The organism is Halorubrum sp. Hd13, assembly GCF_002252755.1.
In the GTDB taxonomy this organism is placed as follows: Archaea; Halobacteriota; Halobacteria; order Halobacteriales; family Haloferacaceae; genus Halorubrum.
Genome location: NZ_NHOY01000037.1, coordinates 1 through 54,433, shown reverse-complemented (window position 1 = coordinate 54,433; position 54,433 = coordinate 1). Strand labels below are relative to the sequence as shown.

The window sequence follows — 54,433 nt, the reverse complement described above, 5'->3', positions numbered from 1 at the left end:
CTCCGAGTTCAACCGCGAGGTCGGCAAGCGGTTCGGCCGACTCACCGGCGCGGAGGTGTCCTTCGACCGCCCGGACGTGCAGTTCACGATCGACCTCGCCGACGACGCGATCGACGCGAAGGTGAACTCCACCTTCGTGTACGGGCGATACAGGAAACTGGAGCGCGACATCCCGCAGACCGAGTGGCCCTGCCGCGAGTGCAAGGGCTCCGGCCGGCAGGGACCGGACCCCTGCGACCACTGCGGCGGCTCGGGGTACCTCTACGACGACAGCGTCGAGGAGTACACCGCGCCGATCGTCGAGGACGTGATGGACGGGACGGAGGCGACGTTCCACGGCGCGGGCCGCGAGGACGTCGACGCGCTCATGCTCGGCACCGGACGGCCGTTCGTGATCGAGGTGGAGGAGCCGCGTCGGCGTCGGGTCGACGTCGAGCGCCTCCAGTCGGACATCAACGCCTTCGCCGACGGCGCCGTCGAGGTCGAGGGGCTCCGGCTCGCGACCTACGACATGGTCGAGCGCGTGAAGGAGCACGACGCCGCCAAGCGCTACCGCGCGCAGGTGGCGTTCGACGCCGACGTCGACGCCGACGCCCTCGCCGAGGCGGTCGACGAACTGGAGGGGACGACGGTCGAGCAGTACACCCCGAACCGAGTGGACCACCGGCGCGCGAGCCTCACCCGCGAGCGCGACGTGTACGAGGCGACCGCGGAGATCGACGACCCGCGTCACGCGACCGTCGAGGTCCGCGGCGCCGGCGGGCTCTACATCAAGGAGCTGATCTCGGGGGACGAGGGCCGCACCGAGCCGAGCCTCGCCGGGCTGCTGGGCGTCGGCGCAGAAGTCACCGCGCTCGACGTCGTCGCCGTCGAGGGCGAGGCGGAGCCGTTCGAGCGCGACGCGTTCTTCAGAGACTGACGCCCCCGAACGGTCGGCGCGGACCGGCGGGATTTATCTGACGCGCGTCTGACGTTGGGGGTATGTACGGGAGCGACGCGGACGAAGCGAGCGCCGAGGCGCCGACGGTCGGCGACGGTGTCGGCGAGCCTGTCGTCGAACCGGCGGTCAGGGAGGCGGCCGCGTCGACCACGACGGCGGCGCACGCCCGTCTGAAGGGGAAAGACCGAGCGGCGCGGCCGGACCGCGTGTCCTCGATCCTCGTGGCCGTCGGCGCCGGCCCGCACACGGGGGCGACCGTCGACGTGGCCCGCGAGATCGCCGACGCGACCGGCTCTTGGCTCGAACTGTTCCACGTCGTCCCCTCCGACGAGGCGCTCGTCGACGGGGACGCGACGCCGGTCGGCGACCGCGAGGACGCCGACGCCGCCGAGTACGCCGCGGCCGGCGATCGCCTCCTCTCGTCGGCCCGCGACCGCCTCGGCGACTTCGACCGGGTGGACCGCTGGCTCGTCGAGGACCGGACCGCCGCGGGCGCGATCGTCGAGCAGTCGCCGTACTACGACCTCGTGGTCGTCGGCGCCCCCACCACTGGCGCCGTCGGCCGGTTCGTGTTCGGCTCCACGACGGACACCGTGATCGACGACGCCGAGGTCCCCGTGGTCGTCGTCGAGGCGCAGGGTGACACGTCGCTGGACGTGGCGTAGGCCGCGGTGGACTCGCGTCGGGCGTCCCCGCTCCGTTTAAAAGCGACATAGAACAGTAAAGTGGCTATGCCACGGAGGCTCCGGTATGGCTGACGAAGCGATCGACGACGTGGACAGGGCGATCCTGTACGCGCTCCAAGAGGACGCCCGAAACACCTCGTCAGGGGACATCGCGGAGCGCACCGGGACGTCGGACAGCACCGTCCGCAAACGCATCCAGCGCCTCGAGTCAGACGGGATAATCAAGGGGTACAGCGCCGACGTCGACTACCAGAAGTCGGGGTATCCGCTCCGGATGCTGCTCTACTGCACCGCGTCGATACCCGAGCGCGGCGAGCTGCTCCCCGAGATCCTGAAGATCGACGGCGTCATCTCGGTGCAGGAGCTGGTCACCGGCGAACAGAACCTCCTCGTGACGGCGGTCGGCGAGTCGGACGGCGACATCACGCCCGTGGCACAGGAGCTCCTCGACATGGGGCTCACCGTCGCGGACGAGGTGCTCGTTCGGAGCCACGAGGCGACGCCGTTCGGCAAGTTCGACGCCGAGACCGACTCCTGAACGCGGACCGGTCGCTACCCGACGACCCGCTTGACGTCGAGCGCGGTCGCGCGCCGGACGACCGCCCGCACCGGGTCCTCCGAGCCGGCCAGGTTGTCCGAGTCGCCGTCGAGGACGACGAGCGCGGCCCGTCGCCCGGGCGCGATGACGCCGCAGTCGAGCCCCGCGATCTCGGCGCCGGCGGCGGTCGCCATCCGTAGCACCTCCCGGGCGGTCACGTCGAACCGCTTCGCCGTGTACGCCATCTCGCGGAACATCGACGGGGCGTTCAGCATGACGTTGTCCGTGCCGAGCGCGACGGTCGTGTGGTCGAGCAGCTCCCGGACCGGCGGCGTTCCGACGTCGAGGACCTCGTTCGCGCGCGGGCACACGGCGACCGGGACCGACCGGTCCGCGACGCGTTCGAGGTGCTCCCGCTCGGCGTGTACCATGTGAACGAGCAGGTCCGGATCGAGGTCGAGCGCCGGGTGGATGTCGGTCGCGTCCGGCTCGCCGGCGTGGATGGCGAAGGGAACGCCGCGGTCCTCGCACGCGGCGCGTTCGTCGGCGAAGTCGTCGTCGTTCGCCCCGGAGGCCCCGTACCCGTCGGCGACGTCGAGGACGGCGGGGTCGCCGCTCCCGAAGATGAACGGGTCGACGGCGACCGACGACGCCGCCTCGCGGAGGGCCCGCGCCCCGGCCACTCCGTTCTCCCGGAAGTCCAAACAGGAGATCGTACCGGTCCGCCGCGCGAACCGGAGCGTTCGGCGCATCGCCGACACGAGGTCGGCGCGGTCGGCGGCCGCCAGCCGCCGGTGTTTCAGGCTCTCCGGCGGGGCCACCGCCTCGTCGAGCGACAGCCCGACGGCCGCCTCCTTCGCGACGGAGTCCCCTAGATGCGTGTGGGCGTTGACGAACGCGGGCAGGACGATGTCGGTCGACTCCGTGTCGGTCTCCTCGACGGCCTCGATCCGACCGTCGTCGACGACGAGACGCCCGCGAGTCGGCTCGAACGACTCGCCGGCGAGGACGGTCCCGGTGAGTTCCTCCATACCGACACTGCGGATCGGATAACGATATGGTTTTCTGAACGCGATTCGCGAACGGACCGAGAACTGGACTGGCCGTCGGCGACGTATCCGTTACGGACCCGCGGACGAGCCGCTCGGGACGAACCCCGTCCGGACACGTCCACGATTACGCCTGCGAACCCGCTTCGCTCCGTTCACGACGCGGACCCGTCTCCTCGCGATAACTATAATGTTCTATAATGAGATTATATCGAACAGTTTGTGAAGATAAACAGATTTAATACACAATCTGTTCACTAGACGGAGTGAAGACGACCGATACCGGTTCGCCGTGCGGGTCGGCTACGGAGATTGGTCGCACGAGCCGAACGATGTCGGAATCCAACTCGAAAACGACGGTCGGAGCGCTCCCGGACGCGACGGCGGAGACGCCGTTCGCGCCCGTCGCACTCACGTGGCTCGCCTGGTCGCTGTTCGCCGCGAGCCTCGCGGTCCTCGTCGCCCGAGTCCGAATCGGTTTCGCCCCGGCGGTCCCCGGCGCGTTCGCCGTCGACGGACTCACCGTCCTGATGTGGGTGGTCGTCGCCTTCTTCGGCGGCGTCGTCCACAGCTACTCGCGCCGGTACATGGCGGGAAGCGCCCACGAGACGCGGTTCTTCCTCGCCGTGTTCGCCTTCGAGGTGACCGTGATGGCCCTCGTCGCGGCCGACCACCTCGCCGCGTTCGGACTGCTGTGGCTGGCGATGGGGCTGGTGATGGCGAGGCTCATCGGCGTCGTCGACGGGTGGAGACAGGCGCGGGCCGCCGCGTCGCTCGCTCGGCGGTACTTCGTCGCCAGCAGCGCGCTCCTCGGCGTCGCGCTGGCCGCGCTCTGGCGGGCGACCGGCGCCACGACGGTCTCCGGCGTCGCCGCGGCCGCCGACGGGCTCGGCGGACCGCTGTGGGTCGTCGCCGCGGGCGCGCTCGTCCTCGCGGCGATGATCCAGTCCGCGCTGCTTCCGTTCCACGGCTGGCTGCTCTCGTCGATGACCGCCCCCACGCCGGCGTCGGCGCTGATGCACGCCGGGTTCGTCAACGCCGGCGGCGTCCTGCTGCTCCGGTTCGCGCCGGTCGTCACCGTCGACGCCGGCCTCATGCTCGCTATCGTCGCGGTCGGCGCGACCAGCGCGCTGCTCGGGAAGCTCCTCAAGTCCGTCCGGCCGGACGTCAAGAGCAAGCTGGCCTGCTCGACGGTGGGGCAGATGGGATTCATGATCATGCAGGCCGGTCTGGGGTTCTTCGGGGCCGCCGTCACCCACCTCATCCTGCACGGCTTCTACAAGGCCTACCACTTCCTCGGTGCGGGCGGTGCGGTCGAACGGACGGCCCCGAGCGGGCAGACGGCCCCCCGGACGGGCGTCTCCGGCGTCGCCGACGGCGCGGTGACGCTGCTGACCGGATTGGCGGGCGGCGCGGCGTTCGTGCTCCTGACGGGGAAGGGAACGAGCGTCGACTCCGGCCTGCTGCTCGTCCTGTTCGTGGTGTTCACGACCCTCCACGCGGCGCGGGGCGCGGTCCGGCACGCGTCGCTGCCGCCGGCGGTCCGCTACGGGTCGGTCCCGCTGGTCTTCCTGCCGGCGATCACCGTGTACGCGCTCGTTTACAGGGGCGTCTCGTCGCTCCTCACCGGGCTCCCGGTCGTCGCGGCGCCGACCGAACTGACCGCGCTACACGGGCTCGTGGCCGCCGCCTTCCTCGCCGCGTACGTGGCGATAGAGACCGGCGTCCACGAGCGCAGTCGCCGGCTCTACGTCGCGCTCCTGAACTGGGGCCACCCGTCGTCCGGAACCGTGCTGACGAACGCAGAGGAGTACGACAACGGAGGAGTTCAATGAGCACTCAATCCACTATCCGAGACGGCATCGACGACGCGGCGGCGACGGTCGGATCGGTCTGGCCGATCCACTCGTTCGTGACGGCGAACCCCCTCTCGGGGTTCGAGAACATACCGTTCGACGAGGCGGTGACGCAGGCCGCCGACGTGTTGGGCGGACGCGGCTACCCGAGCCGAGAGGTCTTCCGCGCGGCGCTGGACGACGGCCGGATCGACCGCGAGACGCTCGCCGCGGAGCTCGCCGACCGCGGCTACGAGGCCGACCCGGAGACGCTGCTCGAACGCGTGGACGCGTCGGTCGAGTCGGCGGCGCCGGACGGCGGAGCCGAGCGGGTCGATCACGTGCTGACGAAGTGGCTGTCGGCGTTCCTCGACGAGGGCGGCGCCGCGTGGCCGATGCCGAACCGCGACGAGGGGTTCTACGCCGCCTTCCGCGAGCTGGCACCGCACGACGCCGACGTCCCGGACGAGGGGGTCGTCGCGTCGCTCCCGGAGACCCCGACCGAGGCCATCGAGGCCGTCTTGGAGCCGTACCCGGAGAGCCAGTGGGTCCCCGTCTTCGAGGAACAGCTGGCCGCGCTTCCGGGCTGGGCCGGGTTCATCAAGCAGCGCGCGGACGACGAGGGGGCGTGGCAGTCGGCCCACCCGATCACGCTCGCGGACTACGTCGCGGTCCGTCTCGCGCTCCTCGACGGGTTCGGCGTCGATGTCGAGCCGTCCACTGATCCCGGGAGCGCCGACGCCGATCCGGCCGACGAGCTCGCCGAGGCGTTTCTGAGCGCCTGGGAGGCGAGCTACCGCTCCGAGGTCGTCGGGCGCGTGACCGCCGAGAGCCGGTCGCTCGCCGAGAGCCGGTCCCTGGCCGGCTGCGAGTCGCCGGACGAGAGCGACCCGCCGGCCGGGGGCGACTCCTCGGGCGAGAGCGACCCGTCGGCCCGCCCCGACGCGCAGTTGGTGTTCTGCATCGACACGCGGTCGGAGGTGATCCGGCGTCACATCGAGGACGAGGGCGAGTACGAGACCCACGGGTACGCCGGCTTCTTCGGCGTTCCGATGGAGTATCAGGCGTACGACGCCGACGTGTCGGTCGACGCCTGCCCGCCCATCCTCGATCCCCGGCACCGCATCAGCGAGATACCGACCGACGGAGACGCGCAGGCGCGCCGCGACCGCCGGTCGAGCGTCCGCGAGGTCGCGGGTGACGTCGTCAAGAAGCTGAAGACGAACCCCGCCAGCGCCTTCGGCTTCGTGGAGAACGCGGGGAGCGGGTACGGACTGGCGCTCGCGGCCCGCACGCTGGTGCCGAGCCGCGTTCGCGACCTGTTGGGGGCCGCGGACGACGCGGTGCCCGACGACCGCGAGTTCTGCGAGCAGACCGTCCACCACCAGCACGCCTACGCCGGCGATCTCCCGATCGGACTGACCCAAGAGGAGAAGGTCGAGTACGCCGCGACCGCGTTCGATCTGATGGGCTGGACGGAGTTCGGCCGGCTCGTGGTGTTCGCCGGCCACGCGAGCGAGACGACCAACAACCCCTACGACTCGAGCCTCGACTGCGGCGCGTGTGCCGGCAACCCCGGCGGGCCGAACGCCCGCGTCCTCGCGGCGATCTGCGCCGACCCCGACGTGAAGGCGGCGCTGCGCGAGCGCGGCTTCGACGTCCCCGACGACACCGTCTTCCTCGCCGGCGAACACAACACGACGACCGACGAGATCGAGCTCTACGGGGACGTGCCCGAGAGCCACGCGGACGACCTCGCGGCGCTGCGCGCGGACCTCGCGGCGGCCCGCGAGAGCGCGGCCGCCGAACGCGCGGACGCGATGGGCGCCGACGCCTCGGCGGGCGTCGGCGAGACCGAGCGCCGCGCCGGCGACTGGGCCGAGACGCGCCCCGAGTGGGGACTGGCCGGCAACGCGGGCTTCGTCGTCGGGCCCCGCGAGCTGACGAGCGACCTCGACCTGGACGGCCGCGCGTTCCTCCACTCGTACGACTGGTCGACCGACCCCGACGGCGACGCGCTCGAGGCGATCCTCGCCGGGCCGATGGTCGTCACCCAGTGGATCAACGCGCAGTACTACTTCTCGACCGTCGACAACGCGACCTACGGGAGCGGGTCGAAGGCGACGCAGAACCCCGTCGGCAACGTCGGCGTCTACCAGGGGAACGGCGGCGATCTGATGACCGGGCTCCCCAGCCAGTCGCTGATGGCCGCCGACGGCGTCCCGTACCACCAGCCGCTCCGCCTCTCGACGGTCGTGCACGCCCCCGTGGAACGCGTCACCGACGCGCTGGCCGACCACGACGAGGTGACGGAACTGCTGGACAACGACTGGCTCTCGTTGACGGTCGTCGACCCGACGCGCGACCACCGCGCGTTCGAGTACGAGCGCGACCTGAGCTGGGCACCGGCCTCGGAGCCGGCCGCCGCCGAGCCGGAGGCGCCGACCGAAACCGAACCGGAGGCGCCGACCGAAACCGAACCGGAGGCGCCGACCGAAACCGAACCGGAGGCGCCGGTCGCTCCCACCGTCGCGGACGACTGAGCCGTCCCCGCGGTCCCGTTCTGTCTCCTTCCGCGCTCCGCGTGACCGAGTACCACCGCGGCGACAGCGTTAAATCGGTGTACAGACTTGTACATCACAACGCGAAGTAATACATCGGTGAACACTATGGATATCAACGACACGGTCGAACGCGTGACGGACGGGACGGATCTGACTGTCGAGGAGTCGCGCGAGGCCGCGCGGCTGGTCTTCGAGGAGGCCACGGAGGCGCAGATCGGCGCCCTCCTCGCCGCCCTCCGGGCGAAGGGCGAGACCGAGGCCGAGATCGCCGGCTTCGCGCAGGGGATGCGCGACGCCGCCCGCACGATCGAGCCGGCCCGCGAGCCGCTCGTCGACACCTGCGGGACGGGCGGCGACGACTACGACACGATCAACGTCTCGACGACCGCCGCGATCGTCGCCGCGGGCGCGGGCGTCCCGGTCGCCAAGCACGGCAACTACTCCGTCTCCTCCTCCTCCGGGAGCGCCGACGTGCTGGAGGTCGCGGGCGCCGACGTCGAGGCCGAGCCGCCGGCGGTCGAGGACGCCATCGAGGCCGACGGGATCGGCTTCATGCTCGCGCCCGTCTTCCACCCGGCGATGAAGGCCGTGATCGGCCCGCGCAAGGAGCTCGGGATGCGGACGATATTCAACGTGCTCGGCCCGCTCACCAACCCCGCCGGCGCCGACGCGCAGGTGCTCGGCGTCTACGACCCCGACCTCGTCGGGACGATCGCCCGGTCGCTCGCGCGCATGCCCGTCGAGCACGCGCTGGTGGTCCACGGCGCGGGGATGGACGAGATCGGGATCCACGACGAGACGGTCGCCGCCGAGGTCGTCGGCGACGAGGTGACCGAGTTCACGATCGCGCCGGAGGACCTCGGGCTCGACCGCGCCCCGATCGAGGACGTCTCGGGCGGGACGCCGGCGGAGAACGCGGCCGACCTGCGGGGGATCGTCGACGGCTCCGTCACGGGGCCGAAGCGCGACCTGATCCTCGCGAACGCGGGGGCGGCGATCTACGTCGCCGGCGAGGCCGACACGCTCGCGGCGGGCGTCGAGCGGGCCGCCGAGGCGATCGACTCCGGCGCGGCCGCCGAGAAGTTCGCGGCGCTGTGCGGCGACGACGGGATCGCGGAGGGAGCGGCGACCCCGGCGGACGACGCCGAGGAGGCGACGACCGCCGGCTCGGAGGGCGACGACTGATGGCCCGGGTGAAGATCTGCGGGCTCACGGACGCCGCGGACCTCCGGGCCGCGGTCGACGCGGGCGCGGACGCGGTCGGCGTGATCTCGGAGGTGCCGGTCGACTCCGGGCGCGAGGTCGACTCGGCGACGGCGGCGGAGCTGCTCGCGGACGTCCCGCCGTTCGTCACGGCGACGCTGGTCACGATGCCCGACTCCGCCGAGCGCGCGGTCGAGCTCCTGCGGACGGTCGGTCCGGACGCGATTCAGCTCCACGGCGAGTGGACGCCCGACGAGATCCGGTACATCCGCGCGGAGACGGAGCGGAAGGTGCTGCTCGCCGTCGACGCCGACGACCCGGCCCGCGCCGAGGAGTTCGACGCGGTCGCCGACGCGCTCGTGATCGACTCGACCGACGACTCCGGCGCCGGCGGCACCGGCGAGGCCCACGACTGGGCGAAGACGGGCGAGCTGGCGGCCCGGCTCACGTCGCCGGTCGTGCTCGCGGGCGGGCTCACGGCCGACAACGTCGCCGAGGCCGTCCGCGTCGCCGACCCGTACGCCGTCGACGTCGCCTCCGGCGTCGAGCTGGCGGACGGGCGGAAGGACCACAACGCGGTGGCCCGGTTCGTCGCCAACGCGGGCCGGGAGATGGAGCTCGCATGAGCGACGACGGCTCCCCGCTCGACCGCTCGAAGGCCGCGTTCGTCGAGCTCGCCGCCGACGCGGAGAAGCCGGTCGTCGTCCGGGCGTCCGCGGCGCTCGACGCCGACGTGACCCCGCTCGCGGCGTACGCGACCCTCGTCGGCGACGGGCCGTACGGGTTCCTCCTGGAGTCCGGCGAGAAGGTCGCCTCCAGCGACCCCGACGGCGCGTTCACGTCGGGCGGGAAGGCCGACCGGCACGCCCGCTACTCGTTCGTCGGCTACGACCCCGAGGCGATCGTCTCCGTCCACCCCGACCGCACCGAGGTGACCCGGCTCGGGCCGGCGGCGGAGTTCGTCGGGGACGGATCTGAGAAAGAGATCGGCCCCGGCGCGGGCGACGCGGTCGACCGGATCCGCGCGGCGTTCCCCGACGTGAGCCTGCGCGGGTTCCCCGACACCGACCGGCAGATCCTCTCCGGCGGGTTCGTCGGCTTCCTCGCGTACGAGGCCGTCTACGACCTCTGGCTGGAGGAGGTCGGCGTCGAGCGCCCCGAGACCGAGTTCCCGGACGCCGAGTTCGCGCTCACGACCCGCACGGTCGTCTTCGACGAGAAGGAGGGGAGCGCCGAGCTCGTCTTCACGCCGGTCATCGGCGTCGACGACGACCCGGCGGCGGTGTACGACGACCTCGTCGCCGAGGCGGAGCGGGTGAGCGCCGAGCTCCGCGAGGCCGCGCCGCCGGAGCCCGACGGGATCCGAGTCGACGCGGAGTCCGCGGACCCCCGCGAGGCGTACGAGGAGGCGGTCCGGACCGCGAAGCGCCACGTCCTCGACGGCGACATCTACCAGGGCGTGATCTCGCGGAGCCGGGAGCTCCGCGGCGAGGTCGACTCGCTGGGGCTGTACGCGGCGCTCCGCGAGGTGAACCCCTCGCCGTACATGTACGTGCTGCGCCACGACGACCGGAGCATCGTCGGCGCGAGCCCGGAGACGCTGGTGTCGGTGCAGGGCGACCGGATCGTCTCGAACCCCATCGCGGGCACCTGTTCCCGCGGGACGAGCCCGGTCGAGGACCGCCGGCTCGCCGGCGAGATGCTCGCCGACGCGAAGGAGCGCGCGGAGCACACGATGCTCGTCGACCTCGCGCGCAACGACGTCCGGCGCGTCTCGGAGGCGGGATCGGTCCGCGTCGAGGAGTTCATGAACGTGCTGAAGTACAGCCACGTCCAGCACATCGAGTCGACCGTCACGGGGACGATGGCGGCCGACGCCGACGCCTTCGACGCCACGCGCGCGACGTTCCCGGCCGGCACGCTCACGGGGGCGCCGAAGGTGCGCGCGATGGAGATCATCGAGGAGTTAGAGACCACGCCGCGGGAGGCGTACGGTGGCGGCGTCGGCTACTACGCGTGGACCGGCGACGCGGACTTCGCCATCGTGATCCGGACCGCGACGCTCGACGAGTCGCCGGCGGGCGCGAGCGGTCCGGACGAGGCCGCCGTGACCGTCCGGGCCGGCGCCGGGCTCGTCGCCGACTCCGATCCGGCCGCCGAGTACGAGGAGACCGAGCAGAAGATGGACGGCGTGCTGACCGCGATCGACCGGATCCGGGACGAGGAGTCGCCCGCGGACGACCCCCTCCCCGCCGGCGCGGAGGTCGACGAATGAACGTCGTCGTCGTCGACAACTTCGACTCGTTCACCTACAACCTCGTCGAGTACGTCTCCGATCAGACGCTCGACGGCGAGGACGACGCGAGCGGGGACCCGGAGCCGATCGACGTCGAGGTGTTCAAGAACACCGCGTCGCTGGCGGCGATCCGCGACGCCGACCCGGACGCGGTTATCATCAGCCCCGGCCCTGGTCACCCGAAGAACGAGCGCGACGTGGGCGTGACGACGGCCGTGCTCCGGGAGCTCTCGCCCGAGGTCCCGACGCTCGGCGTCTGTCTCGGCCTAGAGGCCGCCGTGTACGAGTACGGCGGGACCGTCGGTCACGCGCCGGAGCCGATCCACGGCAAGGCGTTCCCGGTGGATCACGACGGCGAGGGGGTGTTCGCCGGGCTCGACCAGGGGTTCCGCGCCGGGCGGTACCACTCGCTGGCCGCCACGGCGGTCCCCGACGCCTTCGCGGTGACGGCGACGACGGACCACGAGGACGACGAGATCGTGATGGGGATCCGCCACCGCGAGCACCCGATCGAGGCCGTGCAGTTCCACCCGGAGAGCGTGTTGACCGCGGCCGGCCACGACCTGATCCGGAACTTCCTCGAAGCCGTCTGAGGCGGACGTCGAGACCGCGCGGCGACGCGGGTCCTACTTCGCTCCCTCGTCCGCCGACTCCCCGCTCGCCTCGCGGTCGCCCTCCGTCTCCTCTTCGGTGCCGGCGTCGCCCTCCGTCTCCTCTTCGGTGCCGGCGTCGCCCTCCGTCTCCTCCTCGTCGTCTTCGTCGTCCGCGTCGCGTCCGGCGAGCCCGACGAGGTGGCCGACCTCCGGGAGGATTATCTCGTCGACGCCGAGCCGGACCGCGTTCTCGGAGCCGGGGAGACAGAAGACGGGCGTGGCGGAGACGATCCCGGCCGTCGCCCGCGACCCGATGGTCCGCGTCCCGACCTCGGCCTCCGAGCGCCGGCGGAACAGCTCGCCGAAGCCGGGGAGCTTCTTCGCGAAGAGGCCGTCGACCGCCTCCGGCGTCACGTCGTCCGGCGTCACGCCGGTGCCGCCGGTGGTGACGACGACGTCGGCGTCCTTCCGGCGGGCCAATCGGTCTACGGTCCCCTGCACGCTGTCGTACTCGTCCGGGACCAGCTCGCGGACGGCGACCTCGTGGCCCGCGTCCTCGAACGCGGCGGCGACGTGGTCGCCGGACGGGTCCTCGTCGAGCGAGCGCGAGGACGACACCGTCACGACCGCGACCTCGACCGACTCGGCGTCGTGGTGGTGATGGTCGTGGCCGCGGTCGTCATCGTGGTGGTGGTCTCCGTCGTCGTGGTGGTGGTCGTGGCCGCGGTCGCCGTCTTCCCCGCGGCCGCCGTCCGCGTCCTCTCCGCTGTCGCCGCCCTGTCCGTGGTCCGCTTCGCCCTCGCCGTGGTCGTGCGCGTCGCTCATGGCACCACGTTTCCCGGCGACGGTGAAAACACCACCACCTCCGACCCCCGGACGCGGCGGTCGCCCGGTTCGCGCGCTATCGGACCGACCTAGGGCCAGTCGTCCCGCGACGACTCCTCGGGCGCCTCCTCCTCGTCCGGCTCGTCCGCCGCGAGGATCCACCCCGCGGCCTGGGCCGCGTCCTCGACGTGGAGGAACTCCCAGCCGGTGGCCTCGGCGACCGCCTCGTCCTCGTCGTCGACGCCGACGAACACGTGCCGGTCCGTGTCGAACTGGCCGGCGATGTTCTCCAGGCTCTCCTCGACGCCGCGCGGGCCCGAGAAGAAGTCCTGGCGAACGCGGTGTTTGCGCGTGAAGTTGGTGACGACGTACGTCGGCTTCTCGCTGACCACGCCGACGTACTCCGTCCACTGCCGGGCGTTGTTGAACACGTCGTTGGGGTCCGCGAGCGTCTTCAGCGCCTCCAGCTCGAACGCGAGCGTCATGTCGGTAGATCCGCCACTGTCCATGGATCCGTGTTCGCGCGGCGAGCGAAAACAACTTCGCTTCGGGGGTGGCGTTCGCGGGGGACCGACGTCGCCTCTCCGACCCTCAGCGCGTGCGAACCTGGTAGTAGTCGGTGAACTTCACGAAGTCGCCGTCGTCGAGGTCGCCGTGTTCCGGCGCCGTTCTCGGTCGCCCGGCGAGCTTCCGCACGAGGATCTGTGCGTCCTCGCCGAGTTCGTCGTAGTGACGCACGCGAGCACCCGGCGGGATCCAGCCGGTCCGCCGGAGCCGAAGCCGTCGCCCCGTCTCTCGGAGTGGCATACGATAACGCATGTCACGATTAATCATAAACGTTGCGTCGGTTCCGAGCGAGCGGGTCGAACGAGCGTAAACGGAGCGACCGGAGAAACGGACGGATCGGGGGCGAGCGTCCCGCGTTACTGCTCGGTCGTCGCCGCCAGGTCGTCGACGGAGAAGCCGGGCTCCATGAGGAGATCCGTCTGATCGCTCACGTCGCGGCCCTCGCGCATGAGCTGTTTGAACGCGGACTGCGGGGAGAGGTCGCCGATGAGGACGCCGCCGACGACCTTGCCGTCCTTGAGGGCCACGCGGCGCCACTCGCCCTCGGCCGTGGTCGCCTCGACCGAGTCGTCGCCGATGGTCGGGTGGCCGAACGAGAGGAACGGGAAGTCGAAGTGGGTGATCGAGTACGAGGAGACCCACTCGAACGCCTCGCTGCCGTAGTCGAGCATGTTGCGGGCGGCGATCGTTCCCTGCTCCTTCGCCGAGCCCCACGAGCCGTTCTTCCCCTGCTCGCCGAGGACCAGATCGTTGAACGTGGTGATGTCGCCGGCCGCGAACACGTTGTCGACGTTGGTTCGCATGTACTCGTCGACGGCGATGCCGTTGTCCGTCTCCAGCGGGGTCTGCTCGACGATCTCGGTGTTGAAGTTCAGGCCGATCGCGACGCCCGCGAAGTCGCACTCGTAGCGCTCGCCGTTCGGGTCAACTGCGGCCTCGACGTGGCCGTCGTCGTCGACCTCGAAGTGATCGACGCCGGAGCCGAAGACGGGCTCGACGCCGCGCTCGCGCATCGCGTCGTGCATGATCGACGCGCCCTCCTCGGAGAGCGCGTAGCGCCACCAGCAGTCGCCGCGCATCAGGTACTTCGCCTCGACATCCTGCGCGCCGCAGATGGCCGCGAAGTCGATCCCGAGGAGCCCCGCACCGACGATGACAGCCCGCTCGGCGCCCTCGACGCTCTCTTTGATCCGCCGAGCGTCCTGGAACGTCCAGAAGTGGTGGATCCCGTCCGCGTCCGCGTTCTCGACGGGGAGCTGCTGGGGGGTGCCGCCGATCGCGAGCAGGAGGGAGTCGTACTCGAACGTCTCGCCCTCGTGGGTGTGGACCGCATCGTTCTCCACGTCGATGTCGACGACGACGGTGTTGAGCCGGAGGTCGACGTCGTGCTCGTCGTACCATTCCTCTTGGTGGATCGAGATCGGCGCCTCGGGGAGCTTCCCCTTCGCGTACTCTTTGATCAGGATCCGGTTGTAGAGGGACTCTCCCTCGTCGGTGAGAACCGTGATCTCGGCGTCAGGCGCTTGCTCGCGCAGCGTCTCGGCCGCGGACGCACCCGCGATACCGTCCCCGACGATCACGTACGAATCGCTCATGTGCGGGCGTTCGGATTCGGGGTTAATGTGGGTTGCCATCCGCACTGATACCCGTGATACACTTGCGCTCGAGGCCGCGGTCGGACTTATTCACCGCCGTGGTCGCCGCCACCGGCGGGTTCGGCGGGGAAATCGCGCTCGCCCGCCTCGATCCGAGCGTCGAGCCAGTTCTCCGTCGGCGTCAGCGGACACTCGTACGCGTGGTTGTACGCGCACGTGGGGTTGTACGCGACGTTGAAGTCGAGCGTCCACTCCCCGTCGACGCGGTCGCGGTCGGGCATGAGGTCGAGGTAGCGCCCCGCTCCGTACGTCTCCTCGCCGTTGGTGTCGTCGCGGAAGGGGACCCAGAACCGGTCCGAGCCGTCGGTCGGACGGTACGCCTGTAGCGAGTGCGCGTCGCCGTCGAACTCGAACCTGAACTCCCCCCATCTGCGGTACGTCTGCTCGCCGTCCGCGGTGGTCTCGACGGATATCGTCTCCGTCTCGTCGTGCTCGTGGAGCGGGAGCACGAAGCGATACGCCGGGTCGGGGTCGTAGAACGAGAGCCCGGGGAACGCGTCGCCGCGCATCTCGATCGGCAGCGGCGACCGCGCCGACTCCCGGAACTGCTCCTCTTTCGCGCGACGCTCCCGTTCGATCCGCCGCGCCCAGTCGTCGGTCTCGTTCGCGTTCATCACACCGTAATATTGTGCTTACTATGCAATAACAATTGCGTCGGTCCGTGCGGCGGTGGACCGCCGCCGCGACCGCGGTCCGTCGCGGCCGAGGCGCCACAGATTCAAGGACGTGCCGACCTAACGAGACGTATGAAGATCCGGCAGAACATCCGCCACTGGGCCGCCAAGAAGGCGTTGACGACGCCGGTCGTCGGCGACGTCGCGAACGACAAGCTGGTCGACCTCCACACGAGCATCTTCCTGAACAAGGCCGACGAACAGCGCCGGGAGGAGCGCCGCGAGCACCTCGACGACTTCTTCGACGCGACGATGGACACCTACGTCGCCGGCTTAGAGACCGGCTTCCCGGAGGCCGAGGCCCGCGAGATCACGCACGTCCAGGCCAACTTCGACTTCTTCAACCACGGCTGGACGGAGATGATGGAGATCCCGGGCGACGAGTTAGAGGAACATTACCGACGCTACGAGGAGTTCTTCACCGAGCACGGGATCACGATCGACGACCCGCTCGGTGACTTCCGGCCGATCGAGGGCGTCGCCGTCGCCCCCGAGACGCCCGAGCGGCTGGAGACCGCGGAGTACGAGAACGCGCTCGCCGGCTTCGCCGACGACGTGTACGTCCATACCGACGACGGCGAGACGGTCGTCGGCGGGGGGGCCGAGGAGCCCGAGGACGTCGACCCGTCGGCCGCGCCCGGGCTCGACGAGGACGAGGCGAGCGCGTAACGAAGCCGGTCGCCCCGAGAGCCGCCCACGTTTATACTTCGGCGGCGAGAGCGGGCGACATGAACCGCGGTCAATCGTTTCTCCTCCTCCTCATCGGTATCGTCGCGCTGTTGACGCTGTTCGTCATCCTCCCGTTCGTCGAGTACGTGGTCGCGTCGGCGATCCTCGCGTACGTCCTCTACCCGTTCCACGTGCGGCTCTCGAGATGGCTTCGGGACCGCCTCGCGGGCCACGTGCGGGAGTCGGTGTCGACCCGGCTCGGCCGCATGCTCTCGGGCATCTCGCTCATCCTCGCGTCCGTCGTCGCCGTCATCATTCCGCTCGCGTACATCTCGTGGGTTTTTATCCGGGACCTCACCGAGATCGCCCGCGGGAACACGGAGATCGACGTGAGCGCCATCGAGGCCGAGCTCGCGGTGCTCACCGGCCGGGAGATCGACGTCGGCGAGGTGCTCGCGATGGCCGGACAGCTCCTCGTCGAGACGCTGTTCGGCGGGGTCAGCGGGGTCGTCACCACGGCGCTTCGGGCGTCCGTCGGCCTCTCTCTGGCACTGTTTCTCGTCTACTACACGCTGCTCGACGGACCGACGTTCGTGGGCTGGATCCGGGACACGAGCCCGCTTCCCGCGGAGGTCACCGCCGACCTCGTCGACCGCGTCGACGCGATGACCCGCGGCGTGGTGATCGGACACATCGCCGTGGCGCTGCTGCAGGCGCTGGTCGCCGGCGTCGGCCTGTGGGCGGCCGGCGTCCCGAACGTCGTCTTCTGGACGTTCGTCATGGCCGTGCTCGCGCTGCTGCCGCTGATCGGGGCGTTCTTCGTCTGGGGGCCGGCCGCGGCGTACCTCGTCGTCGTCGACCAGGTCACGGCCGGGGTGTTGCTCGCGCTGTACGGGGTGTTCGTCATCGCGCTGGTGGACAACTACGCCCGGCCGATCGTCATTGACCAGCAGGCGCACCTGAACCCCGCGGTGATCCTCCTCGGCGTGTTCGGCGGGATCTACTCGGTCGGGTTCACCGGGCTGTTCGTCGGCCCCATCGTCATCGGCGTGCTCGCGGCGACGCTGGAGACGTTCCGCGAGGACTACGACGCGATCGGCGGCGGGTAGGCGGCGTGATTTAGCGGGTAGCCGGCGGCGTGATTTAAACCGATCAGCCGCGTACACGGACCTATGGCAACCGCCGCCCGATCCCGGCTGCCGGACCGCCGGGACGCCCTCCTGATCGTCGCCGCCGCCGTCGCGGTCAACCTGATCGGGGCGGTCGGCGTCCCCTTCACCGCCACCGAGAGCGCGTGGTTCGCCGAGCTCGCGCTGCCGGCGTACTACCCGCCCGGGTGGGCGTTCGGCGTGGTCTGGCCGATACTGTACGCGCTGCTCGGCGCCGCCGCGGCGCTCGTCTACCTCCGGGGCCGCGACGCGGGCGACGCCCGAATCGCCCGCGACGCCCGGACCGCGCTCGGCCTGTTCGCCGTCCAGCTCGGCGTCAACGTCGCGTGGTCGCCCGTCTTCTGGGGGCTCGAACGTCCAGACCTCGGGCTCGCCGTGCTCGTCGCGCTCCTCCCGCTCGTCGCCGCGACGATCCTCGCCTTCGACCGCGTCGACCGCCGGGCCGCGGCCCTGCTCGTCCCCTACCTCGCGTGGGTCTGTTTCGCGACCGCGCTCAACTACGGGATCTGGGCGCTGAACTGAGCCGGTCGGTCACCCGGACTCCGGCTCCTCTCCGAGTCGCTCCGCGATGAACCGCCGCTCGCGGGGGTCGAGCTCGCGGTCGTCCTCGCGGAACGCCCGGAGCCCGGCCCGGTACCGCTCCCCGTCACCGTCGCTCTCCGGGGCCGGCTCGGTCGCCGGGCGTTCCAGCTCCAGCTCGGCGAGCCCGGTCCGATCGCCCGTGTACGCGAAGCCGGACTTGTAGAGCGCCGCGTAGGCGAACGGGTTGTTCACGGCGATCCGCACCCGGTCGTAGCCGTCCGCCGCGAGCCGCGAGACGGTCCGGTCCACGAGCCGCGGGCCGATCCCCTCGCCTCGGCGGGCGACGTGGACGGTGACGTACCGGAGACGGCAGCAGGCGGGGTCGGTCCGGTCGGGCGAGAAGGAGACCGCGGCGACCACGTCGTCGTCGAACGCGCTCGCCTCGACGGTCGGCGGCAGCGGCTCCTCCGGCTCCCACCGCGGGACCGCCGGCGAGCCGTCGGGCGTCCGGAGGACGGCCTTCCCGGGCTTGCCCACGACGAACTTGCCGGCGTAGGCGAACGCGCGGTAGTCCAGCCGCAGGGTCGCCCCGGAGCCCGGATCGCCGACGAGCGCGTACTCCATGCCCGCGCTACGGCCCGTTCGGATAAATACGGAGCGGCGCCCCCGCGGCCTGTTAAGTGGCTCCGCCGCCGAAAGCGACCATGTACGGCCTCGGCGACGTCCGCTTCTTCGACCGGGTGGCCCCCCTGTACGACCGCGTCATGCCGCCGGCGAACGGCGAGGCGCTGGCCGCGGGGCTCGCCCACGCGACGCGACCGATCGACCGCCTGCTCGACGTCGGCGGGGGGTCGGGGCGGGCGGCCGCGGCGCTGGCCGGCCCGGAGATAACGGTCGTCGACGCCTCACTCGGAATGCTCGCCCGCGCCCGGGACGGCCGCGGGCTCGCCGGGGTCGCCGGCGACGCGGGCCGGCTCCCGTTCCGAGACGACGCGGTCGACGCGGTCGCGATCGTCGACGCCTTCCACCACCTGCCGGATCAGGACGCCGCTCTCCGGGAGGTCGCGCGGGTGCTCGCGCCGGGCGGCGCGCTCGTGATCCGAGAGTTCGACCCCGCGCACCCGCTGGGACGCGCCCTCGTCGCGGCCGAGCACGCCATCGGGATGGCGTCGCGGTTCCGGACGCCGTCGGACCTCGCGGCCGCGTTCGACGACGTCGGGCTCGACCCCCGGATCGTCGACCGCGGATTCGGCTACACGGTGGCGGGAGTCAAACGGGGAGAGTGAGAAGGGGTCGGCCGGAGGGCCCGACAAACGAACGCGAACTAGTCGTGCGAGTGGCTGTGCGCGCCGTGGTCGTGGGTCGCGTCTCCGCCGGCCGAGTCGTCGTGGGTGTGGTCCTGTTCGCCGGAGTCCGTCTCGCCGAGCACCTCCGCGCCCTCGCCGTCGATCATGTCCATGTTCTTGAGGTTGTCGCGCTCCTCGAAGTCCTCGACGGCCTCCATCACGTCCTCTTGGGTGATCGTCATCCGGTCCTCCGTGAGCGCGCCGAGGACGGCCTCGCGCAACACCATCCGGAGGTCGGAGCCCGTGAGCCCGCTCGTGCGGTCGGCGACCTCCTCGGGGTCGAAGTCGGCGATCTGCATCTCGCGGGTGACGACTCGCAGGATGTCCGAGCGCATGTCTCGGTCCGGCTTGGGGAAGTTGACGATCTCGTCGAAGCGGCGCCACGCGGCCGCGTCGAGCTGGTCGGGGTGGTTCGTCGCGCCGATGAGGAGGACCTCGTCGCGGACGAGCGACACCTCGTCGATCGACTTGAGCAGGGTGTTGACCGCGCGCTTCAGCGCGGCGTGCTCGTCGGAGCGGCGGGTCTTCGCCACCGAGTCGAACTCGTCGATGAAGAGGATACACGGCGAGAGCCGCTTGGCGACCTCGAACGTCTTCTCGACGTTCTTGGCCGTCTCGCCGAGATACTGGCTCGTGATCATCGACATCTTCACCTCGACGAGCGGGATACCGAGCTCGTGCGCGAGCGCCCGCGAGACGGTCGTCTTCCCGGTCCCCGGCGGCCCGACGAACAGCAGCTTCCCGATCTCGCGGAGCCCGATGCTCGCGAGGTACTCGCGGTGCTCGATCGCCTTCACGATCTTCTGGATCTCCCCCTCCTGATCGCCGGTGAGAACGAGGTCCGCGAGCGTCGTCTCGATTTCCTCGGGGGCCTGCACGTTGACGAGATCGAGCATCTCGCCGTCCTCGTCTTCGTCGAAGTACTCCTCGAGCAGGGCGTCGATCCAGACGCGGTCCGCCTGAATCGGCCGGACGCTGTCGCGCGCCTCCTCGTGAGTCACGGGCGCGTCGAGGTCCTCGGCGAGCTCGAGCGCGGCGACGACGGTCGGGTTCTCGGCGAGCCGGTCGTCGTCCGCGTGGTCGCGGTACCACTCCAGCGCCATCGCCGGCTGGGTGAGGGAAATCTCGCCCGAGAACTCGGTGCGTTGGGTGAAGAGGAGGTCCGAGACGGCCTCCCAGGGGTGATCGACGCCCGTGGCGGTGCGAGTGGTCTCGCTGGTCGCTTTGAGCGGCCGCTCGACGCCGCCCGGAGCGTCGTCGGCGGCGTCGTCCGACCAGAACACCTGCCGGAAGCGCGGGGGCAGATCGTTCTCGTCGAGGTCGCGGTTCTCGGTGTAGAGGTGCGTCGTCAGCACGAACTCGACGACGTCGAGCGCCGGGTTACTCATCCGCGCGACGTAGCCGCGGGACGCGGTTAAGCGCGTCGAACCGCGCCCGTCGTCGGGGCGCGTCCCGCCTCGCGGCGAGGGAGGCGACGAACCGCTGCCGACGTATCGAACGCTTATTAGCCCTGGTGATCGACCTAGTTCCCATGAGCTCAGAGGATGCGACCGCCCCTGGTGACCCCTCCGGGGAGGCTGACGCCGACGCGGACCACGAGAACGCGCTTCAGGACGTGATCGCCGTCGACCCCGACGACACCGAGCAGGGGACGGTAAACCGCCTCGACGCACACACGGGCGACGGGATCCGCCACCGCGCGTTCACCTGCCTCGTCTACGACGCCGAGGGCCGGATCCTGCTGGCTCAGCGCGCGCCGACGAAGCGGCTCTGGGACGGCCACTGGGACGGCACCGTCGCCTCTCACCCGGTCGAGGGGCAGACGCAGGAGGACGCGACGGAACAACGGCTCGATGAGGAGCTGGGGATCACGCCGGACCAGTACGACGACCTCCGCGTGACGGACAAGTTCGAGTACAAGCGCTACTACCCCAACGCGGGCGTCGAGTGGGAGGTCTGCTCGGTGCTGAAGGTCACCCTCGACGACACGTCGCTCGACCCCGACGACGCGGAGATCGGCGGCATGCTGTGGGCCGACTACGAGCACCTCCACGAGAACCCGGCGCTGTACCGTCAGCTCCGGCTCTGTCCGTGGTTCGAGATCGCGATGCGGCGCGACTTCTCCTGAGCGGCCCGCCGGAGTGCTCCCGAGCGGCCCGTCGGTTGCGGCACAAAACGGCGACTTGAAGACGCGCGGACGACTCGACCCGATATGACCGTCGTCGTCGTCATGGCGCAGCCGCCCCGCGAGGGGCTCGTCGCGACCGGGATCGCGGAGTCGACGCCGCTTTCGACCGCAGAGGCCGCCGACCTGTACGAGGCCCTGTTCCGCGACGCCGTCCTCGCGGTCGACCGCTCCGGCGGCGAGCTCCTCGTCAACTACCCGGTCGACGACGACCTCCCCGCCGAGCACCGCACCGACACCGCCCCCGAGGCGGAGCTGCGCACGCTCGTCGCCGACACCCTCGGCGGCACCGGGGACGCGCGCTTCGAGCGGCAGGTCGGCTCGTCGTTCGGCGCGCGCGCCGGCAACACCGTCGCGCATCTGCTCCGCGAGGAGAACGCCCACTCCGTCGCCGTCGTCACCCCGCAGGCGCCGCTGCTCTCGCGCACCGTCATCGACTCGGCCGCGATGAAGCTCAGGACGAACGAGGTCGTGCTCGGCCCCTCCACCCGCGGGCGCACCTACTACGCCGGCTTCACCGCGCCCATCGACTTCGACGGCGCGTTCGAGGCGCCGAGCCTCCCGACGCTGGCGGCGCGCGGCCGCGACGCCGACCGCGACGTCGAGTTCCTGGAGTCGTCGCCGTCGATGGTCGACGGCGCCGACCTCCTCGACGCCGTCCCGCTGCTCCGCGCGCGGTTCGCCGCCGAACGCGTCGTCCCGGACTACACCGCCGCGTTCGTCCACGAACACGGGCTAGACGTGGTCGTCGAGGACGGCGAGGAGCGGGTGGTGCGGGACTGAGGGATTCGGCGGCGGACGCGACCGATAACGCTCACAGATTTTATCGGTCGCGTTAAGTTTTATTTGATTGTCAAGATTGCGCTGTCAGCGAGAGCGCTCCTCCGGCGGGCGGTGTGGGGTCGCAACCGCGATCGGATACGCGCGACGTGGCGGATCCTGTTCGGGTTCGGCGTCGTCCTCGGCGTGCTGCTCGGCGGCAGACGTCTCCTCGGACGGGTCGATTTTCCGGACGTACTGGTGAACGGACCGGTGGCGCTGCTCGTCTGTGTCGCCGTGGGAGCGTACGCGCTGGCCGCGTCGCTGATTCCCGGCGAGCGTCCGATCCGCGAATACGGATTCTCGTTCGACCGCCGATGGGCGCTCGACGCCCTCGCGGCGGTCGTCGCCGGATGCGTCTTTCAGGCGCTGGTCACGGGTATGCTGCTCGCCTCCGGCTCCGGGCGCGTGGTGGAGACGTTCGCTCCCGGCGCGGCGAGCGGCGGCGGCCCCGTCGCGGTCGCGATCGCGGTCGCGGCGACGGCGGTCGCGTTCGCCGCCATCGGGCTCTGGGAAGAGCCGCTGTTCAGAGGCGTGTTCATCGTGAACGCGAGCGAGGGGCTGGCGGCGCGCGGGCTGGAACCCCGGCGAGCGGTCTGGGCCACGGTCGGCGCCAGCGCCCTCGCGTTCGGTCCCGCGCACGCGCTCGTGGCGGCACAGGGAGCGAGCCCGCTGTTCGCCGCCGTACAGGCGACCGCGGCGGCGGTGTACTTCGCGGTCGCCTACGTCTTCACGGGGAGCCTGGCGTTCCCCGTCGGACTGCACTTCGCCACGAACGTGTGGGTCGTGTCGGTGTTCGGGCAGGCCGGAAGCGGATTCCCGGCGCTCGTCCGGCTCGAACGGAGCGTCGGCGCGGGGCCGATCGACCTGTTGTCGCTGGTGATCCAGTCGCTCGTGCTGCTCGGACTGATCGTCGCGTGGGTTCTCGCGACGCGGGGACAGGTGTCGACGGACGAGTCGCTGCGGGACGCGATCGAGCGCCGCCGCGGATCTGCCGCCGCCGAGTAGCCGGCCGTTGATCGCTCTGGCGGCGAGCCCCTCGTCAAATACCCGGTCGACGGCAAGCTCCTCAACGCCGGACGGTGCCCCGGAGAGGTCCGGGCCCTCAGTTGAACTTTCCCGCCGACTTGAGCGTCTCGTAGTGCTGCATGTCTCGCTGTCCGAACACCTCCGCCGGGTGGCCGCCCGCGATCGCCCCCTTGGGGACGTCGTCGGTCACGACCGACCCTGCCTGAACGATCGCTCCCTCGCCGACGGTGACCCCCGGGAGCAGCGTGACGTCGATCCCGAGCCAGGCACAGTCCTCAATCGTCACCGGTTTTACCGTGAAGGAGTCGTCGTACGGAATCGCGTCGCCCCGGTCGTAGTTGTGGTTCTCGGTGAGTATCTCGCAGTCCGTGCCGGCGTGCACGTAGTCACCGATCGTGACCGTTCCCGGCCCACGGACGTTCAGCCCGTGAAGGTGGACGTTCTCCCCGAGCACCGTGTTGCTGTTGAGGTTGATTTTCCCGTTGACGTAGAGGCCCGGACCGACGGTCTGGGCGGTTTTGCGTGCCTTGGTCTTGTAGTACATTCGTTCCGCGTAATCGTGGTACAGGGATTGTACCGATTTGAAGATGGTGACGGTGGAGACGGTCGCGCGCGAGAGGAGGGATTTCAACGCGTCGGACCGTCCCGCGATTCGAACGGCCGTATCCAGAACACGCGACATGATGCTAACCTTGCGGGCTTCCTTTAACCATTTTTTTCACATATTCCGACCTGTTCAGAGTGGACCCGCTCGTGGCTCAGGAGAAAGTCTTGCTGGTGACTCTCGTGGGCTCCCAGCTGGCGTTCGTTGAGGGAATCGCGCGACGCGGCGGTCATCAGAACGATACCTTGAACTTTGTCTGGCTTATTCATCCGTATACCCCTATGACGGTGGAATTCGGCTGTTCTGGCACGGTTCAATCGTGCGTGGAATGGCTGGATTCTCATCGGTCGTATCAGCTCTCGAAGCCAGAAAGCCGCAATACCACAGGGGTATAGACCCAAACATGGTGGTGGGATGGCAGAGTGGCCCATTGCGCCGGTCTTGAAAACCGGTAGCCTCACGGCTTCCTGGGTTCGAATCCCAGTCCCACCGTAAACGCGCAGCGCAGCTCGCGCTGCGCGCGTGTCGTGCAGAGGATTCGAAGCCTGCGAGTCGCAGCGTCCGAGTGAAACGAGGGCGACCGTCTCGCATCGGTTCAAATCCCAGTCCCACCGTAACGCGTCCGGCGCAGTTTGCGTCGGACGCGGTTCGTGCTGGATTTGAATCAGAGAGCGACCGGTGGGGAGCGACCGTGGTTCGAATCCCACTCCCACCGTAACGCGTCCGGCGCACGCCGCGTCGCGCGATTTTGCGCCAGTCCGCAGCACCGAGAAACCTATTTTAGTTACGTTCGGCCGAGGGCAGACGGGACCGTCCGACGCCCCACGCCGTCGCCGTTTCGGCCTGAACCGCAAGCCTACGGTTCTCGATCCGGGCCACCCGATAACACCCGCGTCCAGTGTCGTGTGGTATCATGGACCGCATTATCTTTAACAGGTTTCCGGCACATGTTCAGGCTAGGTGATACAACAATGAGCTACGAACTCGATCCGCTTCCGTACGATTACGACGCGCTTGAACCGCACATCTCCGAGCAGGTGCTCAACTGGCACCACGACACCCATCACCAGGGGTACGTGAACGGCTGGAATTCGGCCGAGGAGACGCTCGAAGCCAACCGCGAGGAGCACGACTTCTCCTCGTCGGCCGGCGCCATCCGGAACGTGACCCACAACTCGTCGGGCCACATCCTCCACGACCTGTTCTGGCAGAACATGTCCCCCGAGGGCGGCGACGAGCCCTCCGGTGACCTGGCAGACCGGATCGAGGAAGACTTCGGCTCATACGAGGCGTGGAAGGGCGAGTTCGAGGCGGCCGCCGGCGACGCGTCCGGCTGGGCGCTCCTGGTGTACGACACGTTCTCGAACCAGCTCCGCAACGTCGTGGTCGACAAGCACGACCAGGGCGCGGTCTGGGGCGGCCACCCGGTCCTCGCGCTGGACGTCTGGGAGCACTCCTACTACCACGACTACGGCCCGGCCCGCGGCGAGTTCGTCGACAACTTCTTCGAGGTCGTCGACTGGTCCGAGCCCGCGGCCCGCTACGAGCAGGCCGTCGAGCTCTTCGAGTAACGGTCCACGCCGGACGCGCTCCGAGACGCGCGTCGAATCCCGACGTTTTTTCGACCCGCTGCGCGCCGAGAGCCGCGAGGCCGTGGACTACCGTATCGGCAGCGTTTACGGAGTCGCCGCCGTACCGCCGGCCATGCCCGAGCCGAAGTCGACGTTCGACGCGACCTACCCGTGCGAGTTCTACGAGCCGGCGGAGCTGTTCGAGCCGGACCTGATGTACACCGTCCCCGAGATCGCCCGGCTTCTGCAGGGGTTGGAGCCGGACGCGCAGGTCGACGCCGACACCGAGGCGGTGCTGATCGACTGGGCGATCCCGTGGGTGATGAGCCACGCCGAGGACATGGTCATCGCGGAGCCGCTGTCGGAGGACGGCCCCGGCTACTACGGGGTCGCCGAGCACGCCGTCGACGAGGGCGACGCGAACGGCGAGGCGGCCGCCGGCGCCGACGCGGGCGACGGGGACGCGTGAGCGGGGACCGACCCCCCGACGCGCCGGTCCTGCTCGTCGCGGGCGGCGCCCGCGTCGACGCCGGCAAGACGACGTTCTCGACGGGCCTGGCGGCGAGCCTCGCCGAGCGACGCGGCGACGCGGTCGGCGTCAAGCCCCGCGCCGGCAACGACCACTGGTTCGACCACGACGACTACCGGATCGCGACCGACGGCGGACGGCTCTACGGGAAGGACGCGCGGCGGCTCGCGGCCGCGAGCACGCGACCGCTCGCCGCGGTCGGCGGACGGCGTCGCCCCGAGGCGGTCGCGCCCGAGTCGATCAACCCCGTCCACCGGCTCTGGCGGCCGACCCCCGGGCGGACCGGGATGCTCGGCGACGCGGACCGCACGTTCCTCTGCGACCGCGTCACCGGGGCGGACGGCACCCGGTTCGTCGTCAACGGCGCCGCCGAGGCGGCGGGACTCCTCCCGGAGGGGCTCGCGGACCGGCTCCCGATCGCGGACGCGACCCGCGTGGACGACGTCGCGGGGTTCAACGACGTGATGGCCGCCGACTACCTCCCGGCGTTCGACCGGCTCGCGGAGCGGATCGCGGCGACGGCGGTCCCCGTCGTCGTCGAGTCGTACGCGGACGTCGCCGGCCCGCTCCCGCGAGACGGACCCGTGACGCCCGACGCGGTCGCCGTCGTCGACCCCGGCCGGGCGCGGATCTACGCGGGCGACCGGTACGCGAGGGCCCGCGCGGTCGCCTCCGGGAGCCCCCGCGAGGGGACGATGGAGGAGCACACCGGGACCGTGACCGACATGATCGAACCGCTGACGACGGTCGCCCTGCCGGCGCTCGGCGGCGACGAACGGGGGGATCCGGAACGGGTCGCGGAGCGCTACGGGACCGCGTACGAGGCGCTGTTCGAGGCGGTCTGACTGTTCTGGGGACGGGCGGGAGACGCGTCTCCGCGGCTATTTAAAAGGCGGCGGTAGTCAGCAAATTCGAGGTGGCGCCCTCGACCTCTAGGAGCGAACGTAGTGAGGAGTAGGTCGGGGACGTAGAACACTCTTTGAAGTATGGACGTGCGTCGAACCGCCGAACAATACCTGTACTGCGCGAACCGAACTGCCGACTACTGTTGGTCCGACACCTCGTACACCGAATGCAAGACCAACAAGCGACAGGTCCGCGACGCACTCTGCACTGCACTCCGAGAGGAAACGGATTTAGGCGTTCCGCTTCGTGTAGTGCTCGATCGCGGACTCGATCGAGGAGAGGTCGGCGTTCACCCGCGAGTCGGCGACGCGCATGAAGCCGGGGGTGTAGGAGGCGGAGTAGTCGAAGATGGCGTTGACGGCGCGCTTCGGCGCGGAGACGGCCGCGAAGTCGGTGACCGTGTACACGCGGGTCGTCGGGAACGCGGTCCAGAAGGTGCTGGAGACCCAGCGGTCCTCGTCCTCGAACGTCGTCCCGATGCGACCGGTCGCGAGGTACTCGCCGTCGTGGTAGAACAGCAGGAGGTCGCCGTCGGCCATCCGCTCGAAGGTAGAGCCGTTGCCGCTCTCGTCGTCGACCGCCCACAGGCGGGCCTCGTCGAGGTCCGCGAGGGGTTCCGGACGGTCGTCGTACTCGGTGAGATCGACCGCGGAACGGACCGTTCGGTCGAAGTTCTCCGGGTCTATCGGGACCAGGAAGACGTTCGCGCTCATTGCCTGCACTTTCGCCGGGAGGGTTTTAAACCCGTTCGTTGCCGCGCCGGCCTCGGGAACGGAGTAACGGCGAGCGTCTCCCGGCGGGCGAGGGCTCAGTCGTCGCCGTACTCCCGGTAGATCCGGTCCATCCGCGCGGCCATCACGAAGTCGGACTCGTGGAGCCCGCCGATGTCGTGGCTCCACATCTCGACGCCCACCTCGCCCCACGAGAGGTGCAGGTCCGGGTGGTGCCACTCCTCCTCCGCGAGTTCGCCGACGTCGTTCGTGAACGCCAGCGCGGTCGCGAAGTCCTCGAAGTCGTACGTCGCCTCCAGGTGGTGGTCGTCGACGACCTCCCACGCGTCTCCGAGCTCGGCGAAGTACTCGTCGTACTCGTCGTCGGTCAGCGGCTCGTCTCCCTCTCCCGACGGTTCGACCGGCTCGTCCGCGAGCGATGATGGCATGTGACACTATTGGACGACGAGCGGTTTGTACCTTCCGCGGCGGACGGGGCCCAGTGGTCTCCGCCCGTGGTCGTCTCGCTTGCGGTCGATTCCCCCGCGTTCGTCTCGCTCGCGGTCGGCTCCAGCGTGATTCGCTCCGGGCGCACTCGCTTCGCCCGCGTTCGACCGGCCCCGCTCACGCGATCTTCATCATCCGCGTCTCGAACTTCCCGACGCGGACACGGACCCAGCCGGCGAGCTCGTCGTCGAGACCGGGGTCATCGGTGTCGACGCGCAGGGCGCGGACCTCGTCGAGCTTCGCCCGCGAGGCGACGATCCGCAGGTCGCAGCGCCGGATCACGGCCGGCGACAGCTGCGGGTTCCCGCGGCCGAAGACGAACCCCTGCCCGCCGATCGGCGAGACGACGATCACGTTCTCCTCGCCGAGCGCGTCGAGGATCTCCCGTTCGGTCCCGTCCCGGACCACCACCTCGCCGTCGCGCCACACGTCGACGCCGATCGGGGACGGGTCGAACCCCAGCTCCGCCTTGATCGCGCCGACGGTCGACCCCGGCCCGAGCACGAAGGTGACGCCCTCGCCGTCGCGCTCCCGGATGTCGTCGGCGACGCCCTCGGCGAGCGACTCCACGGTCCCGCTGGCGGTCTGTTTCGAGGACTGGAGGTCGTCGGCGACGGGGACCCGAGCGACCGCGCGGAGCTCCGGGTGGACCTCACCCTCGCGGTAGGCGTCCTCGTCGATGTCCATCACCTCGCGGCGCTCGGTGCGCGAGAACGCCGCCGCGACCTCGGCCGCGTCCTCCGGCGAGACGGCGAAGACGGAAGAGTACACCTTCACCCCGGCGGGGACGCCGAGCATGGGGACCTCGCTGCTCCCCGCCTCCAGCGCCGCCGCCACGTCGGCCGCGGTGCCGTCGCCGCCGACGAACAGGACGAGGTCGACCGGGTCATCGCCCTCAGCGAACGCCTCGACCACGCGCGCGGTGTGCGCGGCGGTCGTCTCCGTGGGGCCCGGCGGGTCGCCGTTCCCGGCCCGGTCCCCGTCGAACGGATCGACGACGCGGACCGGGTCGAAGCCGGTCTCCCTGACCAGTCGCTCGCCCATCGGATCGGCCGCGGTCGAGACCGTCGCCTCCGGCGCGACGGCCGCGAGCCGCTCTAGCGCCCGCCGCGCGCGGTCGGGGGCCCGGGGCTCGGCGCCGCGAGCGACCGCCTCGGCGACCTTGCCGTCGGTGCCCTTGAGACCGACTCGGCCGCCCATCCCGGCCACCGGGTTCATCACGAAGCCGACGTGCATGGTCTGACCTACGGCGGCGGAAACTTAAGCGGGCGCGTCTCGCCCGCCACGTCCGTCCGGCGTCCGCGGGCCGCGAGCGTTTCCGGGCGCCGCGGAGTCCGGAAGTTCAATACTTAAGACGCCCCCGGAGCAACCGCCACGCATGCTCCTCGAAGCCGCCGTGACCGAGCCGCTCCCGATCGACGCGACCGCGACCGCCGTGCTCCTCGCGAGCCTCGGCGTCACCGCCGTGTGGCTCGCGTACCTGTACCGGTAGCCGTCCGGTAGCCGTCCCGCCGCGTCGACCGCCTCTCTTCTCCTCTCCGCGCCGCGCCCCGCTCCGCTCACCGCGTCTCGACCAGCGTCGACCGCTCTCGCACCCATTCGGCGGCGCGTTCGGCCTCGGCCGCGTCCGTCGCCGTGATCTTCACGCGGACGCTCTCGCCGGGGTACGAGCCGACGCTCACGTCGAACTCCTCTTGCAGTTCCGTGAAGCGCTCGAGCAGGGCGCTCTCCGGCTCGTCGACGTCGACCGTGACGGTGTGCGTCGGCGTCCCCTCGAACTCGTCGGCGACCGACTCGAACATCGCCTTCATCTCGGTCGGGACCCCTGGGAGGACGTACACCGACTCGACGACGGCGCCCGGCGCGACGCCGGTCTCGTTGGCGAGCGGCCGGCAGTCGGCCGGCAGGTGCGTCGTCTCCGCGGCGAGGTCGTCGGCGCTGTACCCGCGTTCGGCGAGCCACGACGCGGCCTCATCGTTCCGTTCGAGCCCGCGGCCGAAGGCGGCCGCGACCCCGTCCATCGTCACGTCGTCGTGCGTCGGGCCGAGCCCGCCGGTGACGATCACCGCGTCGTACTCGGCGTGGTACTCGTTGACGACCCGCGCGATCTCGCCGACCTCGTCGGGGACGACGGTCACCCGGCGGACGACGACCCCGCGCTCGTCGAGCCGGTCGCAGAGCCACGTCGCGTTCGTGTTCTCGGTGTCACCGACGAGGAGTTCGTCCCCGACGGTGACGACGGCGGCGTTCATACCCCTGCCAAGGCGGCGCGCACTCAAAAGCACCCGAGTTCGGCGCGCGGTCCTCAGCGACCCGGGGAGCGGCCGGCGACCGGCTACTCCTCGTCGTCGTACACGCCGAGCCCCAGATCCCGGCGCTGCTCTTTGAGCGCCTCCAGCTGGCGCCGGAAGTAGGCGACGCCGACGACGGCCGCGACGAGCGCGACCGCGAGGATCACGCCGAAGACGAGCAGGTCGGTCTCGCGGTACGACTGGACCACGACCGACCCGCCTTCCACCGACTCCCAGGTGATCCGGTCGCGGCCGTCGACCGTCTCGATCTCGTGGTCCCGCGGGGCGACGTGTCCCACGACCGGGAAGTCCGTGCTGAACCCGGGCGGGAGCGTCACCGCGTACGACCCGTCGACGTACGCCAGCGTGGTGAACCGGCGGGGCGAGCCGGCCGCCGAGAAGGCGACCTGTCCCTCGCCCGTCCCCTCGGGGAAGCGGACCCACGTCTCGTCGGGCGTCCGGTCGACCTCGCCGCCGCGGGCCCGGAACTCGCTGCCGTTCAGCACCTCGCCGTCGGCGGTGCGGTACCGGAACGCCTCGAACTCCAGCGGCTGGTCGCCGGCGTACGGCGTCTGCCTGTACAGCCGGAGCTCCTCGACGTCGGAGACGTCGTACACGACGGTGTACTGGCTCCCGGTCGAGAGGTTGAACGCGGCGTCGCGGTCGGTGTCGAACTCGTACTCGGTCGGCGGCTCCGCGTCGAGCGTCTCGTTCGCGATCTCGCCGCCGTCGTTGACGTAGGTGAGACAGCCGGCGCTGACGGCGAGCAGCGCGACGACGGCGACCGCGAGGGCGAATCGTCGGTTCACGGGTTCAGACGACGCAGCGCATCTCCGCCGGGAGGTACGAGCCGATCGCGGCGAGCAGCCCCGGCGGGTCGGTGTTCTCGGTGCAGACGATGCTCTGTTCTAAGAGCCCGAGCCGCTCCACGGTGACGATGTCCTGTGCGTGGCCCGCGCGGTTCACCGTCGCGCGCACCTCGCCGCGTGTCGCCGAGTTGACGTTGACCCGGCCGTTCCCGCGCTGCCAGTCGTAGAGGCGGTCGCGCTCGTCGTCGGCGAGGCGGCTCGGCTCGGCGTCCGGGTCGCCGACGTCGCCGCCGTAGACGAACCGGACCGAGAGGTGCTGGACGAGCCCGAACCGCTCGACGACCTGCGCCGGCGACCCCCGTCCGAGCCCGATCTCGTCGGCGGGGACCCGGACGTCGACGCCCGCGTCGAGGACGAACCCGTCGTCGTCCCACGACTCGAGGGTGCCGACGTACTCCTCGCCGGCGGTCAGGCCGCCGTCGTGGGCGACGATCTCGCCCCACGTCTCCGCGAGCACGTTCCGGGCGACCTCGGCGTCCTCGCCGGTCACGTCCACCTGCACGAAGCCGTCGTCGCGGACGCCGACCTGCCAGTCGACGCTCAGTTCGCCGACGTCGTTGGCGACGAGCGATCCCATCCCGTCGAGCGCGCGGTCGCGGGCGTCCCCGTCGACGTAGCACTTTGTTGCGAGGACGACCATCAGCCCGTCACGTCCACGTTGAGCTCGTCACGGAGCTCATCGACGCGCCGGTCCATCGCCTCGCGGAGCCGGTCGTTTTCCATCGCTTCGAGCGGCGAGCCGCACTCGGGACACTCGAAGCCGAAGTCCATCGCCTCGCCGAACTCGAAGCGGATAGAACACACCTCACAGAGGTAGAACTCGTGGGTGCGCTCGTACTCCTCGCGCTCTTCGAGGGCCTCGAGGAGACGGTACATCTCCTCTTCGAGGTTCTCCGGGATGTTGTCGTAGTGGAACGTCCAGAGGTACGTGAGCCACCCCGAGTCCTCGTCGCGCACCCGGCGGTACGTCGCGAGGTCGTTCTCGTACAGGATGAACAGCGCGCGTCGGACGTCGTTGAGCTCCAACCCGAGCTCCTCCGCCAGCTCCTCGTCGGTGACCTCGCCGTCGGGCGGCGCGGCCGCGACCGGCATCCCCGTCGGCCCCACCAGCTCGTGGAGGTACTTCTGGATGACGGGGTCGTTCAGTAGATCCTCAAAAGCCATTACCCGAAATTGGTGGTGGAATCGGGTTAAAAGCTCCGAAATGGCCACCGTCGTCGGGCGTCGGCACGCCCTGGGATCCGACCGCCGACGGCCCAGACGACCGCCGTCGCGAGACCGACCGCCGCGGGCTCCGGCAAAGCTTTACCCCGCCCGTCGCACCACTCGTTCGTAATGAGCGAGTCCGACGGACGGAGCGGACGAACGCGCGTCAGGCGAGCCACCGGAGCGTTCGCGCTCGCGACGGTCCCCGCGCTGCTCGCCGCGGCGCCGCTTCTCCTCCTCGCCGTCGCTCTCGGCCCCGCCGGCCTCGGCGTCGTCGGCCCGGCCGCGCTCGGCGGGGTCCCGCCGGTCGCCGCCGCCGCGCTCGCCGCGGTCGTCCTCGGCCTCGGGGGGTCGGCGCTCGTGGGCCCGGTGCTCGTCGACCGGCGGATCGCGCGCCTCCCTGAGGCCGAGCTCGACGACCGGCCGGCCGACTTCGTCGCCGACCGCGTCGCGACACTCGCCGGGGAGGTCGGCGTCGACGTCCCGGCGGTGACGGTCGTCCGCGCCGACGCCGCCAACGTCGCCGTCGCGGACGGTCACCGGGGCGCGCGGCTCGTCGTCTCGACGCGGCTGCTCTCCCTCCCGGCGGCCGACCGAGACGCCGCGCTCCGCCACGCGCTCGTGCGGCTTCGGACCCGCGAGGCGGCGGTCACCACGGCCCTGCTGCCGGCGCTGGCGCTCGTGGAGACGGTGGCGCTGCTGGCGACGCTGCTCGTCGGCCGCCGCGCCGACCGGACCGCGGCGGACCGGCGCGTCAACCGGATCCACGGGTACGAGCCCGAGGGGAACCGGATCCCGCCGCGGGCGTACACCGTCGCCGGCGCCCTGCTGTGGCTGCTCCTGCTGCCGGCGTGGGCGCCCGCGGCCCTCGGCGACCGGCTCTACGTCGGTGGCGGCCGCCGGGACGCCGACGCCGCGGTGGCGCGGCTCGGGAGCGCCGAGCGCGACGGGCTCGGGAACGCGGTCGCGTTCGCGGGCGAGGCGGCGGGCGCCGCCGACTGGCCGCCCCTGCTCGACCGGCTGTCGCTCGCCTCGATGGCGGACGCCGAGACGGGCCGCGTGCGGGGGACGAGCCGACAGGAGGCGCGCCTCCGGCTCGCGCTGCTGCGGTCGAAGCGGTCGCTGTGACGGGCGCCGACCGATCCGGGCCGTCGCGGCCGAGGCCGGCTCAGGGGTGCGCGGGCACGGCCAGCCGGAGCGTGGTCCCCTCGCTCGACGTGTCGACCGAGAACTCCCCGCCGGCCTTGGCCACGACCCAGTAGATCAGCCAGATCCCCAGCCGGTCCGCGTGGTTCAGCGACGTCTCGCCGAGTTCGAGCACGCGCGTCTCGTGGTCCGGGATGCCCGGACCGTCGTCCGCGATCTCGATCGCGAGCCACTCCCCCGACTCCCACTCGACGTCGACTTCGACCGACGGGCTCCGACCGTCGTTGTGCTTGACGGCGTTCTCCATTCCCTCCTCGATCGCCGTCACCAGTCCGGAGACCGTCGTTTCGAGCGGGTCGTCGGGCGGCAGCGAGAGGGTCACCGACGCCTCGGGATACCTGTCTCGAACCCTCGATCGCACCTCGATCAGGCGATCGCGGAGCGCGACGGCGGTCCCGGCCGTCGAGGGCCCCGAGAGCGTCCGGTCGAGCTTCTGGACCGCGGTGGCGAGCCCCATCAGGTCGTCCGTCGTCTCGTCGATCACCTCCAGCGAACCGAGCGCCTCGTCGTCGTCGACGGCCTGCCGCAGCAGTTCCGTGTACCCCGAGATGAGGTTCATCTTGTTCCGGAGGTTGTGGCTGAGCACGCGGTTCATCACCTCCATCCGGCGCTCCCGGATCTTCCGGTCGGTGATGTCCGTCTGAAACCCGACGTAGTGGGTGACCGTCCCCGCCTCGTCGCGGATGGGAGCGACCGTGAGTCGGTTCCAGAACTTCTGGCCGTTGCGGCGGTAGTTCAGGACGTCGACCCCGACCGGCCGCTCCTCGTCGATCGCCTCTCGGATCGCCGCGGTCGTCTCCGGGTCGGTGTCCTCGCCCTGAAGGAACCGGCAGTCCGAGCCGAACACCTCGGTGCCGTAGCCGGTGAGCGCCTCGAACTCGTCGTTCGTGTACACGAGCGGGTTGTCCCCGTCGCCGCTCTCGTCGACGTCGGCGATCGTGATCCCGACCGGCGCCTCGTCCATCGCGCGCTCCTTCAGTCGGAGGTCCTCGACGGTCTCTTCGAGCTTCCGCTCCCGGGCCGCGAGCCGGAGCGAGGTGCGACGCCGCTCGACGAGGTTGCCGACCCGGATGCGGAGGGCCCGCTTCCGAACCGGCAGCCGGATGACGTCGTCGACGTAGTCCCACGTCTTCTCAGCCGGGGCGCCCGCGCCGTCGCTCACGAGGAGGACGAACGGGAGGAAGACGGGAGCGGCCAGCTCTCGCCGCCGCTGGATCGACCCGGCGACGCGGTTGAACTCGCGGGCGTCGAAGACGCAGCAGTCGAACGTCGAGTCGAGCGACTCCACGTCGGTCGTCGCGTCGGTCCGGAACCGATCGCTCAGGGCCTCGGACACCAGCTCTCGGTCGCGTCCCGGCCGCATGAAAAGCAGTACTCGCGGGTCCCGGTCGGACTCAGGCGCGCCTCCGTTCGGGGCGTCGTCGGTCCGGTCCGCGGGTCCGCTGTCGGCGGCCTCCTCGGCGGGCTTGTCGACGCCGCCGCCTCGGGAGGGCGCACCGTCGGCGAGCCCCTCTGGACCCGTGTCCATCTCTCGTGGACGGTGAGTACACGGCCACTAAGAGTTACCCATTCATTAACTACCCCGCGTGCGGAGGGATCGGTATGTCCGAGTCACTGCCCGAGCGCGTGTCGACCGGCATCCCGGGCCTCGACGAGATCCTGTCCGGGGGACTGATCCCGGATCGAAGCTACATGATACGGGGTCAGGCGGGCAGCGGGAAGACGATCCTCAGCCTTCACTTCCTCCAGCGGGGCGTCGACGAGGGAGAGACGTCGCTGTTCATCAACTTGGAGGAGGACGTCCGCGACCTCGAGTCGAACGCGGCGGCCCTCGGCTTCGACACGGACGCGATCGAGTTCCTCGACCTGAGCCCGGGCGCCGACGTGTTCACCGAGGACCAGTCGTACGAGGTGTTCGCGCCGTCGGAAGTCGAGAGCGAGCCGCTCACCGAGCAGATCGTGGACGGCGTCACCGCGGTCGACCCCGACCGCGTCGTCGTCGACCCCTTGACCCAGCTCCGGTTCCTGCTGTCGGACGACTACCAGTTCCGCAAGCAGGTGGTCGGGTTCATGCGGTTCCTGAAGGACCAGGGCGCGACCGTGGCGTTCACGGTCCAGAACACCCCCTCGCTGCCGACCGACGACCTGGAGTTCATCACCGACGGGTCGATCCGGCTGGGCACGGAGGAGTACGGGAAGACGATCGAGGTGCCGAAGTTCCGCGGGTCGTCGACGCTGAACGGCGACCACGCCTACCGGGTGACCGACCACGGCATCGAGGTATACCCGGCGCTGCAGCCCGGGAAGCACGACGGCGACTTCGACTTCGAGCAGATCTCCTCGGGGATCGAGGGGGTCGACGAGCTGCTCCACGGCGGGCTCGAACGCGGCACGGTCAGCATCGTCAGCGGGCCGACCGGGGTCGGGAAGACGACGCTGAGCACGCAGTTCATGAAGGAGGCCGCCGAGCGCGGCGAGCGCTCGGTCATCTACCTGTTCGAGGAGAACCGCGAGACGTTCCTCACGCGCTCCCGCGCCGTCGACATCCCGGCCGACGAGATGATCGAGCGGGGGACGCTCCAGGTGAACGAGGTGGAGGCCCTCGAACGGTCGCCACAGGAGTTCGCCCGGATGGTCCGCGAGGAGGTCGAGGAGCGCGGGGCGGACATCGTGATGGTCGACGGCATCGCGGGGTACCGGCTCACGCTCCGCGGCGAGGAAGGGATGATGCTCCAGCAGATGCACGCTCTGGGGCGGTACCTCAAGAACATGGGTGCGACCGCCATCTTCATCGACGAGACGCGCAACATCACCGGTCAGTTTCAGGCGACCGTCGAGAACATCAGCTACCTCGCGGACAACATCGTCTTCCTCCGGCACTTGGAGGTCCAAGGCGAGATGCGGAAGGCGATCGGCGTCCTGAAGAAGCGGACGAGCGACTTCGAGCGGACGATCCGCGAGTTCCGGATCACCGAGGACGGCGTCTCGGTCGGCGAGCCGATGACGGGGCTCCGCGGCATCCTGAGCGGGACGCCGGAGGTCGTCGACGACGCGTCGGAGTTGGCGGGCATCGACGAGGAGTGATCCCGCCCCGGTAGGAGCGCGACGAGAGCCCCGAGTCAGTCCGGCCCGTCGTCGCCCTCGTCGGCGTCGACGACCGTCTTCCCGGTCGGTTCCGGGATCACCTTCCGATCTGCGTCGTCCCACTCGCGGTCCAGCTCGGTGCCCCCGAACAGCCGGTCTAAGAACACTGCGAGCCCGGCGACCTCGGAATGCGGTTGGTTCGTCACGCCCACGTTGAAGTCGGCGCGCTCGTACAGCGCCCACGGCACCTTCTCGCCGCCGACGACGACGAGGAGATCGCGAGGCGTCGTCGGGCTCTCGGCCGCGTCCGGGAGCCCGACCGCCTCCCGGATCTCCTCTTCGACGTCCTGCACGCGCTCGCCGTACATCGTGAGGTGGACGACGACGCCCTCCCAGCCTCGAACGATCGCCTTCTGGTCCCCGCGGAGCTCGACCGCGAAGGGGCCGCCGAACCGGTCGGTGATGTCCCGCACCGTCTCCGCGGACTGGCCGGCGTTGTCGGGGAAGACCACGCGGTCAGCGCCGAGCGCCCGGGCCGTGAGCCCGACGTGCGTCGTCATGCGGTCGTCGCGTCCGGGCCGGTGGCCGTAGCGGAGGACGGCGACCTCGCGCGCCTCGTGCATGAACGGCGATGCGCCCGCGACGGGTGTGGTCCTTTCGATGCGGTCGCGGCGGTCGGACCGGTCCTTTCGATGCGGTCGCGGCGGTCGGACCGGTCCGAGTCGCCGCCGGAGGGGACCGCGCAGTCGTCCGGGAATACAGCACAGTCGTGGATCGTTTATCGGATCGAACCCGGGAGGTGACCACGTAAGTGAAAGATTCATTGCGGAGGCGGTCGCCGAGTGTGGTATGACGAGCGTCAAGGAGTTCCGCGTCGACGAGCCCGCGACCGCCGACTCGCTCGGGCGGGGTCGGTTCGTCTTCACGGACGCGTACTCGGTGTTCGACTGGGGCCAGATGCCCGACGCGATCCCGCGGAAGGGCGCGAGCCTCTGCGCGATGGGCGCGTTCAACTTCGAGCTGCTGGAGGCCGAGGGCCTCCCGACTCACTACCGCGGGGTCGCGGACGCCGAGACGGGCGAGACCGTCGCCCTCGCCGACGCGACCGCCCCGCCGACGGAGATGGCGATCGACCTGACGCAGGTCCCCGACCTGCCGTACGAGGGGCCCGAGGCCGGCTACGACTACGACGCCTTCCGCGCCGCGGGCGGCGGGAACTACCTCGTCCCGCTGGAGGTCGTCTTCCGGAACCGCGTCCCGATCGGCTCCAGCCTGCGACGGCGCGCCGACCCCGCCGACTTCGGCCTCGACGCGGACCCCGATATCGCCGCCGACGAGTGGCCCGACGAGCCGGTCGACCTGCCGGAGCCGGTCGTGGAGTTCTCCACGAAGTACGAGGAGCAGGACCGCTACCTGAGCCGCGCCGAGGCCGACCGGATCGCGGGCGCCGCCGACGTCGACGCCCTCGAGTCGCTCGCGCTCGACGTGAACCGCGTCGTCACCGAGCGCGCCGACGCCGTCGGCTTCGCCCACGAGGACGGGAAGATCGAGTGCCTCTACGCCGACGGCGAGCTCCGCGTCGCCGACGTGGTCGGCACGTTCGACGAGAACCGCTTCTCGTACGGGGGCCGCGGGGTCTCGAAGGAGGTCGTCCGGCAGTGGTACCGGGCGAACGACCCGGAGTGGGTCGAGGCCGTGAAGGAGGCGAAGGCGGCGGTCGCGGGCCGCGAGATCGACGACTGGCGCGAGCTCTGCGAGCGCGACCCCGAACCCCTCCCCTCGGCCGTCGTCGACGCGGTCTCCGAGCTGTACGCGGCCGGGACGAACGCCTACACCGACCGGGAGTGGTTCGACGTCCCGGACATCGAGGCCGCGCTCGACGCGGTCGATGGGCTGTAGGGAGAACTGGACGGTCGACTCCCGGGAACCGCCGACGAAATCCTCACGATCGACGAAACGCGAGGGAACCTCTTTACTCCCGACGCGCGTGGGTCGAGGCATGCCCACCGACGCCGACTTCGGGGAACGGTTGGAGTCACGCACCGGGACGTATCTCGACCGGATCGACGACTGCGTCGCGCTCCTCCCGCGCGCCCTCGACGAGTACGCGAACGACGGCCCGTACCGCGAGACGGTCGGCGAGATCGCCGCCATCGAGAGCGAGTGCGACGAGCTGGTCCGCGAGATCACCGGGATCATCACGAACGCCGGCCCGGACGACGTCGGACTGCTCAACACGCGGATCAACTTCAACGAGTCGGCGCTGCTCGACTTCTACAACGAGCTCGACGTCGTCGCGAACCACACCGAGCGGATCGTCCAGGAGGTCGTCATGATGCAACCGGCGGCGGACGTCGACCCCTTCCGGGACATGCGCGAGATGGCGAGTCGCATCGCCGAGATGACCGTGGTGCTCGGCGACGTGGTGGAGGGGTTCGTCCGCGGGCTCGCCCGGAGCGACGCCACCGCGACGCTCACGGAGGGGATCGAGGCGATCCGCGGGCTCGAGAGCGAATGCGACGAGCTTCGCAACGACGCCGTCGCGACCGCCTTCGCCGACGACGCGATCGAGGACCCGCTCGTCTACCGCGAGCTGGCGATCCTGCTGGACGAGCTGGCGAACACGATCGAGGATCTCACCGACCGGATCGTCGTCATCGCCAGCAAGGAGCCGGGGATCGTCACGGAGGCGGAGCCCGACGCGAGCGAGGAGTAGGGCCGACCGGCGGCGGGTGGGGCCGGCGACCGCCTACCGCCGCGCCCACGCCAGCATGCGCTCGTAGAACGGCTCCGAGCCGAGCGCGCCGGCGTCGCCGACGAGCGTCAGCTGTTTTTTCGCCCGCGTGAGCGCGACGTTCATGCGGCGGTGGTCCTCGAATATCGGCCCGTCGAGGTCGCCCGTCGCGACCAGCGAGACGACGATCACCTCCTTCGAGGAGCCCTGGAAGCGGTCGACAGTGTCGACCGTGACGGGGGTCCGCTTGCCGATCTCAGCGACCTGCGCGCGGAAGGGGGCGATGACGCCGACGTCGTCGGGGTCGACGCCGGCCGCGAGGTAGGCGTCGACGATCTCCGCGACGCGCTCGGCCTCCCGGACGTTCCGGTTGCCGTCGCGGGTCCCGTCCGGGTCGACGAAGCTCACGCCGCCGGCGAGCGCGTCCGGGAGGGCCGCGGGGTCGACGCCGAGGTCGCGGAGGGTCTGACCCGCGACTTCGGGGGTCGCCGGGCGGAGCGCGCCGTCGTAGAACTCCGCGGAGGCGAACGCCTGGATGCGCTGGCTCATCCGGTACTGGCGGTCGAGCATGACGCTCGCGTCGGGGTACGCCTCGATGAGACGCTGGAAGAGCGACGTCCGGAGGTCGTTCTCGGCGCGGACGACGGGCGGGAGCTGCTCGTGGTCGCCGACGAGGACGAACCGGTCCGCGAGGTTGATCGCGGCGTGGGTTCCCGGCTCCGTGAGCTGGGAGGCCTCGTCGACGAGGGCGACGTCGAACTCGCACTCGCGCATCACGCGGGAGCCGCAGGCCGCGGTGGTGGCGGCGACGACGGGCGCGTCCCGCAGCTCGGCGGCCTTCGCGTTCGGGTCGCCGCGCTGGACGAGGCGCACGTCCTGCATGTCGCCGCGGACGCCGGTCTCGGTACCGACGCGGAGCACGTCGCCGAACCCCTGATCGCGGAGCGCCTCCAGCGCGTTGTCGACCGCGCGGTTGGTGAACGCCGAGAGCAGCACCCGGTTGCCCTCCTCGACGAGCGCGCGGATCGTCCGGGCGATGGTGTACGTCTTCCCGGTGCCCGGCGGGCCGTGGATCAGCGCGCAGTCCTCGGCGTCGACGGCGAGCTCGACGGCCTCGTTCTGGGCCGCGTTGTTTCCGATGTAGGCGTCGGGGGCGTCGGACGCCCCGGAGACATCGCCGCTCCCGGGCGTTCCGGCCGGTCGCTCGCTCTCCGCACGGAACTCGGGCTCGCGCCGCTCGAACAGGACGTCTTTCCGCCGATCGCTCCCTTTTAAGATCGCGTCGTGGAGCGCGGTGAGCGAGCGGTCGACCGAGATCTCGGAGGGGTAGACGTCGAGCCGCCGGAGCTCCACCGGCTCGTCGGTCTCGACGACGACCTCGTCGCCCAGTTCGGTGATGCGGCCGAGCTCGGCGTGTCCCCCGACCGGGTCGCCGTCGCTCGCGAGCGCCACGTCGCCCTCGCGGAGCTTCGAGACGGCGTCGCCGGGCTTCCGAGCGCGGAGCTCCCACCGGGCGTCGTCGATCTCCGTCTGCGAGACCGGCTCCAGATCGATGAGCGCGCGGTCGTCGGCGGCGCGCTCCGCGGGCGTCTGCTCCCACAGCTTCCGGTACTCGGCGTGGGTCTCGCGGCGCTCCTCCTCCAAGGCGACGTAGAAGCGGTCGAAGTAGTCGCGCTCCTCGTCGGGGACCGGATTCCCGACCGACCCCGCCTTCGACTCTTGGTCGAGGCGGCCGGAGACGACCATGCAGGTGTCCTGCTCGAAGCAGTACTGGCACTTGGCGTCGGCCTCGTACCCCGTGGGAACGGTCGGGCGCTCGCCGGGGTCGTTGAGCGCGCGCCACTCCATCGCCGCGAGGGCGTTGCGCTCGCGGACGACGAACTCCAGCAGGCCCCGCCCCACCGAGAACTCCTTGGCGGGCGCGAGGTCGCCAGACTCCTCGTTGCGGTCGAGGGCGGTGTTCTTCGTGTACAGCAGGGTCCCGATGTCGGGGTCGACGCCGCGCTCGTCCAGCATGAGGGCGTAGCAGGCCGCCTGGATCTTGTCGTGGAAGCGCGGCTCCCGTTTGGTGTTCTTCCCGGTCTTCAGCTCCACGGGGGTCCCGCGGCGGAGCGCGTCGGCGCGCCCCTTCAGGCCGAACGTCGACGAGATGAGGGTGAACTCCGACCGCCACGTGTCCTCGTCCGAGAGCGTCCCCTGCGCGAGCCACCCCTCGATCGCCGCCGCGTTCCGGCGCACCTCGTCGGCGACCTCCTCGGGCTCGTAGCCCAACAGCCCGAGTTCGAGGCCGGCCTCCTCGACGCGGTCCGCGACCGACGCCTCCAGATCCATCCCGCGCAGCAGGTCGCCGAACACCTCGTGGACGACGGTCCCCTTGACCACGGGGTAGTTGAGCGGGATCCCCGAGAGCTTATTTAAATAGTACATCCGCGGGCACTGCACCCACGAGCGGATCCCGGTCACGTCGACGAGGAAGTCGGGTTCGAGCACGACCCACGAGTCGCCCGTGGTCGCGTACCCGACCTCGCCGCCGAACTCGTCCTCCTCGGCGTCGGTGACGAGCAGTTCCATGCCCGTCTCGGCGTGTTCCGCGGTCTCCGCCCACTTCCCCCACAGCGTCACGTCGACCGGGTCGCCCGCGCCGCGCTCGGGCCGGATCCGGAGCTCGCGGAGCTCTCGGTCCCCGTACGACGTCGACACCGTCCGCGCCTCCCCGACGGAGAGGATCGGCCCCCGAACGTTCACGGCCGCCATCGGCGGCGCCCCGGAAAAACGCTGTCGGTGGGGGTATCGGTGCCGTCGCGGTCGGCGCCGTCGCGGTCGTCTCCGTCGCGACCGACACGCTCATGCGGCTCTCCCCGCTACGTTACGCCGACATGCGCGTACGAGACTGGGACGACATCCTCGCCGACGTCGCGAGCGACTCGACCGATCCGGACGGCTGGCGGGCCGTCGCCGGCTCCCGGCGCGAGGGGCTCGGCGAGGACCTCTACTTCGGCCACCCGAGCGTCGGCGTCTACCACCTCAAGACGTACGCGAAGAACCCGCGCGACCTCCGCGGCGTCGGCGCGCGGGTGGCCCGCAAGGTCGACGACGAGCTCGACCCCCTCCTCCCGAACGAGGGGTCTGACGGCCGGTTCGCGGTCCGGTCGCCGCCGGAGGACGAGGAGGCGGCGAAGGACGTCGCGACGCGGCTGCGCGAGACGCTGAAGGTCCACGCCGAGGCGCCGACGGACCCCGACCACCTGTTCGAGGACGTGATGGAGGCGATCGACTCGCCGGCGTTCGGTCCGATGGACTACCGGTTCGACGGCCGACCGGACGAGCTCGATGAGCTCTCCGACACGTTCGACGAGGCCGAGGAGCTCCTCTCCTCGGAGCTGGAGGATCTGATCGACGAGGACGACGTCGACCGCGGCTTCCACTGAGTCCGGCGGGCCCGAGCCCTCGTCCGGCGCGAAGCGGCCACAAACGTCTTCACCGAACGCCGGCCACTGTCGGTATGGCCTCCCCGCCTCGACGCTCCCTCCGAGCGATGGCACTGGTCGCGCTCGTCCTCGCGGCCGGCTGTACGGCCCTGCCCGTCACGGACGGACAGGCGTCGGGCCCGGAATCGACGGTGGAGAGCTTCTCGTACCCGTCCGGGTGGTCACAGGACGGGATCGCGGACCTCTCCGTCGCGCTGCGAACGCACGACGAGACGCTTCGCAACACCTCCCGCCGCAGTCGCATGGTCACCGCCGACGGTGACGCCAACCGAACGGTCGTGCGGACCTTCGACGCCGGGAACGACACCGTCTCGATACGGTGGTCGGACACGGAGTTCGGCCGCACCCTGCGCCACTACCTCAGCGCCGAGGGCGTGTTCGCGTACGACCCGGCGACGGAGGAGCTGACTCGGAACCCCGGCGAGAACTGGACCCCGGCCGAGGTGGCTTTTCACGACGGGGTCCGACGGCCGCTGACGGCGCTCGAACTCGACGCCACCGAGACGGTCACCGTCGAGGGGCGGACGGCCGTCAGGTACAACGTGACCGGTATCGAAGACCCCGGCGACGTTCCGGCGGACGACGCGAGCGGGCACGTCGTCGTCACCGAGGCGGGGTACATCGCGGCGTACGACGTCACGAGGGGGAACGACGATTTCTCCCTCCGGACCGCGTACGAGGTCACCGAGTTCGGGAACGCGACAGTGACTCGACCGGCGTGGCTGCCCGAGGAGTAGCGCCCGCGTCAGCCGTCGACTCGCTCCGGCTCCTCTCTGGTCAGTTCGCTCTCCACGTCGCCCGTGTTCCGCGTGCCGGCCGGCTCGAAAAGCAGTATGTGCGCCTCCGGCTCGGCGACCGGGCGGTGTTCGGTCCCGCGGGGGACGACGATCAGTTCGCCGGCCTCTAGGACCGCGTCGTCGTCGCCGCGGAACTCGATCCGGAGCCGCCCCTCCGTGACGAGGAACAGCTCGTCGGCGTCGGCGTGGCTGTGCCAGACGAACTCGCCCTCGGCCTTCGCCAGCTTCACCGCCTGTCCGTTCAGCTCGCCGGCGAGGTGCGGGTTCCACCGCTCGTCGATGGACTCGAACGCGTCCGCGAGGCTTACCTTCTCCATGCGGCTTCGTGGGCGCTTCACGGTTATAAACGACCGCGGCGGCACTCAGTAGTGCCAGGGGTGGTCGCGGAACTCGGGCTCGCGCTTCTCGAGGAAGGCGTCTCTCCCCTCCTGCGCCTCGTCGGTCATGTACGCCAGCCGCGTCGCCTCGCCGGCGAACACCTGCTGGCCGACCATGCCGTCGTCGGTCATGTTGAACGCGTACTTCAGCATGCGCATCGCGGTCGGCGACTTCCTCGTCATCTCGTCGGCCCACTCCAGCGCCGCCTCCTCCAGCTCCTCGTGCGGGATCGCCTCGTTGACCATCCCCATGTCCGCGGCCTCCTCGGCGGAGTAGGTCTTCCCGCGGAAGAACACCTCGCGGGCCTTCTTCTGGCCGATCTGCTTCGCGAGGTAGGCGGAGCCGAACCCGCCGTCGAAGGAGGCCACGTCGGGGTCGGTCTGGAGGAACTTCGCGTGCTCGTCGCTGGCGAGCGTCAGGTCGCAGACGACGTGTAGCGAGTGCCCGCCGCCGACCGCCCAGCCGGGGACGACCGCGACGACCGGCTTCGGCATGAACCGGATCAGCCGCTGGACCTCCAGGATGTGGAGTCGCCCGGCGCGCGCCTCCTTGACGAGCGGGTCGTCCTCGTCGCCGGCCTCGTCGCCGTCGCGGTACTCGTAGCCGGAGCCGCCCCGCACGGACTGGTCGCCGCCGGAGCAGAACGCCCAGCCGCCGTCCTCCTCCGAGGGGCCGTTGCCGGTGAGGAGGACGCAGCCGACGTCCGCCTGCTTGCGCGCGTGGTCGAGCGCGGCGTACAGTTCGTCGACGGTGCCCGGTCGGAACGCGTTCCGGACCTCGGGGCGGTCGAACGCGATCCGGACGACCGGGACGTCGACGCCGCGGTGATAGGTGACGTCGTCGAACTCGTCGGTCACCCGCTCCCACGCGTCGGGGTCGAATATCTCCGAGACCATGCGCCGCAATTGACGGCCGACCGCATAAACGGCGGCGGATGCGCCGCGTGGCCGCGCCCCGCAGTAAATATTGCGTCGACCTGTGAGAGGTCTCTTTCGACTATGTGCGTGTCAGAACTCATCAAACGTCCATATTCTCCGTTTCGACCGACTCTCGACCGTCATCGGAATACGCCTTCGTTGCTGGTGACGCGGGGGTGTTGCCCGGGGAGCCCGTTTATACCGTATGCACGGAACACGCGCGCCGACCTCGCGTCGGTCCTTCCTCGCCGCCGCGGGCTCCTCCGCGACGCTCGGGCTCGCCGGCTGTCTCGGCGGCGGCGGCGGACTCGACGAGCTGACGGTCGCACACATGCCGATATACCCCGACCTCCAGTGGTACGTGATGGAGGGCGAGGGGTACTTCTCCGAGATCGACGCCGAGGTCACCGGGAAGGAGTTCACCGACGGCCCGGCGATCGTGCAGGCGTTCGGCGGCGGCGACATCGACGTCGCCATGTTCGGGATCGTGCCGGCGATGATCGTCATCGACCGCGACATCCCCGCGCAGGTGACGGCCGCGAACATCCGCGAGCCGATGGGGATCATGACCGCGGAGTCGTTCCACGAGCCCTTCGAGGCGGAGGGCGGCGACGCGTTCGCGACCTGGGCCGAGGAGAACGGCGGCCCCTTCCGCTTCGGCACCTTCCCGCAGGGGAGCGTCCCGGACGTGCTGCTCCGCTACTGGCTCCAAGAGAACGGCGTCGATCCCGAGTCGAACGAGCACGTCGAGATCATCGAGATCAACGGGGCCAGCGCGGTCTGGCAGGCGATCGCCAACGGCGAGATCGACGGTACCTCCATCATGGAGCCGGTGCCGACGATAGCGCAGGCGGAGGGGTCGTCCGTGACGATGCTCCGGACGGCCGCGCAGATCCTCCCCGGCCAGCCCGCGGCGGTCACGCTGATGAGCGACGCCGTCCGCGAGTCGCCGCTGGCCGCGCAGTTCGTCGAGCAGCACGTCCGCGCCACCGAGTTCATCGGTGAGAACCCGGACGCGACCGCCGGACACGTCGAGTCGGGGATCGGGATGCCGGCCGACCGCGCCCGGCGCGCGCTCGACTCGCCGCTGTCGAACTTCGTCACCGACCCCCGCGAGATCGTCGAGGCGACCCCGGTGTTCTCCGAGTTCGCCGCGAACAACGGGCAGATCGACGAACAGCTGTCGAACGAGACGATCTTCGACTTCGACGTCTACGACTCGCTCTGATGGCGACCGACACCGGCAGCCGGTTCGACGGGAACGAACTGCGCATCGGCCTCGGCCTCGACGACCCGCGCCGGCTCCTCCGCGGCGCGGCCGGCGTCGTCGGGTTCCTGGTCGTCTGGCACCTCGTCTCGCTCACCCAGCCGGCGTACGTGCTGCCGTCGCCGGCGGCGGTCGGGGACGCGTTCGCCGAGGAGCTCGCCTCCGGCACGATGACGACCGCGCTGTGGTCGAGTGTCCGACACTGGATCCCGGGGACGATAGTCGGCACCGGACTCGGCGTCGCCGCCGGCGTCGCGTTCTCGTGGAACGGGCTCCTCGACGACGTGACCGCCCCGCTCGTCAGGACGCTCCGGCCGGTCCCGCCGCTCGCGCTGATCGGCTTCGCGATCGCGTGGTTCGGGATCAACGACGCCGGCGCGGCCTTCATCATCGCGGTCGGCGCGTTCTGGATCAACTACTACGCGGCGTACGAGGCCGTCGAGGGGGTCTCGGAGGACCTGCTCGACGTGGGCCGCACGCTCGGGGTCCGCGGCGACCTCGACATGGTCCGGTCGATCGTCCTCCCGGCCTCGCTGCCGGGGATCCTCACCGGGATCCGGACCGGGCTCGGACGCTGCTGGATGCTCGTGGTGGCCTCCGAGATATTCGGCGTGCCGGGCGTCGGCCGCGAGATCCTGCGCGCGAGCAACAACCTGCTCGTCGACACCGTGATCGCGTACATCCTCGTGTTGAGCCTGATGTACCTCCTCGTCGACGTGGCGTTCCGCGCGGTCCAACGGAGGGTGTTAGTGTGGCGGGCGTGAACGAGGGGCCGACCACGGGCGACGACAGCACGGGCGCGATCGCCGGAGAGTCCGGCGTCGTCGTCGACGGCGTCGGCAAGACGTACGACGGCGACGGGAACCCGGTCCGGGCGCTCGACGACGTCTCCTTCGGGGTCGACGGCGGCGAGTTCGTCTGTCTCGTCGGCCCGTCCGGCTGCGGGAAGACGACGCTGTTCCGGATCATCGCCGGGCTCACCGGGGCCACCGACGGGCAGGTCCGCCTCGCCGGCGCCCCGGTCACCGGGCCGACGACGGACATGGGGGTCGTCTTCCAGGAGTACCACCTGTTCCCGTGGCTCACGGTCGAGGAGAACGTCGGCTACGGGCTCGAACGGAGCGACCGGTCCGAGGCGGAGCGCGCGAGTCGGGTCGACGAGATGCTCGAACTCGTCGGGCTCTCGGAGTTCCGGGAGTCGTACCCGAAGTCGCTCTCGGGCGGCATGAAACAGCGCGTCGCCATCGCGCGGGCGCTCGCCGTGGACCCGGAACTGCTCCTGATGGACGAGCCGTTCGGCGCGGTGGACGCGCAGACGCGGGAGATGCTCCAGCGGGAACTGCTCGACGTGTGGGCCTCGACCGGAAAGACGGTCCTGTTCGTCACTCACGACGTCGCCGAGGCGGTGACGCTCGCCGACCGGATCGTCGTGATGGCCGCCGAGCCGGGCCGCGTCGCTGAGGTCGTCGACGTCGGCGTCGATCGGCCCCGAGAGCGCGGCGACCCGGCCTTCGGGGAGCACGTGGCCCGCGTCCGGGAGCTGATCGGCGCGCGACCGTAGTCGGTCGCTCCTCGTCCCGGCGGCTCTTCTCTCCTCTCCCCTCCCTCGTCGGCTACTCTCCACCTTCGGGCGGCTCCGCTCCGTCGGACTCGTCGGCGGCGGCGGCCAGTTCGTCGATGCGGGTCCGGACCACCGACAGCGTCGCGTCGGCGTCGGCGTACCCCTGATCGTAGTCGTTCAGCGCGGACTCGGTCTCGTCGAGGAACCGCTCGACCGCGGCCTCGATCGACTCGTCGCTCATGGACACCGGTTCGCTCTCCGGGCCGTTATACTTCAGGACTCGGGGCGCACCGCACGCCGTTCGCGCCGGCTCGCCCGGATCGGAACCGACCGAGCGTTTTATAATGCGAGCAACAGTATTGTACAGTATGAGAAATATTGATAACCGTCGCGCGACGGTTCTGCCGGGGTGGGGACGATGACCGGGAAGTCGGCGGTGCTCGCGACGGACCTCTCGACGGCGAGCGAGTCGATGATCCAGTCGGAGACCGGGCTGAACTGCCTCGAACAGATCGGCGTCGACCGGATCCACCTCGTGACGGTCGTGCCCTCCAACGTCCACTCGGGGATGCCAGGGATGGGGTTCGAGAAGCGCCGGAAGGAGGCGCTTCGCCGCTACAGTTCGACGGTCGAAGACGCCGGGTTCGACGTCGAGACGCACGTCGTCCGCGGGACGCCGCACCGACGGATCAACGGGGTCGCGGGCTCCGTGAACGCCGACCTGATAATGGTCGGTTCGCGCGGGAAGAGCCCGCTCGAGAACCGCGTGATCGGGTCGACCGCGCGCAACCTCGCCCGCACGACGGTCGTGCCGCTCATCGTCGACCGCATCGAGCGCGGCGTCGAGGAGCCCGAGACGGTCCGCCGACACCTGTTCAAGCGAACGCTGTTCGCGACGGACTTCTCTGAGAACGCCGAGCGCGCGTTTCGGTCGTTCGAGTACCTCCGGCACGCGACGAAGGAGGTCACGCTAGTCCACGTCGAGTCGCCGAAAGACGACACGGGCGAGGGCGCCGACCCGCAGGACCGCCTCGACGACCTCGCCAACCGGCTGGACGAACTGGAGCTCGACGCCCGCACGGAGATCCGCCGCGGCGACCCCGCGGACGAGATCCTCGCCGCAGAGGCGGAGCACGACCCGAGCACGCTGATGATCGGCTCACGGGGTCGCAGCCGGCTGCGCCGACTGCTGCTCGGCAGCGTCTCCGAGGAAGTGGTCGCCCGGGCGACGGGCAACGTCTTCCTCGTGCCGCCGCCGCGGTCGGTGTGACCTCGCCGCGCGCCGCACGCCGCGGACGAGCCGTCGGCCGCGTCCGCGGCGGGTGCTGAATGCTGTTGTATAGTACGCGCACAACTACGTCTCAGGAGCGTGCCGTGCGACCGACCGCCCCGTGCCGGATCCGCACGGGCGTCGATACGATCCGCCTCGGTCGGCCTCTCGGCCGGAGCGTTCGGCGACCGCTCAGCGACGCCGCAGCGCGTAGGTCGCGTAGCCGACGGCGGCGAGCAGGCCCGTCGAAAGCAGGCTCCCGTACACGGCCGGCGAGACGTCGACGTAGCCGCCGAACGGGTTCGTCAGCGCGAATACTAGGACGGTGAGGGCGATAGCGATGAGGATCCCCACCGCGCCAAACGCCTTGAAGGCCGTGTCGAGGTCTAAACCACGCGATTCGGGTCCGGTCGAATGACTCATACCACCTGATACTGACTCGATAGGTAAATGGGTACGAGGGCGTTCCCACGCCCGGAGAATGCGTGGACGGGCCGGATTCGGGTCGCGGCGCGTCGGACGGACTCGCAATCCCTCGTCAATAGTTACTATCATCGTCGATAATTTACGCGCAGCTGTTTTCCCTCCGATCCGTCGACGCCAGATCAGATGACGCATACGCGATCGCTGACGACAGTCTCACGTCGCCGGGTCGTCGCCGGAGTCGGCGCCGCGGCGGCCGGCGGCCTCGCCGGGTGTCTGGGCGGCGACCCCGGCGACGGTTCGACTTCGGCCGGAGACGGAACGAACGCGGCGACGACGGCCGACGAATCGGCGATCGGCGACGCGAGCGACGCCAGCGCGACGGTCGGCATGATCTACGCGCTCGGCGGACTCGACGACCGATCGTTCAACGACGCCGCCAACAGGGGGATCCAACGCGCGCGCCTCGACCACGACGTGGCGTTCGCGAACGAGGAGCCGAGCGCGTTCCCGGAGCTTCGGAGCACGCAGGCGTCGCTGTCGGAGTCGAACGACCCCGATTACGACCTGATCTGTTGTGTCGGGTTCCTCCAGGCGGACGGCCTCTCGGCGGTCGCGAGCGAGCATCCGGACCAGCGGTACGCGATCGTCGACTCCGCCGTCGACCGCGACAACGTGGCGAGCTACGTGTTCCGCGAACACGAGGGGTCGTTTCAGGCGGGTCACCTCGCCGGGCTGGTGACGGGCCGCGACGTGTCGGTCGGGGCGGGATCCACCGTTCCCGACGAACGGACCGTCGGCTTCGTCGGCGGCGTCGAGTCGGACCTCGTGCGCAAGTTCGAGGCCGGCTACCGCGCCGGCGTCGACCACGCGGCCGCGGACGCGTCGACGCTCGCCACGTACGTCGGCGCATTCGACGACCCCGAGAGCGGGTACGCCGCCGCAGCGGAGATGTACGATCAGGGCGCCGACGTGGTGTATCACGCGGCCGGCGGGAGCGGCCTCGGCGTGTTTCAGGCCGCACAGGAGTACGGCCGGTACGCGATCGGCGTCGACTCCGACCAGTCGCGGAGCAACCCGCGGTACGCGGACGTGATCCTCGCGTCGATGGTGAAACGCGTCGGTACCGCCGTTTACGACGCCGCCGAACGGACCATCGACGGCGACCTCGGCACGGGTGAGACGGCCGCGCTCGGCCTCGCCGAGGACGGCGTCGCGCTCGTGTACGGCACGTCGCTCGGGCCGGTGATCCCGGACGACGTGCGCGCCGCGATCGCCGCGTCCGGCGACCGGATCGTCGCCGGCGACCTGTCGGTCCCCTCGGACCCGGAGGAGTTGAACTGATGGCTCCCGGAGTCATCGACCGGCTGGCGCGGGCGGCGAGTCGGGTCCTTCCCGACGCGGTCCGGCGACGGTACGCCGCCAAGTTCGCGCTCGCGTTCCTCGTCGTGGCGGCGGTCGTCGTCGCGGGCGGCGCGTTCACTTACCTCCAGACCGGAGAGACCGTGGAGGCCGACGCGACGACCCAACTGGCCGAGACCGGCGGCCTACAGGCCGACGCGATCGGCTCGTGGACCGAGCGGATGAGCACGGAGACCCGATCGATGTCGGCAGCCGACGCGCTCCGGTCGGACCGGCGCGCGCCGGCGTACATCCTGTTGAAAGACGAGCTGCTCTCCGACGACATCGTCAGCATCCACCTCGTCGACTCGGGGGAAGACCGGGTCGTCGCAAGCACGGAACAGCCGTTGGAGGGCCGCGCCCCGAGCGACCTCGACGCGCCGTGGAGCGACGCCGACGTCCCGGAGGGCGTCGGGAGCGACGACCGCGTCTGGCGGTCGGCTCGCTCGTACCGGTCGCCCGTGCTCAACGACCGGCCGGTGATGGCGTTCGCCAGCTCCGTGCCGCGGGCCGACGGTCGGTACCTCGTCGTGGTGACTCGCATCCAGCCGCAGCTCGAACGGATCCAGAACACCGACACCGGCGAGGAGACGATGATCCTCAACGCCGCCGGGCAGACAGTCCTCGACATCGACGGCACGGTCGACGAGGGCGAACACGCCGACGCCGTCGAGACGGTCCGAGAGGGGAACGCAACGACCGCGACGCGGATCGGCGACGGTCAGGTCCACGCGTACGCGTCGGTCCCCGACACGGACTGGGTGGCGGTCACGAGCGTCGACCAGTCGACGGCCTTCGCCGTCCGGAACGACGTGGGGGACTCGGTGCTGCTGCTGCTCCTCCTCACGCTCGCGTCGCTGGGTATCGTCGGGGCCGTGCTCGGTAGCCGGACGGTCGTCCCCCTCGCGCGGCTGCGAGACCGCGCCGAGCGCATCGAGTCGGGCGACCTCGACGTCGACCTGACGACCGGCCGGATCGACGAGATCGGTCGCCTGTTCACGAGCTTCGGCGAGATGCGGGACGCGCTCCGCGAGCGGATCGCCGAGGCCGAGACCGCGGCAGACGAGGCGGAGGCGGCTCGCGAGGAGGCCGAGGCCGTCACCCGGGACATGGAAACCCGCGCGGCCGACTACAGCGAGGTGATGGGAGCGGTCGCGGACGGCGATCTCACCCGGCGGATGGACCCCGACGCGGACCGCGACGCGATGCGGGAGATCGCCGAGGAGTTCAACGACATGGTGTCCCAGCTGGAACGGACCACCGCGCGGGTCGCCGCCTTCGCCGCCGAGGTCGACGACGCGAGCGCGGAGCTCGCGACCGGCGCCGACGAGGTCGAGACCGCGAGCGGGACCGTCAGCGAGCAGATCCAGGAGATCGCCGACGGGGCGGTCAGACAGGACGAGCGGCTCGACGCGGTGAGCGGCGAAATGAGCGACCTCTCCGCGAGCATCGAGGAGGTCGCGTCGTCGGCCGCGTCCGTCGCGGAGACCGCGGAGGCCGCCTCGGAACGCGGCGCGACCGGGCGCGAGGCCGCCGCGGAGGCGCTCGACGAGATGGACGCGATCGAGGAGCGCTCCGCGGCCGCGGTCGAGCAGATGGAGTCGCTCGACGACCGCATGGACGAGATCGACGAGGTCGTCGAGTTCATCACCGACGTGGCCGAGCAGACGAACATCCTCGCGTTGAACGCCTCCATCGAGGCCGCCCGCGCCGGCGAGGCCGGCGAGGGCTTCGCGGTCGTCGCCGACGAGGTCAAGGACCTCGCGGAGGAGACGCAGGAGGCGGCCGCCGAGATCGAGTCGCAGATCGACGCCGTCCGCGGGGAGGCGGACGAGACAGTCGACGACATCCGCGAGACGAACGCGCGGATCGACGAGGGGTCCGACACCGTTCGCGAGGCGTCGTCGTCCCTCGAGGCCGTCGTCGACGCGGTCGAGGAGACGAATCACGGTGTCCAGGAGATAAGCGAGGCCGCCGAGGACCAGGCCCGGTCGACCCAGCGCGCGGTCGAGGGGGTGGAGGACGTCGCCGAGGTGAGCGGGGAGGTCGCCACCGGCTCCGAGCAGGTGTCCGCCGCCGCCGAGCAGCAGACGGCGACCGTCACCACGATCGCCGAAAACGCCGACCGGCTCCGGGAGCAGGCCGAGGCGCTCTCGGAGTCCGTCTCGGCCTTCGAGGTCGACGTGGACCCGGACGATATCGAGAGCGAGACGGACGGCGAGAACGCCGGGCAGGGCGGGGTCGGCGGCGACGACCGAACCGGACACGGCCTCGCCGCCGACGGCGACGGACGAGACCGGTCGGCCGACGAACGCTAGTCCCCGCTCTCGGGGTGGCCTTCGACGATCGCAACGCCGGAGGAGGCGCCGATCCGCGCTGCGCCCGCGTCGAGCATCGCTTTCGCCTCCTCGTATGAGCCGACGCCGCCGGAGGCCTTCACCGGGAGGTACTCGCTCATCAGTTCCACGTCGGCGACGGTCGCGCCGCCGTCGGCGAAGCCCGTCGACGTCTTCACCATGTCGGCGTCGGCCTCGACGGCGGCCTCGCAGGCGCGGCGCTTCTCGTCGTCGGTCAGGAGCGCGGTCTCGATGATCACCTTCACCGGGACCGGCACCGCGGCGACCACGTCGGAGATCTCGGCGGCGACGACGTCGTCCTCGCCGGCCTTCAGGCGGCCGACGTTGATCACCAGGTCGATCTCGTCGGCGCCGTCCTCCCACGCGCCGACCGCCTCGTCCCGCTTCGCCTCCGGCGCGTGCTGACCGTGGGGGAACCCCGCGACGGTCGCGATCGTCGACGGGGCGTTCCCGTAGTCGGCCGCCTCTGCGACGTAGCAGGGCGGGATACAGGCGTTCATCCCGTGGTCGGCCGCCTCGTCGAGGACTGCCTCGACGTCTCTCCAGATCGTCTCCGGTCCGAGCACGGTGTGGTCGATGCTGGCGGCGAACGCGTCGCGGTCCATGCCGTCACGGTCTGCGCGACCGGTAAAAGGCGTACCGACCCCGGACGGGAACCGATTCGCGAGCGGTCCCAGCGGGCGAGACGCCCGCGTCAGCTCTCGATCTCGATCTCCGTTCCGGTCATCGCGGCGTCGACGACGACGGGCAGCCGAACGCTGAGGATGCCGTTCTGATACGAGGCATCGATGGCCTCCTCGTCGACGGTCTTCGGGAAGCGGAACCGACGGTGGTAGGTCCGGCGCATGCCGCGCTGTTCGTCCTCGCGTTCGGCGGCGACGTTGAGGACGCCGTCGTCCCACGAGGCCGTGATCTCCTCGGGATCGAACCCGGGGAGCTCTATGGAGAGGACGAACTCGTCCTCCTCCTCGTACAGTTCGTAGTCGTTACCACCGGTTTCGAACAGTCGGTTCGGGAAGTCGAACCCCTGCGTCCACGAACTGGTCGGCGTCGGCAGAGCCATTGCTCATCACCTCGAATGCAATTAATTATAGGGTAGCGATTCTATATGAATGTTTTGAATCATGCGGATTGTTTGCAATACTATAGCGGTGGTGTGGAGGGAGCGGAGGGGCTGTCTCTTATACACATCT

At 70.4% G+C, this 54,433-nt stretch carries 56 protein-coding genes, 1 tRNA gene and 1 pseudogene (1 of these 58 cut by a window edge); 33 read left to right on the top strand and 25 right to left on the bottom strand.

The genetic code is table 11. The features are described from left to right. The 3 genes from DJ81_RS04895 to DJ81_RS04885 all read left to right on the top strand — a co-directional run. A protein-coding gene (locus DJ81_RS04895; protein ID WP_094588734.1) for a tRNA pseudouridine(54/55) synthase Pus10 crosses the window boundary here: on the top strand, positions 1-919 show its 3' portion. The gene continues 365 nt to the left of window position 1, outside the view; 919 of the gene's 1,284 nt are visible here — the last part of the coding sequence; its start codon lies beyond the left edge, outside the window; the stop codon is at positions 917-919. 62 nt (positions 920-981) lie between these two features. Then, positions 982-1,605, top strand: a complete 624-nt coding sequence (locus DJ81_RS04890) for a universal stress protein (protein ID WP_094522024.1) — start codon at positions 982-984, stop codon at positions 1,603-1,605. An 85-nt stretch (positions 1,606-1,690) separates the two neighbouring features. Continuing rightward, positions 1,691-2,164, top strand: a complete 474-nt coding sequence (locus tag DJ81_RS04885; RefSeq protein ID WP_094522025.1) for an Lrp/AsnC family transcriptional regulator — start codon at positions 1,691-1,693, stop codon at positions 2,162-2,164. Between the two features lie 14 nt (positions 2,165-2,178). Here DJ81_RS04885 and DJ81_RS04880 read toward each other — a convergent pair whose 3' ends face one another. Then, positions 2,179-3,195 carry an amidohydrolase family protein gene (locus tag DJ81_RS04880; protein ID WP_094522026.1) on the bottom strand — a complete coding sequence of 339 codons (1,017 nt, stop codon included), beginning with the start codon at positions 3,193-3,195 and terminating at the stop codon, positions 2,179-2,181. 350 nt (positions 3,196-3,545) lie between these two features. Here DJ81_RS04880 and DJ81_RS04875 point away from each other — a divergent pair, with 350 nt between their 5' ends. The 6 genes from DJ81_RS04875 to trpG all read left to right on the top strand — a co-directional run bounded on the left by DJ81_RS04875 (position 3,546) and on the right by trpG (position 11,704). Next, positions 3,546-5,048 carry a proton-conducting transporter membrane subunit gene (locus tag DJ81_RS04875; protein WP_094588807.1) on the top strand — a complete coding sequence of 501 codons (1,503 nt, stop codon included), beginning with the start codon at positions 3,546-3,548 and terminating at the stop codon, positions 5,046-5,048. Beyond that, on the top strand, positions 5,045-7,591 hold the full coding sequence (locus tag DJ81_RS04870) for a DUF2309 domain-containing protein (protein ID WP_094588732.1): 2,547 nt from the start codon (positions 5,045-5,047) through the stop codon (positions 7,589-7,591). Before DJ81_RS04875 ends, DJ81_RS04870 begins: the two co-directional genes overlap by 4 nt. 126 nt (positions 7,592-7,717) lie before the next feature. Beyond that, complete coding sequence (gene trpD / locus DJ81_RS04865) at positions 7,718-8,797, top strand: anthranilate phosphoribosyltransferase (protein ID WP_094522028.1); 1,080 nt, start codon at positions 7,718-7,720, stop codon at positions 8,795-8,797. Further along, a complete protein-coding gene (locus DJ81_RS04860) occupies positions 8,797-9,441 on the top strand; it encodes a phosphoribosylanthranilate isomerase (protein WP_094522029.1) in 645 nt (214 codons plus the stop codon). Before trpD ends, DJ81_RS04860 begins: the two co-directional genes overlap by 1 nt. Then, positions 9,438-11,090: an anthranilate synthase component I gene (gene trpE / locus DJ81_RS04855; protein WP_094588730.1), complete on the top strand. Its 1,653-nt coding sequence runs from the start codon at positions 9,438-9,440 to the stop codon at positions 11,088-11,090. The genes DJ81_RS04860 and trpE overlap by 4 nt, the downstream gene beginning before the upstream one ends. After that, the gene (trpG, locus tag DJ81_RS04850) at positions 11,087-11,704 is read left to right on the top strand and encodes an anthranilate synthase component II (protein ID WP_094527880.1); all 618 of its coding nucleotides are present in this window, start codon (positions 11,087-11,089) and stop codon (positions 11,702-11,704) included. The genes trpE and trpG overlap by 4 nt, the downstream gene beginning before the upstream one ends. 33 nt (positions 11,705-11,737) lie before the next feature. Here trpG and DJ81_RS04845 read toward each other — a convergent pair whose 3' ends face one another. From DJ81_RS04845 to DJ81_RS04825, 5 genes are all read right to left on the bottom strand, one after another. After that, positions 11,738-12,529, bottom strand: a complete 792-nt coding sequence (locus tag DJ81_RS04845) for a molybdenum cofactor biosynthesis protein B (protein WP_094588728.1) — start codon at positions 12,527-12,529, stop codon at positions 11,738-11,740. Positions 12,530-12,618: 89 nt separating this feature from the next. Continuing rightward, a complete protein-coding gene (locus DJ81_RS04840; protein WP_094522033.1) occupies positions 12,619-13,038 on the bottom strand; it encodes a hypothetical protein in 420 nt (139 codons plus the stop codon). An 82-nt stretch (positions 13,039-13,120) separates the two neighbouring features. Next, positions 13,121-13,336: a hypothetical protein gene (locus tag DJ81_RS04835; protein WP_094522034.1), complete on the bottom strand. Its 216-nt coding sequence runs from the start codon at positions 13,334-13,336 to the stop codon at positions 13,121-13,123. Between the two features lie 116 nt (positions 13,337-13,452). Continuing rightward, complete coding sequence (locus DJ81_RS04830; RefSeq protein WP_094522035.1) at positions 13,453-14,691, bottom strand: NAD(P)/FAD-dependent oxidoreductase; 1,239 nt, start codon at positions 14,689-14,691, stop codon at positions 13,453-13,455. 86 nt (positions 14,692-14,777) lie between these two features. Beyond that, entirely contained in the window at positions 14,778-15,365 is a 588-nt protein-coding gene (locus tag DJ81_RS04825; RefSeq protein ID WP_094527878.1) for a DUF1684 domain-containing protein, read from the bottom strand. A 132-nt stretch (positions 15,366-15,497) separates the two neighbouring features. On the opposite strand from DJ81_RS04825, the gene DJ81_RS04820 reads away from it, so the two are divergent. The 3 genes from DJ81_RS04820 (at position 15,498) to DJ81_RS04810 (ending at position 17,785) form a co-directional block, all read left to right on the top strand. Continuing rightward, on the top strand, positions 15,498-16,094 hold the full coding sequence (locus DJ81_RS04820) for a DUF6149 family protein (protein ID WP_094527877.1): 597 nt from the start codon (positions 15,498-15,500) through the stop codon (positions 16,092-16,094). 59 nt (positions 16,095-16,153) lie between these two features. Next, positions 16,154-17,203, top strand: a complete 1,050-nt coding sequence (locus DJ81_RS04815; RefSeq protein ID WP_094588726.1) for an AI-2E family transporter — start codon at positions 16,154-16,156, stop codon at positions 17,201-17,203. Between the two features lie 63 nt (positions 17,204-17,266). After that, complete coding sequence (locus DJ81_RS04810) at positions 17,267-17,785, top strand: TspO/MBR family protein (protein ID WP_094588724.1); 519 nt, start codon at positions 17,267-17,269, stop codon at positions 17,783-17,785. A 9-nt stretch (positions 17,786-17,794) separates the two neighbouring features. Here DJ81_RS04810 and DJ81_RS04805 read toward each other — a convergent pair whose 3' ends face one another. After that, positions 17,795-18,409 carry a GNAT family N-acetyltransferase gene (locus DJ81_RS04805; RefSeq protein WP_094522040.1) on the bottom strand — a complete coding sequence of 205 codons (615 nt, stop codon included), beginning with the start codon at positions 18,407-18,409 and terminating at the stop codon, positions 17,795-17,797. 80 nt (positions 18,410-18,489) lie between these two features. Between DJ81_RS04805 and DJ81_RS04800 the strand changes: the two genes are divergently transcribed. Next, positions 18,490-19,071, top strand: coding sequence for a class I SAM-dependent methyltransferase (locus DJ81_RS04800; protein WP_094588722.1), 582 nt, complete (start codon positions 18,490-18,492; stop codon positions 19,069-19,071). 38 nt (positions 19,072-19,109) lie between these two features. Here DJ81_RS04800 and DJ81_RS04795 read toward each other — a convergent pair whose 3' ends face one another. Continuing rightward, the gene (locus tag DJ81_RS04795; protein WP_094588720.1) at positions 19,110-20,519 is read right to left on the bottom strand and encodes an ATP-binding protein; all 1,410 of its coding nucleotides are present in this window, start codon (positions 20,517-20,519) and stop codon (positions 19,110-19,112) included. 143 nt (positions 20,520-20,662) lie between these two features. Here DJ81_RS04795 and DJ81_RS04790 point away from each other — a divergent pair, with 143 nt between their 5' ends. The 3 genes from DJ81_RS04790 to DJ81_RS04780 all read left to right on the top strand — a co-directional run bounded on the left by DJ81_RS04790 (position 20,663) and on the right by DJ81_RS04780 (position 23,143). After that, entirely contained in the window at positions 20,663-21,259 is a 597-nt protein-coding gene (locus tag DJ81_RS04790) for an NUDIX domain-containing protein (protein WP_094523451.1), read from the top strand. Between the two features lie 84 nt (positions 21,260-21,343). After that, positions 21,344-22,099 (top strand): DUF2064 domain-containing protein, encoded by a 756-nt coding sequence (locus tag DJ81_RS04785; RefSeq protein WP_094588718.1) that lies wholly within the window; start codon positions 21,344-21,346, stop codon positions 22,097-22,099. A 63-nt stretch (positions 22,100-22,162) separates the two neighbouring features. Continuing rightward, a complete protein-coding gene (locus tag DJ81_RS04780) occupies positions 22,163-23,143 on the top strand; it encodes a type II CAAX prenyl endopeptidase Rce1 family protein (protein WP_141212534.1) in 981 nt (326 codons plus the stop codon). Positions 23,144-23,240: 97 nt separating this feature from the next. On the opposite strand, the gene DJ81_RS04775 is transcribed toward DJ81_RS04780, so the two are convergent. Continuing rightward, complete coding sequence (locus DJ81_RS04775) at positions 23,241-23,846, bottom strand: acyltransferase (RefSeq protein ID WP_094588714.1); 606 nt, start codon at positions 23,844-23,846, stop codon at positions 23,241-23,243. A 330-nt stretch (positions 23,847-24,176) separates the two neighbouring features. Between DJ81_RS04775 and DJ81_RS04770 the strand changes: the two genes are divergently transcribed. The 5 genes and pseudogenes from DJ81_RS04770 to DJ81_RS19595 all read left to right on the top strand — a co-directional run. Beyond that, positions 24,177-24,260: transfer RNA gene (locus tag DJ81_RS04770), tRNA-Ser, on the top strand. Positions 24,261-24,739: 479 nt separating this feature from the next. Next, positions 24,740-25,339, top strand: a complete 600-nt coding sequence (sod, locus tag DJ81_RS04765; protein ID WP_094588712.1) for a superoxide dismutase — start codon at positions 24,740-24,742, stop codon at positions 25,337-25,339. A 133-nt stretch (positions 25,340-25,472) separates the two neighbouring features. Then, on the top strand, positions 25,473-25,808 hold the full coding sequence (locus DJ81_RS04760; RefSeq protein ID WP_094523457.1) for a DUF5827 family protein: 336 nt from the start codon (positions 25,473-25,475) through the stop codon (positions 25,806-25,808). Further along, complete coding sequence (locus tag DJ81_RS04755) at positions 25,805-26,713, top strand: ATPase (RefSeq protein WP_094526855.1); 909 nt, start codon at positions 25,805-25,807, stop codon at positions 26,711-26,713. The genes DJ81_RS04760 and DJ81_RS04755 overlap by 4 nt, the downstream gene beginning before the upstream one ends. A 141-nt stretch (positions 26,714-26,854) precedes the next feature. Beyond that, positions 26,855-27,019: pseudogene (locus DJ81_RS19595) on the top strand (RNA-guided endonuclease TnpB family protein); the annotation flags it as partial. Here the strand turns inward: DJ81_RS19595 and DJ81_RS04745 are convergent. From DJ81_RS04745 to DJ81_RS04715, 7 genes are all read right to left on the bottom strand, one after another. Next, positions 27,005-27,487, bottom strand: a complete 483-nt coding sequence (locus tag DJ81_RS04745) for a hypothetical protein (protein ID WP_094523461.1) — start codon at positions 27,485-27,487, stop codon at positions 27,005-27,007. The pseudogene DJ81_RS19595 and the gene DJ81_RS04745 sit on opposite strands and share 15 nt — an antisense overlap. 95 nt (positions 27,488-27,582) lie before the next feature. Continuing rightward, complete coding sequence (locus tag DJ81_RS04740; RefSeq protein WP_094523463.1) at positions 27,583-27,933, bottom strand: 4a-hydroxytetrahydrobiopterin dehydratase; 351 nt, start codon at positions 27,931-27,933, stop codon at positions 27,583-27,585. A 175-nt stretch (positions 27,934-28,108) separates the two neighbouring features. Continuing rightward, positions 28,109-29,227 carry an ATP-NAD kinase family protein gene (locus tag DJ81_RS04735; protein ID WP_094588710.1) on the bottom strand — a complete coding sequence of 373 codons (1,119 nt, stop codon included), beginning with the start codon at positions 29,225-29,227 and terminating at the stop codon, positions 28,109-28,111. Positions 29,228-29,550: 323 nt separating this feature from the next. Next, complete coding sequence (locus DJ81_RS04730; RefSeq protein WP_094523467.1) at positions 29,551-30,243, bottom strand: molybdopterin-binding protein; 693 nt, start codon at positions 30,241-30,243, stop codon at positions 29,551-29,553. Positions 30,244-30,326: 83 nt separating this feature from the next. After that, the gene (locus DJ81_RS04725) at positions 30,327-31,091 is read right to left on the bottom strand and encodes a DUF5803 family protein (RefSeq protein ID WP_094523469.1); all 765 of its coding nucleotides are present in this window, start codon (positions 31,089-31,091) and stop codon (positions 30,327-30,329) included. Between the two features lie 4 nt (positions 31,092-31,095). Then, positions 31,096-31,791 carry a DUF2110 family protein gene (locus tag DJ81_RS04720; protein ID WP_094526857.1) on the bottom strand — a complete coding sequence of 232 codons (696 nt, stop codon included), beginning with the start codon at positions 31,789-31,791 and terminating at the stop codon, positions 31,096-31,098. Next, positions 31,791-32,315, bottom strand: a complete 525-nt coding sequence (locus DJ81_RS04715) for a transcription factor (protein ID WP_094523473.1) — start codon at positions 32,313-32,315, stop codon at positions 31,791-31,793. The genes DJ81_RS04720 and DJ81_RS04715 overlap by 1 nt, the downstream gene beginning before the upstream one ends. Before the next feature lie 171 nt (positions 32,316-32,486). Between DJ81_RS04715 and DJ81_RS04710 the strand changes: the two genes are divergently transcribed. Next, positions 32,487-33,485: a hypothetical protein gene (locus tag DJ81_RS04710; protein WP_094523475.1), complete on the top strand. Its 999-nt coding sequence runs from the start codon at positions 32,487-32,489 to the stop codon at positions 33,483-33,485. A 40-nt stretch (positions 33,486-33,525) separates the two neighbouring features. On the opposite strand, the gene DJ81_RS04705 is transcribed toward DJ81_RS04710, so the two are convergent. Next, positions 33,526-35,091, bottom strand: coding sequence for a PAS domain-containing protein (locus DJ81_RS04705; RefSeq protein ID WP_094526859.1), 1,566 nt, complete (start codon positions 35,089-35,091; stop codon positions 33,526-33,528). A 74-nt stretch (positions 35,092-35,165) separates the two neighbouring features. Between DJ81_RS04705 and DJ81_RS04700 the strand changes: the two genes are divergently transcribed. Then, positions 35,166-36,647 carry an ATPase domain-containing protein gene (locus tag DJ81_RS04700; RefSeq protein ID WP_094588708.1) on the top strand — a complete coding sequence of 494 codons (1,482 nt, stop codon included), beginning with the start codon at positions 35,166-35,168 and terminating at the stop codon, positions 36,645-36,647. A gap of 35 nt (positions 36,648-36,682) precedes the next feature. Here DJ81_RS04700 and DJ81_RS04695 read toward each other — a convergent pair whose 3' ends face one another. Beyond that, positions 36,683-37,270 carry a tRNA (cytidine(56)-2'-O)-methyltransferase gene (locus tag DJ81_RS04695; protein ID WP_094588706.1) on the bottom strand — a complete coding sequence of 196 codons (588 nt, stop codon included), beginning with the start codon at positions 37,268-37,270 and terminating at the stop codon, positions 36,683-36,685. Between the two features lie 226 nt (positions 37,271-37,496). Here DJ81_RS04695 and DJ81_RS04690 point away from each other — a divergent pair, with 226 nt between their 5' ends. Both DJ81_RS04690 and DJ81_RS04685 read left to right on the top strand, forming a co-directional pair. Beyond that, a complete protein-coding gene (locus tag DJ81_RS04690) occupies positions 37,497-38,546 on the top strand; it encodes a phosphoribosylaminoimidazolesuccinocarboxamide synthase (RefSeq protein WP_094523483.1) in 1,050 nt (349 codons plus the stop codon). A 100-nt stretch (positions 38,547-38,646) separates the two neighbouring features. Next, on the top strand, positions 38,647-39,363 hold the full coding sequence (locus DJ81_RS04685) for a DUF47 domain-containing protein (RefSeq protein ID WP_094526863.1): 717 nt from the start codon (positions 38,647-38,649) through the stop codon (positions 39,361-39,363). Between the two features lie 33 nt (positions 39,364-39,396). Here DJ81_RS04685 and DJ81_RS04680 read toward each other — a convergent pair whose 3' ends face one another. Next, a complete protein-coding gene (locus tag DJ81_RS04680; RefSeq protein ID WP_094588805.1) occupies positions 39,397-42,126 on the bottom strand; it encodes an AAA domain-containing protein in 2,730 nt (909 codons plus the stop codon). A gap of 131 nt (positions 42,127-42,257) precedes the next feature. Here DJ81_RS04680 and DJ81_RS04675 point away from each other — a divergent pair, with 131 nt between their 5' ends. Together DJ81_RS04675 and DJ81_RS04670 are read left to right on the top strand one after the other, a co-directional pair. Further along, positions 42,258-42,809 (top strand): hypothetical protein, encoded by a 552-nt coding sequence (locus tag DJ81_RS04675; protein WP_094581194.1) that lies wholly within the window; start codon positions 42,258-42,260, stop codon positions 42,807-42,809. A 107-nt stretch (positions 42,810-42,916) separates the two neighbouring features. After that, positions 42,917-43,606, top strand: coding sequence for a hypothetical protein (locus DJ81_RS04670; protein WP_249269076.1), 690 nt, complete (start codon positions 42,917-42,919; stop codon positions 43,604-43,606). Positions 43,607-43,614: 8 nt separating this feature from the next. Here DJ81_RS04670 and DJ81_RS04665 read toward each other — a convergent pair whose 3' ends face one another. Further along, complete coding sequence (locus tag DJ81_RS04665; RefSeq protein WP_094523491.1) at positions 43,615-43,983, bottom strand: cupin domain-containing protein; 369 nt, start codon at positions 43,981-43,983, stop codon at positions 43,615-43,617. Between the two features lie 45 nt (positions 43,984-44,028). Next, positions 44,029-44,940 carry a 1,4-dihydroxy-2-naphthoyl-CoA synthase gene (locus DJ81_RS04660; protein WP_094588704.1) on the bottom strand — a complete coding sequence of 304 codons (912 nt, stop codon included), beginning with the start codon at positions 44,938-44,940 and terminating at the stop codon, positions 44,029-44,031. Between the two features lie 226 nt (positions 44,941-45,166). Here DJ81_RS04660 and DJ81_RS04655 point away from each other — a divergent pair, with 226 nt between their 5' ends. From DJ81_RS04655 to DJ81_RS04645, 3 genes are read left to right on the top strand one after another with little or no spacing between them, the layout of a single operon-like run. Then, entirely contained in the window at positions 45,167-46,189 is a 1,023-nt protein-coding gene (locus DJ81_RS04655) for an ABC transporter substrate-binding protein (RefSeq protein WP_094523495.1), read from the top strand. After that, complete coding sequence (locus DJ81_RS04650) at positions 46,189-46,992, top strand: ABC transporter permease (RefSeq protein ID WP_094523497.1); 804 nt, start codon at positions 46,189-46,191, stop codon at positions 46,990-46,992. Before DJ81_RS04655 ends, DJ81_RS04650 begins: the two co-directional genes overlap by 1 nt. Beyond that, positions 46,980-47,789, top strand: coding sequence for an ABC transporter ATP-binding protein (locus DJ81_RS04645; RefSeq protein WP_094523499.1), 810 nt, complete (start codon positions 46,980-46,982; stop codon positions 47,787-47,789). Before DJ81_RS04650 ends, DJ81_RS04645 begins: the two co-directional genes overlap by 13 nt. A 52-nt stretch (positions 47,790-47,841) precedes the next feature. Here the strand turns inward: DJ81_RS04645 and DJ81_RS04640 are convergent, their stop codons facing one another. Continuing rightward, a complete protein-coding gene (locus tag DJ81_RS04640; RefSeq protein WP_094523501.1) occupies positions 47,842-48,030 on the bottom strand; it encodes a hypothetical protein in 189 nt (62 codons plus the stop codon). A 177-nt stretch (positions 48,031-48,207) separates the two neighbouring features. Here DJ81_RS04640 and DJ81_RS04635 point away from each other — a divergent pair, with 177 nt between their 5' ends. Beyond that, positions 48,208-49,059, top strand: coding sequence for a universal stress protein (locus tag DJ81_RS04635; protein WP_094588803.1), 852 nt, complete (start codon positions 48,208-48,210; stop codon positions 49,057-49,059). A gap of 192 nt (positions 49,060-49,251) precedes the next feature. On the opposite strand, the gene DJ81_RS04630 is transcribed toward DJ81_RS04635, so the two are convergent. Further along, positions 49,252-49,482 carry a hypothetical protein gene (locus tag DJ81_RS04630; RefSeq protein WP_094523503.1) on the bottom strand — a complete coding sequence of 77 codons (231 nt, stop codon included), beginning with the start codon at positions 49,480-49,482 and terminating at the stop codon, positions 49,252-49,254. A 186-nt stretch (positions 49,483-49,668) separates the two neighbouring features. Between DJ81_RS04630 and DJ81_RS04625 the strand changes: the two genes are divergently transcribed. Both DJ81_RS04625 and DJ81_RS04620 read left to right on the top strand, forming a co-directional pair. After that, positions 49,669-50,826 carry a BMP family protein gene (locus DJ81_RS04625; RefSeq protein ID WP_094526866.1) on the top strand — a complete coding sequence of 386 codons (1,158 nt, stop codon included), beginning with the start codon at positions 49,669-49,671 and terminating at the stop codon, positions 50,824-50,826. Then, positions 50,826-53,201 carry a methyl-accepting chemotaxis protein gene (locus tag DJ81_RS04620; RefSeq protein WP_094523507.1) on the top strand — a complete coding sequence of 792 codons (2,376 nt, stop codon included), beginning with the start codon at positions 50,826-50,828 and terminating at the stop codon, positions 53,199-53,201. Before DJ81_RS04625 ends, DJ81_RS04620 begins: the two co-directional genes overlap by 1 nt. Here DJ81_RS04620 and deoC read toward each other — a convergent pair. Then, entirely contained in the window at positions 53,198-53,845 is a 648-nt protein-coding gene (gene deoC, locus DJ81_RS04615; RefSeq protein ID WP_094588702.1) for a deoxyribose-phosphate aldolase, read from the bottom strand. The two genes, DJ81_RS04620 and deoC, sit on opposite strands and share 4 nt — an antisense overlap. An 89-nt stretch (positions 53,846-53,934) precedes the next feature. Then, positions 53,935-54,303, bottom strand: coding sequence for an Hsp20/alpha crystallin family protein (locus DJ81_RS04610; protein WP_170938243.1), 369 nt, complete (start codon positions 54,301-54,303; stop codon positions 53,935-53,937). Positions 54,304-54,433: the final 130 nt, after the last annotated feature.

Coding starts and splice junctions, on each gene's coding strand:
- DJ81_RS04710 (WP_094523475.1), top strand. CDS start 32,487: ATGAGCGAGTCCGACGGACGGAGCGGACGAACGCGCGTCAGGCGAGCC.
- DJ81_RS04700 (WP_094588708.1), top strand. CDS start 35,166: ATGTCCGAGTCACTGCCCGAGCGCGTGTCGACCGGCATCCCGGGCCTC.
- DJ81_RS04655 (WP_094523495.1), top strand. CDS start 45,167: ATGCACGGAACACGCGCGCCGACCTCGCGTCGGTCCTTCCTCGCCGCC.
- DJ81_RS04685 (WP_094526863.1), top strand. CDS start 38,647: ATGCCCACCGACGCCGACTTCGGGGAACGGTTGGAGTCACGCACCGGG.
- DJ81_RS04835 (WP_094522034.1), bottom strand. CDS start 13,336: ATGCCACTCCGAGAGACGGGGCGACGGCTTCGGCTCCGGCGGACCGGC.
- DJ81_RS04650 (WP_094523497.1), top strand. CDS start 46,189: ATGGCGACCGACACCGGCAGCCGGTTCGACGGGAACGAACTGCGCATC.
- deoC (WP_094588702.1), bottom strand. CDS start 53,845: ATGGACCGCGACGCGTTCGCCGCCAGCATCGACCACACCGTGCTCGGA.
- DJ81_RS04825 (WP_094527878.1), bottom strand. CDS start 15,365: ATGAACGCGAACGAGACCGACGACTGGGCGCGGCGGATCGAACGGGAG.
- DJ81_RS04860 (WP_094522029.1), top strand. CDS start 8,797: ATGGCCCGGGTGAAGATCTGCGGGCTCACGGACGCCGCGGACCTCCGG.
- DJ81_RS04610 (WP_170938243.1), bottom strand. CDS start 54,303: ATGGCTCTGCCGACGCCGACCAGTTCGTGGACGCAGGGGTTCGACTTC.
- DJ81_RS04705 (WP_094526859.1), bottom strand. CDS start 35,091: ATGGACACGGGTCCAGAGGGGCTCGCCGACGGTGCGCCCTCCCGAGGC.
- DJ81_RS04880 (WP_094522026.1), bottom strand. CDS start 3,195: ATGGAGGAACTCACCGGGACCGTCCTCGCCGGCGAGTCGTTCGAGCCG.
- DJ81_RS04640 (WP_094523501.1), bottom strand. CDS start 48,030: ATGAGCGACGAGTCGATCGAGGCCGCGGTCGAGCGGTTCCTCGACGAG.
- DJ81_RS04870 (WP_094588732.1), top strand. CDS start 5,045: ATGAGCACTCAATCCACTATCCGAGACGGCATCGACGACGCGGCGGCG.
- DJ81_RS04775 (WP_094588714.1), bottom strand. CDS start 23,846: ATGTCGCGTGTTCTGGATACGGCCGTTCGAATCGCGGGACGGTCCGAC.
- DJ81_RS04805 (WP_094522040.1), bottom strand. CDS start 18,409: ATGGAGTACGCGCTCGTCGGCGATCCGGGCTCCGGGGCGACCCTGCGG.
- DJ81_RS04785 (WP_094588718.1), top strand. CDS start 21,344: ATGACCGTCGTCGTCGTCATGGCGCAGCCGCCCCGCGAGGGGCTCGTC.
- DJ81_RS04715 (WP_094523473.1), bottom strand. CDS start 32,315: ATGGCTTTTGAGGATCTACTGAACGACCCCGTCATCCAGAAGTACCTC.
- DJ81_RS04800 (WP_094588722.1), top strand. CDS start 18,490: ATGTACGGCCTCGGCGACGTCCGCTTCTTCGACCGGGTGGCCCCCCTG.
- trpD (WP_094522028.1), top strand. CDS start 7,718: ATGGATATCAACGACACGGTCGAACGCGTGACGGACGGGACGGATCTG.
- DJ81_RS04840 (WP_094522033.1), bottom strand. CDS start 13,038: ATGGACAGTGGCGGATCTACCGACATGACGCTCGCGTTCGAGCTGGAG.
- DJ81_RS04885 (WP_094522025.1), top strand. CDS start 1,691: ATGGCTGACGAAGCGATCGACGACGTGGACAGGGCGATCCTGTACGCG.
- DJ81_RS04635 (WP_094588803.1), top strand. CDS start 48,208: ATGACCGGGAAGTCGGCGGTGCTCGCGACGGACCTCTCGACGGCGAGC.
- DJ81_RS04690 (WP_094523483.1), top strand. CDS start 37,497: ATGACGAGCGTCAAGGAGTTCCGCGTCGACGAGCCCGCGACCGCCGAC.
- DJ81_RS04890 (WP_094522024.1), top strand. CDS start 982: ATGTACGGGAGCGACGCGGACGAAGCGAGCGCCGAGGCGCCGACGGTC.
- DJ81_RS04810 (WP_094588724.1), top strand. CDS start 17,267: ATGGCAACCGCCGCCCGATCCCGGCTGCCGGACCGCCGGGACGCCCTC.
- DJ81_RS04665 (WP_094523491.1), bottom strand. CDS start 43,983: ATGGAGAAGGTAAGCCTCGCGGACGCGTTCGAGTCCATCGACGAGCGG.
- DJ81_RS04815 (WP_094588726.1), top strand. CDS start 16,154: ATGAACCGCGGTCAATCGTTTCTCCTCCTCCTCATCGGTATCGTCGCG.
- DJ81_RS04830 (WP_094522035.1), bottom strand. CDS start 14,691: ATGAGCGATTCGTACGTGATCGTCGGGGACGGTATCGCGGGTGCGTCC.
- DJ81_RS04675 (WP_094581194.1), top strand. CDS start 42,258: ATGCGCGTACGAGACTGGGACGACATCCTCGCCGACGTCGCGAGCGAC.
- DJ81_RS04625 (WP_094526866.1), top strand. CDS start 49,669: ATGACGCATACGCGATCGCTGACGACAGTCTCACGTCGCCGGGTCGTC.
- DJ81_RS04740 (WP_094523463.1), bottom strand. CDS start 27,933: ATGCCATCATCGCTCGCGGACGAGCCGGTCGAACCGTCGGGAGAGGGA.
- DJ81_RS04820 (WP_094527877.1), top strand. CDS start 15,498: ATGAAGATCCGGCAGAACATCCGCCACTGGGCCGCCAAGAAGGCGTTG.
- DJ81_RS04845 (WP_094588728.1), bottom strand. CDS start 12,529: ATGAGCGACGCGCACGACCACGGCGAGGGCGAAGCGGACCACGGACAG.
- DJ81_RS04695 (WP_094588706.1), bottom strand. CDS start 37,270: ATGCACGAGGCGCGCGAGGTCGCCGTCCTCCGCTACGGCCACCGGCCC.
- sod (WP_094588712.1), top strand. CDS start 24,740: ATGAGCTACGAACTCGATCCGCTTCCGTACGATTACGACGCGCTTGAA.
- DJ81_RS04745 (WP_094523461.1), bottom strand. CDS start 27,487: ATGAGCGCGAACGTCTTCCTGGTCCCGATAGACCCGGAGAACTTCGAC.
- DJ81_RS04760 (WP_094523457.1), top strand. CDS start 25,473: ATGCCCGAGCCGAAGTCGACGTTCGACGCGACCTACCCGTGCGAGTTC.
- DJ81_RS04730 (WP_094523467.1), bottom strand. CDS start 30,243: ATGAACGCCGCCGTCGTCACCGTCGGGGACGAACTCCTCGTCGGTGAC.
- DJ81_RS04620 (WP_094523507.1), top strand. CDS start 50,826: ATGGCTCCCGGAGTCATCGACCGGCTGGCGCGGGCGGCGAGTCGGGTC.
- DJ81_RS04670 (WP_249269076.1), top strand. CDS start 42,917: ATGGCACTGGTCGCGCTCGTCCTCGCGGCCGGCTGTACGGCCCTGCCC.
- DJ81_RS04660 (WP_094588704.1), bottom strand. CDS start 44,940: ATGGTCTCGGAGATATTCGACCCCGACGCGTGGGAGCGGGTGACCGAC.
- DJ81_RS04875 (WP_094588807.1), top strand. CDS start 3,546: ATGTCGGAATCCAACTCGAAAACGACGGTCGGAGCGCTCCCGGACGCG.
- DJ81_RS04795 (WP_094588720.1), bottom strand. CDS start 20,519: ATGAGTAACCCGGCGCTCGACGTCGTCGAGTTCGTGCTGACGACGCAC.
- DJ81_RS04630 (WP_094523503.1), bottom strand. CDS start 49,482: ATGAGTCATTCGACCGGACCCGAATCGCGTGGTTTAGACCTCGACACG.
- DJ81_RS04720 (WP_094526857.1), bottom strand. CDS start 31,791: ATGGTCGTCCTCGCAACAAAGTGCTACGTCGACGGGGACGCCCGCGAC.
- trpE (WP_094588730.1), top strand. CDS start 9,438: ATGAGCGACGACGGCTCCCCGCTCGACCGCTCGAAGGCCGCGTTCGTC.
- trpG (WP_094527880.1), top strand. CDS start 11,087: ATGAACGTCGTCGTCGTCGACAACTTCGACTCGTTCACCTACAACCTC.
- DJ81_RS04790 (WP_094523451.1), top strand. CDS start 20,663: ATGAGCTCAGAGGATGCGACCGCCCCTGGTGACCCCTCCGGGGAGGCT.
- DJ81_RS04735 (WP_094588710.1), bottom strand. CDS start 29,227: ATGCACGTCGGCTTCGTGATGAACCCGGTGGCCGGGATGGGCGGCCGA.